Origin of the sequence: Microcoleus sp. T3_D1 (genome assembly GCF_036700405.1) — a bacterium.
GTDB lineage: Bacteria > Cyanobacteriota > Cyanobacteriia > Cyanobacteriales > Microcoleaceae > Microcoleus.
In genome coordinates this window covers 1-40,473 of the sequence record NZ_JAUBOV010000073.1, presented here as the reverse complement: position 1 = coordinate 40,473, position 40,473 = coordinate 1, and the positions used below count along the sequence as shown (strand labels likewise).

At 45.1% G+C, this 40,473-nt stretch carries 35 protein-coding genes and 1 pseudogene; 16 read left to right on the top strand and 20 right to left on the bottom strand.

Going from position 1 to position 40,473, the window contains the following annotated elements:
• Positions 1 to 313 (top strand): transposase (locus QT992_RS25885; RefSeq protein ID WP_333378061.1); only part of this gene is annotated, 313 nt, incomplete at its 5' end.
• Positions 314 to 319: 6 nt separating this feature from the next.
• Here the strand turns inward: QT992_RS25885 and QT992_RS25880 are convergent.
• A pseudogene (locus tag QT992_RS25880) lies at positions 320 to 760 on the bottom strand (ABC transporter substrate-binding protein); the annotation flags it as partial.
• Positions 761 to 804: 44 nt separating this feature from the next.
• On the opposite strand from QT992_RS25880, the gene QT992_RS25875 reads away from it, so the two are divergent.
• Positions 805 to 1,086 (top strand): hypothetical protein, encoded by a 282-nt coding sequence (locus tag QT992_RS25875; RefSeq protein WP_333056912.1) that lies wholly within the window; start codon positions 805 to 807, stop codon positions 1,084 to 1,086.
• A 136-nt stretch (positions 1,087 to 1,222) separates the two neighbouring features.
• Here the strand turns inward: QT992_RS25875 and QT992_RS25870 are convergent, their stop codons facing one another.
• From QT992_RS25870 to QT992_RS25845, 6 genes are all read right to left on the bottom strand, one after another.
• The gene (locus QT992_RS25870) at positions 1,223 to 1,732 is read right to left on the bottom strand and encodes an N-acetyltransferase (protein WP_333056914.1); all 510 of its coding nucleotides are present in this window, start codon (positions 1,730 to 1,732) and stop codon (positions 1,223 to 1,225) included.
• A 423-nt stretch (positions 1,733 to 2,155) separates the two neighbouring features.
• Positions 2,156 to 2,398, bottom strand: coding sequence for a YgiT-type zinc finger protein (locus QT992_RS25865; RefSeq protein ID WP_333056915.1), 243 nt, complete (start codon positions 2,396 to 2,398; stop codon positions 2,156 to 2,158).
• Positions 2,399 to 2,402: 4 nt separating this feature from the next.
• Complete coding sequence (locus QT992_RS25860) at positions 2,403 to 2,699, bottom strand: DUF4258 domain-containing protein (protein ID WP_333056916.1); 297 nt, start codon at positions 2,697 to 2,699, stop codon at positions 2,403 to 2,405.
• A gap of 115 nt (positions 2,700 to 2,814) precedes the next feature.
• Positions 2,815 to 3,834 carry a tetratricopeptide repeat protein gene (locus QT992_RS25855; protein ID WP_333378058.1) on the bottom strand — a complete coding sequence of 340 codons (1,020 nt, stop codon included), beginning with the start codon at positions 3,832 to 3,834 and terminating at the stop codon, positions 2,815 to 2,817.
• Between the two features lie 236 nt (positions 3,835 to 4,070).
• The gene (locus tag QT992_RS25850; RefSeq protein ID WP_333102082.1) at positions 4,071 to 4,337 is read right to left on the bottom strand and encodes a hypothetical protein; all 267 of its coding nucleotides are present in this window, start codon (positions 4,335 to 4,337) and stop codon (positions 4,071 to 4,073) included.
• Positions 4,338 to 4,428: 91 nt separating this feature from the next.
• Positions 4,429 to 4,686, bottom strand: a complete 258-nt coding sequence (locus QT992_RS25845) for a hypothetical protein (RefSeq protein WP_333337027.1) — start codon at positions 4,684 to 4,686, stop codon at positions 4,429 to 4,431.
• A 51-nt stretch (positions 4,687 to 4,737) separates the two neighbouring features.
• Between QT992_RS25845 and QT992_RS25840 the strand changes: the two genes are divergently transcribed.
• Positions 4,738 to 4,917 carry a hypothetical protein gene (locus QT992_RS25840; protein ID WP_333378055.1) on the top strand — a complete coding sequence of 60 codons (180 nt, stop codon included), beginning with the start codon at positions 4,738 to 4,740 and terminating at the stop codon, positions 4,915 to 4,917.
• Between the two features lie 66 nt (positions 4,918 to 4,983).
• Complete coding sequence (locus tag QT992_RS25835) at positions 4,984 to 5,916, top strand: LysR family transcriptional regulator (RefSeq protein WP_333337026.1); 933 nt, start codon at positions 4,984 to 4,986, stop codon at positions 5,914 to 5,916.
• Positions 5,917 to 6,078: 162 nt separating this feature from the next.
• Here QT992_RS25835 and QT992_RS25830 read toward each other — a convergent pair whose 3' ends face one another.
• The 4 genes from QT992_RS25830 to ispD all read right to left on the bottom strand — a co-directional run bounded on the left by QT992_RS25830 (position 6,079) and on the right by ispD (position 8,098).
• The gene (locus QT992_RS25830) at positions 6,079 to 6,411 is read right to left on the bottom strand and encodes a hypothetical protein (RefSeq protein ID WP_333337024.1); all 333 of its coding nucleotides are present in this window, start codon (positions 6,409 to 6,411) and stop codon (positions 6,079 to 6,081) included.
• Positions 6,408 to 7,073: a Uma2 family endonuclease gene (locus QT992_RS25825; RefSeq protein WP_333337022.1), complete on the bottom strand. Its 666-nt coding sequence runs from the start codon at positions 7,071 to 7,073 to the stop codon at positions 6,408 to 6,410. The genes QT992_RS25830 and QT992_RS25825 overlap by 4 nt, the downstream gene beginning before the upstream one ends.
• A gap of 116 nt (positions 7,074 to 7,189) precedes the next feature.
• Positions 7,190 to 7,399, bottom strand: coding sequence for a hypothetical protein (locus QT992_RS25820; protein WP_333378052.1), 210 nt, complete (start codon positions 7,397 to 7,399; stop codon positions 7,190 to 7,192).
• A gap of 6 nt (positions 7,400 to 7,405) precedes the next feature.
• On the bottom strand, positions 7,406 to 8,098 hold the full coding sequence (ispD, locus tag QT992_RS25815) for a 2-C-methyl-D-erythritol 4-phosphate cytidylyltransferase (RefSeq protein WP_333337018.1): 693 nt from the start codon (positions 8,096 to 8,098) through the stop codon (positions 7,406 to 7,408).
• 172 nt (positions 8,099 to 8,270) lie between these two features.
• Here ispD and QT992_RS25810 point away from each other — a divergent pair, with 172 nt between their 5' ends.
• Entirely contained in the window at positions 8,271 to 9,233 is a 963-nt protein-coding gene (locus tag QT992_RS25810; protein WP_333337053.1) for a glycosyltransferase family 9 protein, read from the top strand.
• Positions 9,234 to 9,389: 156 nt separating this feature from the next.
• On the opposite strand, the gene QT992_RS25805 is transcribed toward QT992_RS25810, so the two are convergent.
• Positions 9,390 to 9,683, bottom strand: coding sequence for a TRADD-N-associated membrane domain-containing protein (locus QT992_RS25805; RefSeq protein ID WP_333318685.1), 294 nt, complete (start codon positions 9,681 to 9,683; stop codon positions 9,390 to 9,392).
• Between the two features lie 641 nt (positions 9,684 to 10,324).
• Here QT992_RS25805 and QT992_RS25795 point away from each other — a divergent pair.
• The 4 genes from QT992_RS25795 to QT992_RS25780 all read left to right on the top strand — a co-directional run bounded on the left by QT992_RS25795 (position 10,325) and on the right by QT992_RS25780 (position 14,561).
• Positions 10,325 to 11,635 carry an NACHT domain-containing protein gene (locus QT992_RS25795; protein WP_445305312.1) on the top strand — a complete coding sequence of 437 codons (1,311 nt, stop codon included), beginning with the start codon at positions 10,325 to 10,327 and terminating at the stop codon, positions 11,633 to 11,635.
• 1 nt (position 11,636) lies between these two features.
• On the top strand, positions 11,637 to 12,479 hold the full coding sequence (locus QT992_RS25790) for a hypothetical protein (RefSeq protein WP_333337016.1): 843 nt from the start codon (positions 11,637 to 11,639) through the stop codon (positions 12,477 to 12,479).
• Entirely contained in the window at positions 12,476 to 13,624 is a 1,149-nt protein-coding gene (locus QT992_RS25785) for an ATP-binding protein (protein WP_333337014.1), read from the top strand. Before QT992_RS25790 ends, QT992_RS25785 begins: the two co-directional genes overlap by 4 nt.
• 355 nt (positions 13,625 to 13,979) lie before the next feature.
• The gene (locus QT992_RS25780; RefSeq protein WP_333337012.1) at positions 13,980 to 14,561 is read left to right on the top strand and encodes an HAD family hydrolase; all 582 of its coding nucleotides are present in this window, start codon (positions 13,980 to 13,982) and stop codon (positions 14,559 to 14,561) included.
• Between the two features lie 24 nt (positions 14,562 to 14,585).
• On the opposite strand, the gene QT992_RS25775 is transcribed toward QT992_RS25780, so the two are convergent.
• Both QT992_RS25775 and QT992_RS25770 read right to left on the bottom strand, forming a co-directional pair.
• Positions 14,586 to 15,806: an ATP-binding protein gene (locus QT992_RS25775; protein WP_333337010.1), complete on the bottom strand. Its 1,221-nt coding sequence runs from the start codon at positions 15,804 to 15,806 to the stop codon at positions 14,586 to 14,588.
• Positions 15,807 to 15,812: 6 nt separating this feature from the next.
• The gene (locus QT992_RS25770; RefSeq protein ID WP_333318695.1) at positions 15,813 to 18,740 is read right to left on the bottom strand and encodes a PAS domain S-box protein; all 2,928 of its coding nucleotides are present in this window, start codon (positions 18,738 to 18,740) and stop codon (positions 15,813 to 15,815) included.
• A gap of 288 nt (positions 18,741 to 19,028) precedes the next feature.
• Between QT992_RS25770 and QT992_RS25765 the strand changes: the two genes are divergently transcribed.
• On the top strand, positions 19,029 to 20,312 hold the full coding sequence (locus QT992_RS25765; protein WP_333318697.1) for a transposase: 1,284 nt from the start codon (positions 19,029 to 19,031) through the stop codon (positions 20,310 to 20,312).
• Positions 20,313 to 20,336: 24 nt separating this feature from the next.
• Here the strand turns inward: QT992_RS25765 and QT992_RS25760 are convergent, their stop codons facing one another.
• From QT992_RS25760 to ftsH2, 3 genes are all read right to left on the bottom strand, one after another.
• A complete protein-coding gene (locus tag QT992_RS25760) occupies positions 20,337 to 21,626 on the bottom strand; it encodes an aminopeptidase P N-terminal domain-containing protein (RefSeq protein ID WP_333337008.1) in 1,290 nt (429 codons plus the stop codon).
• A gap of 139 nt (positions 21,627 to 21,765) precedes the next feature.
• A complete protein-coding gene (locus QT992_RS25755; RefSeq protein WP_333337006.1) occupies positions 21,766 to 22,131 on the bottom strand; it encodes a hypothetical protein in 366 nt (121 codons plus the stop codon).
• A 172-nt stretch (positions 22,132 to 22,303) separates the two neighbouring features.
• Entirely contained in the window at positions 22,304 to 24,190 is a 1,887-nt protein-coding gene (ftsH2, locus tag QT992_RS25750; RefSeq protein ID WP_006633417.1) for an ATP-dependent zinc metalloprotease FtsH2, read from the bottom strand.
• On the opposite strand from ftsH2, the gene QT992_RS25745 reads away from it, so the two are divergent.
• The 3 genes from QT992_RS25745 to QT992_RS25735 all read left to right on the top strand — a co-directional run bounded on the left by QT992_RS25745 (position 24,138) and on the right by QT992_RS25735 (position 26,134).
• Positions 24,138 to 24,350 carry a hypothetical protein gene (locus QT992_RS25745; protein WP_333378064.1) on the top strand — a complete coding sequence of 71 codons (213 nt, stop codon included), beginning with the start codon at positions 24,138 to 24,140 and terminating at the stop codon, positions 24,348 to 24,350. The genes ftsH2 and QT992_RS25745 overlap by 53 nt on opposite strands.
• 162 nt (positions 24,351 to 24,512) lie before the next feature.
• Positions 24,513 to 25,595, top strand: a complete 1,083-nt coding sequence (locus QT992_RS25740) for a ParM/StbA family protein (protein ID WP_333318703.1) — start codon at positions 24,513 to 24,515, stop codon at positions 25,593 to 25,595.
• Positions 25,596 to 25,615: 20 nt separating this feature from the next.
• The gene (locus QT992_RS25735; protein ID WP_333318705.1) at positions 25,616 to 26,134 is read left to right on the top strand and encodes a hypothetical protein; all 519 of its coding nucleotides are present in this window, start codon (positions 25,616 to 25,618) and stop codon (positions 26,132 to 26,134) included.
• Between the two features lie 709 nt (positions 26,135 to 26,843).
• On the opposite strand, the gene QT992_RS25730 is transcribed toward QT992_RS25735, so the two are convergent.
• The 3 genes from QT992_RS25730 to QT992_RS25720 all read right to left on the bottom strand — a co-directional run bounded on the left by QT992_RS25730 (position 26,844) and on the right by QT992_RS25720 (position 29,860).
• Positions 26,844 to 27,767 carry a hypothetical protein gene (locus QT992_RS25730; RefSeq protein ID WP_333378047.1) on the bottom strand — a complete coding sequence of 308 codons (924 nt, stop codon included), beginning with the start codon at positions 27,765 to 27,767 and terminating at the stop codon, positions 26,844 to 26,846.
• 127 nt (positions 27,768 to 27,894) lie between these two features.
• Complete coding sequence (gene mgtE, locus QT992_RS25725) at positions 27,895 to 29,292, bottom strand: magnesium transporter (protein WP_333318710.1); 1,398 nt, start codon at positions 29,290 to 29,292, stop codon at positions 27,895 to 27,897.
• Positions 29,293 to 29,536: 244 nt separating this feature from the next.
• Entirely contained in the window at positions 29,537 to 29,860 is a 324-nt protein-coding gene (locus QT992_RS25720; protein ID WP_333378043.1) for a hypothetical protein, read from the bottom strand.
• Between the two features lie 672 nt (positions 29,861 to 30,532).
• Between QT992_RS25720 and QT992_RS25715 the strand changes: the two genes are divergently transcribed.
• The 3 genes from QT992_RS25715 to QT992_RS25705 all read left to right on the top strand — a co-directional run bounded on the left by QT992_RS25715 (position 30,533) and on the right by QT992_RS25705 (position 40,211).
• Positions 30,533 to 36,001, top strand: a complete 5,469-nt coding sequence (locus QT992_RS25715) for a PAS domain S-box protein (protein WP_333318714.1) — start codon at positions 30,533 to 30,535, stop codon at positions 35,999 to 36,001.
• Positions 36,002 to 36,127: 126 nt separating this feature from the next.
• Positions 36,128 to 39,226, top strand: coding sequence for a response regulator (locus QT992_RS25710; RefSeq protein WP_333336996.1), 3,099 nt, complete (start codon positions 36,128 to 36,130; stop codon positions 39,224 to 39,226).
• A 10-nt stretch (positions 39,227 to 39,236) separates the two neighbouring features.
• Positions 39,237 to 40,211: a diguanylate cyclase gene (locus tag QT992_RS25705; RefSeq protein ID WP_333318718.1), complete on the top strand. Its 975-nt coding sequence runs from the start codon at positions 39,237 to 39,239 to the stop codon at positions 40,209 to 40,211.
• The last annotated feature ends 262 nt before the right edge of the window (positions 40,212 to 40,473 follow it).

The following is a 40,473-nucleotide window of genomic DNA, read 5'->3' as shown; positions in this document are numbered from 1 at the left end:
TTTAGCAGAAGACTTTAAAGATAAGGGCTGTAAGTTTGTGATAATTTTGGACAACGCTAGTTTTCATAAAAAAGCAGAGACTTTGCAGAAAATAGCGTCAGAGATGCCGAATCTAATCATAGAGTTTTTGCCAAAGTATAGCCCTGACTATAACTTAATTGAATTAGTATGGCATTCCGCCAAGGAATATGTTGCTAATAGATTATTTGAATCCATTGAAAAACTAGAAGCACTGTTACATAAACTGTTAAATGAAGGAGGACTAATTATGAAATGGAACCGAAAAATAAAAAATAAAGGTAACGCGAGTTAATGCAGTTTAGATGTCGAACAGCTTATCTTTAACAACACGAACATCTACTTGCGCTTGAGCTGCTGCATAAAACGGGTCCCAAATTACCCAAGCATCTACGTTACCTTGTTGGAAGGCAGATCTGGCATCGGCTGGTGTCAGGTTGGCAGGCTCAATCTCAGTCCATTTTATCCCGGCGGATTTCAGTGCTTTTGCTAATAGGTAATTGGCGCTTGAACCTTTTGTAAAAGCTATTTTCTTACCCCGCAAATCCCCAAGGGTTTGAATGGCCGAATTAGCAGGGACTAAAATACCTGAACTGCGGTCTTTGGGGGCGCTACCACCAATGTAAAGCAGAGGCGCGTTAGCAGCCTGGGCAAAGACTGGAGGAGCGTCCCCGGTGCGCCCGATGTCGATGCTGCCGACGTTTAGGAATGAAAAATAAATAAGGTGACTAATAGAGCAATAGTTTACCTTGTATCAAGGCTTCTGAGGTTTAATTGTGCAATTTTTTGACTCGCATTGAGATGCAGCAATTGTTAGAAAATTTATGGCAAGAAAAAGGATTTACCGCGCTACTGATCACTCATGACGTAGAAGAAGCAGTGGTATTAGCTGATAGAGTTATTTTAATAGAAAATGGTCAGATTGCAATGGACTGTTATATTGAGATGCCGCGACCGAGGCAGAGAGGAAATTCTGTATTTTCTGCGAAAGTAGAGGCGATTTTGCAGCGCGTTATGGGTCAAAAAGAAAGTAGCAAAGATGCAGAGAAAGTTGCAATAGGTAGGTAAAAAAACCCCAACTATGTAAAGATAAGTAAATACGGATAACGGATCTACCAAGGTAACTCAGATATGGGCGCTCGTTTAAGAATTTTTCTGACTCGCGAGCTCTTCGTCAGCCAATCCGATGCACCCGGATTTGATATCACTCGCAGAGACTAAACTCCGATCGATACTTCACCGTTCCGCTGCAATCCTGCAAGGCTCCACGTTCTAACTCCAACACCATAAACGCTTCATCGGGCACATCATATTCACATTTTAAGCTCTTTCTACTAGCAGGAATGAATCCAAAACGCGGATAAAAATCTGGATGACCGAGCACAACCACTGCCTGAAATCCCGATCGCCCGCACTCTTTTAAACCCTCCCGAATCAGCAGCGTTCCGATACCTTGCCGCTGATAGTTGGGTAGAACTGCGACTGGCGCCAACCCCTGAATCGACAAATTGCTAGAACATTTGCCCTCCACGACAACCGGACTGAAGAAAATGTGTCCGACAATGCGATCGGATTGTACCGCAACGAAGGAAAATGTAGATGCAATTCCCCGCAATCGATCGACTAGATTAGCCTCATTTTCTCGCCCGAATGCCGCAATGTTAATGTTGCGAACAGCTTCTACATCTTCTGGCTTTTCGGTACGGATATCCATAGCTTAGATTAATGGTTGTGCGGCCGCTCTGGCAGACGAATTACTACAGAAACTGTTTCTATCTTGCGATCGCGATATTAATCAAATTATAGTGCTCCTGAAGCCTTTTTCCGGTTTTTGAGTTATATATTTTCGGCAACCAATTATACAACGAGTTGCAGATGAATGTCAAATCGTCGCAAAAGTCGGTCGATCGCTTCGGGAGCATCTCATATTTGTAAAAACACTTATAATGGCTCCTTCCTTCTTCCTCCTTCCTTCTTCCTCCTTCTTCTTTCCTCCTGACTCCTGACTCCTGACTCCTGGCTCCAATTTCTAGCGGAGGGCTGCATAAGTGAGATGCTCCCATCGCTTCCAATCTTCACGCCCGGACAGTCTTCTTTATCGTCACAGCGTTTTAATGAAATTAAAGCGCTCCACTGGTTATGCTGATTCTAAATGAGTAACCGGAATTTGTTCGGTTCTTTCAGGCAATCTCGCTCCAGTTGCAACGGCATGAACCGCATGAAGAATATCGGCTGAATAGTATCGATTGCCGCAGTTATCGCAAACACCGATGGTCACATCTTCAAGAATGACAAATCCATTTTTATGTTTGAATGCCTCGCGCTTGACAGTGCGGGGTTGAACGGTTCCTTCGCAATACTCACATCTGTATTTATACATACAATTAGCCATTAAGTTGAGTGACTTCATAAACCGTGATGATTAGATAACGTCCGTTACTAGCGAAACGTCCAACCACTCCAACAGGTGTTTGTCGATCCAGTGCAGTCCCCACTACTACATATTTTGTACCTCTGGGGTCGTCTTTTTCAACCCGGATAATCTGACCGCTCAGAACCGCCTCTTCTACATCCAGGATAGTCAGCAAGTCCTCAGCCATTTCTTCCATTGCGTGGGCTGACATATCGTACTGGCGGAGGCGAATTTTCTCTCTGATACGGTCAATATCGTTGCGAGGCACTGGCTGATTAATGTTACATCCAGGCAATCATAGCAAGTTATTGTTCAAAAATCTATCATTTTCAATTCCTTAAATATCTGGTTTTACTTCCTTCGACCCGACTTACTAACTACTCTTATTGCGGTACAAGCTGACTGGAAGACAATCGCTTAATGCCCTCCCTCGCTGTAGTTTCTCCGGCTTTGTCACCGCCCTCACGAGCAATTTTTAAAGCTTCCTCGTAGGATTCGAGAGCTTGAGCATTTTGACCGAGACTTTCATGAATTGCGCCCATATTGTTGAGCAAGCGTCCGATACTTGTCTTGTCGCCGATTGCTTCTAACATCGGTATTGCTTGCTGAAAATATATCAGCGCTTGAGTATCTTTGCCGAGTTTGCGGGAGGTAAGTGCCATGTTGTTGAGGAGGCGGCCGACGCCAGCCCTGTCTCCGATTTCCCGGCGAATTGCTAAAGCTTGGTGGTAAAATTCCATCGCTCTATTAAAGTCGCCGATGTTGTAGTAGACGCCGCCCATATTATTGAGGGTACGGCCTAAATCGCGTTTATCGCCGGCGGCCGTGCGAATCGTTCGCGCTTGCTGGTAAAATTCGATCGCCTTGGCGTAATTGACCTGTTCTGCGTACACGGCCGCGATGTTGTGGAGGGATTCTCCAATTTCAATTTGGTCGTCGGTAGTTTTGGCAAGTTCCAAAGCTTCTTGGTGCAGTTTCATCGCTTCGGAAAAATTGTCCCCAATCCGGTTGACGAAACCGATGAGATTGAGAGTGCGCGCGATACGACGCCCTCCGCTGATTTCTCGGTGAATGACTAAAGCTTGCTGCAGAACTTCCAAAGCTTTGGGCCTCAAACCCATTTCGCCATAAACTTCCCCCATATTGTTGAGGGTTTCTCCGATTCCCGCTTGGTCGCCTAGTTGCTTGCGAATTGCCAAAACTTGCTCGAAAGTCTCGATTGCTTCTCGAAACAAACCCTCGCGGTGCTGTTTTACTCCTGTTTCAAAGAGTTGGTCTGCTTGCGTTTTGGGGTCAGTTCCCTGAGCCTGATCGATCGCTTGGGCGAGCCTCGCAGTTATAATTGGGGCATAAGCCCGGGCGTCTGAAATTGCCAGCAAGCTGAGTGCGGGCGATAACACCATACTTATAGCTGCGAGATAGCTGAAGTGATAAGAGCGGCAGTGCACCGATCGAGTCCTCCAATAGCTAAGTGATAACTATTAAGATAGAGCTTTTTGGGGTGTTCCTGCCAAACTTTTTCTCAATCGCTAGCTTCTGATACCAGTTTCAAAAAAGAAGGCAACTGTAGACCCGTGCTTCAAACCCATACACAATCAGTCATTCCCAATTCTTCAATCCAAAATCTAAAATCTAAAATCTAAAATCCCATGACTGGGTTTTTGTCTTGCCAGACTGCCATAATCAGCGGCATATTGTTGAGAGCGGATATGACAGCAAAGTTTTTGCTGGGTGGAAGCGATGCTTTTTCAGGGCTTTGCAAGATGATGTCCTGTTGGTCAACCGTGATCCAAGCAATTCCTGACAAAACTTGAATTTCTCGATGAGTTTGAGGCAATCTGTATACCTCGTTTTCCATCAGAATAATACGATCTGGCGCTGCACATTCGGAAGATATTTGAAGCATAGCATCTCCTACTTGGTAATTGGTAATTGCTAATTTGTAATTGGTAATCGAGGACTGTATTTCACTTCATTTCCACGCAACCCACACACTACTATTGGCAATAACGCCGATCGAGCCAAGCCCGCATTTCATCATCCGTCGCCACGCAGGTAGAACGACCAGTCGCCCGATCGCAACCGTGCCACCAAGTGTTACCATAGCGATCGCACGTCTGCCAAATTCTCAGTTCGTCCTCACTAGAAATGAGGTCGAGCAAAAACTGCCCAATTTTTTTTATAGCTGGAAAGAGAGATAGCCCTTTAGGTTTTTCGGATGGTTTAGCTCGATCGGCTATCAAAAAAAACATCATTATTCGGGGGTTTATCCCACTGTTGTAAGTAGACATAGCCAACACCTTAAAGTGATAACTCCTACAAACATTGCACCAATAAAATTACAAAAAATAGCTTTTAGCTGCAATAACGTCATCGCAATTACAGCACAATATGGTTATCGTGCAAGCCCTGTAAAAGTCTATCTGTTACCTGATAAATTAACCTTAACTCTGGGGCAATTGACAATCAAAGCATTGCTTGCATAGGTTGTATGAATAAAATCGATATATCGAAGCCCTTGTGACAATTTGGGTACTACTGGCACAAACGCTATGAACGAAATCAATACGCGGCGGATGAAACTCTCTCAGATTCAAGCTTTGATAGCTGTAGCAGACTGTGAAAACTTTAGCGAGGCGGCTTTGCAATTGGAACTGTCCCAATCCGCCGTCAGCCACGCCATCGCCTCTTTAGAAACAGAATTGGGAGTGCAATTGTTCCACCGGGGGCGACACGGTGCTCAACTGACGCCAGTGGGGGAAAGGGTAGTGAGTCACGGGCGTCAAATAGCCTGCGCCTTAGAAATGATGGTCAAAGAAGCGGATTTGGAAAAAGGTTTGCAGGGAGGCCAGGTACGGATAGTTACTTTTCGGAGTGTCGCAACTCATATCCTACCGGGTATTATTGCTAAATTTCGCAGTTGCTTTCCCAAAATTACGGTCAGCATTACCGAAGTTTATTATACCCAAGCTGTGGAAGAGGCTTTGCGATCGGGCAAAGCAGACATCGGTTTTGTCTCTCTTCCCATCTCGGATGAATTTGAAACTAGAGAAATTTTGCGGGATAAATATGTTGTATTGCTGCCGCCAACTGCCAAATTGTCAAGTGCTAAGATTACCTGGAAAGAATTAGCGGCTTATCCGTTGATTTTGCAGCCGGTAGAAAATGCTTGTTCTGTACCGCTGCGAAAATATTTGACAACTTCGGGGTTTCCCTTAAATATCGCTTACGAACTCAGCGAAGATTCAACTATTGTCAGTATGGTGATGCAAGGTTTGGGTACAGCAATTCTGCCGCGTTTGGCTGCGGAACCGATACCTACTTCGGTGAAAGTTTGCAGTTTACCTGCGGATTTTGAGAGGGTAATCGGGGTGGCTGTTTTGAGGGATGGGCTGTTAATTCCGGCGGTGTTTGCGTTTTTGGATTTAGTTAAAAGTGCTCCAGAGGTTGATAGTGAGGGTGAGTTTCCGATTAATCCTTCATGATAAACTTAAGTCAGTTGTTATTGGTTATTTGTGAGATTGGGATTTTGTTACCGCAGATATCAGCAGATGGACACAGATGAACGCGGATGGGATTTTATCTGCGTTCATCTGCGTTCATCTGCGGTTAAAAAAATGGCATAAAATAGTACGATCGCTGATTGCCTACTTCATGCGCTTTGCAACAAGACTAGAACTGTCGCCTTGGTGGAATTTGATTCGACCATCTACCGAGTTTTTATCGTTTAATTTGAGCCAACCGCTACCAAATGCAGGATCGTTCTCGTCATTACCGTCCCATGTAAACTCAAATCGCTGATCCTTTCCATCTTTTACGACTTCGCCGTCAATTTCACCTGATACTAAACCGAATTGAAATTCTCCCGAACCTGTAGGTTCAATCTCGATATAGGCTTCCACTTCCATGTCCAAGTAATCACTATCCCACATTGCCATCTCTGTGATCCGCCATTGGCCGCTATATTGCATTCCTTTCATCCTCCACTTGTATTATTAATATTTGTCATCTCTCTCACCCAGTTGCGGAAATTTACCTCCGCTTCTACTTCATCTAGCTGCGCTGCTGCCAAGAATTCGTAGAGCTTTTCCTTGGGCACGATCGGAAAAGTGGGGCTGACAGATACTTCCAAATACTCATTGTTCTCTAGCTGATAAATTCGCCATTCTCTACCATTGTACCGCCAAAACTCCGGTACTCCCATACTGGCATAGAGAGCTGGCTTATCAATATCAGTATGGGTGATATCTACTTCTACGACTAAATCGGGTGGCGGATCTGTGGCTATATTTACTGTACGACCGGCTACGAGGGGCTGATTTTGGATGTAATAGGCATTGTCTGGTTCTGCACCGCGCTCTAAGTCCGATCGATCGAGGGTTGTCGAACCCATTGTTTTGATTTTTAAACCTAGCTCTACAGCCAAAATAATAATCAGTCGTTCGATTAAGCGTGCCGAAAATTCGTGTTCTTCTAAAGGCATGGTAATTTCTAAAATCCCTCGATCGAATGTCAATGTAGCCGCTCGGTTATCGCCTAAAATCTGTAGCAGTTGTTGATAACCCTGCCAAGTAATATTTCTCAACACTACTCGCTTTTCGCCTATAAGTAACGGTGGTGCGATCGGCGCAACAGAAATCATATGTTTACTTCCAGCTAGGATATATCTAAGATAACATAAGGAACAGGCAAGATGCCTGTTCCACAACACACAAATTATTATTGAACAGGCAAGATGCCTGTTCCACACACAAATTATTATTGAACATTGAACAGGCAAGATGCCTGTTCCACAACACACAAATTATTAAACAGGCAAGATGCCTGTTTCACAACACACAAATTATTAAACAGGCAAGATGCCTGTTCCACAACACACAAATTATTAAACAGGCAAGATGCCTGTTTCACAACACACAAATTATTGATTGTGGAACGGGCATCTTGCCCGTTCTTAAAAATACTCAACAAATTCTATTTACTCTTATCTGTTCTCAGTCGCAAAATAAATTCCGCTAGTGCTAAATCTACGGGCGTTGTGACTTTCAAATTCGTCTCTTCTCCCTCCACAATTTGCACTGGTAAACCGCATTTTTCAAACAAAGCCGCATCGTCGGTAACTTCCCAACCTTTTTGTCGCCCTTCTTCGTGACACTGCTTTAACAATTTCACTTCAAATCCTTGGGGAGTCTGGGCTGCCCACAAATTGCTTCTGTCTGGGGTGTCTCGCACGATCCTACGCTCATCTACGACCTTAATCGTATCCTTGACCGGGACGGCGACAATCAAGCCCGGACAGGTCAAGAGGGCCTCGGCAGATCGATCGAACAATTCAGCAGTTGCCAAACACCTCGCGCCGTCGTGAATCAACACTCGATCGGCATTGGGCGGCAAAGCTTGCAAACCGTTGTAAACTGACTCTTGCCTGGTGGCGCCTCCTTGAATCAGTTCCACGGGCTTAACCAAAGATAAATCGCTCAGAATGGCTTTAAAATCAGGAAAATCGTCTGGCTGGCCCATGATGCCAATCCAGCTAATGTGCTGCGAAGCTTCAGCAGCAGCCAAAGTCCAACTCAGCAAAGGTTTAGAGAGCAAAGTCAGCAGCAGTTTGTTCCGCTGACTCCCCATCCGTCGCCCCGAACCCGCTGCAGGAATTAATAAGTGCATTTACTAACCGTTTTTAACCCAACTAGATATATATAATAAGAGCGTCCTGTACTTTTGAGTCAGTTGTTTAGCTGTCAGCCAGTAGCTTTTAAGGTCTAGAAATACTATAAGCTGATAGTTGAGAGCCGATCTCTGAGAGCTACCTCGATCAATAATAGCCCGATCGTTTATGATGCGAATACTAGCACTTGTCCCTGGCGGGATTGGCGACCAAATTTTATTTTTCCCCACTCTTGATGACCTCAAGCAGTCTTATCCCGACGCGCAAATTGATGTCATCGTGGAACCGAGGGCAAAGGGTGCTTACCGAGTCTGCAAATCCGTCAAAGAAGTCTTGACGTACAATTTCAAAGACCGCAACGCTATGGCAGATTTGGGCAATTTACTGGGCGTAATTCGCGATCGCGAATACGAAGCAGTGATTTCCCTTGGCCAGCGGTGGACTGTAGGGTTGCTGCTGTGGCTGACAGGCATTCCGCAGAGAGTTGGCTATTCGGGAACCAACGGTGGTCGATTTCTCACTGCTGCTGTACCGCTGAAAACTGAACAGTACGCCGCTTCAATGTACCATGATTTGCTGCAAGGATTTAACATTACAAATCCTTGTCCGGCGATCGCAATTAATGTACCAAAACAGGACATTCAGTGGGCGGAAGCCGAACAGCAGCGGTTGGGCGTAAAAGAAAGCGGATACATTTTGATTCACGGCGGTTCCAGTCAATTAGCTCTGTCTAAAGGTATTGACAAAATTTACCCTACAGACAAGTGGAAGCAAATCATCGAAGACTGTCAGCAGCGGCAGCCGAATTTGCCCGTTGTTGTTGTGAAAGGCCCAGAAGATGCAGAGTTCGTGAAAAAGTTAGTCGAGTTATGTCCGAATGTAAAAGTTATCTCGCCGGATGATGTCGGCAAGTTGGCGGCCACTATTGCTGCTGCTAATTTGATGATATGTACTGACAGTGCGCCGATGCACTTAGCTGTGGCGGTTCAAACTTATACAATAGCTTTGTTTGGCCCGACTGAACCGGCGAAATTGTTGCCAAAGAGCGATCGATTTTTGGGCATTAAATCTCCTACTGGCAAAATGGCAGACATCTCTCCTCAAGAGGTTTTAAAGAAGGTTTGGGGCGGCTAAGAACAAAAGTTCGTAGTAAGGACTTTTAGCTGGTTAGCTGGTTCCCAGGCTCTGTCTGGGAACCCATATCTAGAGGCTCTGCCTCGCTGCTTGTGTGCGCTTCACAGGAGCCAAGCCGGGGGACGAGGAAAGAAGTGGGGGATCTAAAACTCGATGTTAGTCTTCCAAATCATCCATCATCTGCTGCATTTCCTTCTTCTTTTGCTTGGCAAACTCAACGCTGCCCAAACTTGTCAACAATCCGCCCGAAGCAGTGAGAGTAGCCTCTGAGATTTTCTCACAAAATAGAAGTGCGATCGATCCGAAAGTAACCATTGCCGATGCGGCGGTGACAAAAAAGGCAAGATTGTAGCTTTGGCGAACTTGCCGCAACGATTCTCGCAGCATTTCTTTCTTAATTTCGCTATAATATTCATCAGGTTGCGAGTTGCCGAATAAGTTAAAATTCATAACTGTTTCCTTTCCTAAATACTGATAAGTTTTTGTTTCTACAATTACTCTACCGAAGCAAACAGCGAGAGTCTAGGGCAGATAGGGCGAGTTTTAATTTGCGATATGCCCTAATTTTTGGGGCAGATAGGGCAGGAGATTAAAACCTATCTGCCCTAGACACACAGAAGTATTTAAATATAGAATGTGAGTGCGATCGGAGTTACGGATGAATAATCATGAAATCTCGCTCCCGCTAGCCCCCATGCTGTTTCCTTCCCCCGAAATCGGCCAGGGAATTCATTCCCTGGCTAATAGCAAAAGTCGGTTAAAACCGACTAAAATACTAATTTTTAGTCCTCTTAAGAGGACTTTCGCTATGAGACAGGGAATTCATTCCCTGTCGGACTGTCGGACTCTCCCAAAACCCGCCAGGGAATGAATTCCCTGGCTAATAGCAAAAGTCGGTTAAAACCGACTAAAATACTAATTTTCAGTCCTCTTAAGAGGACTTTCGCTATGAGACAGGGAATTCATTCCCTGTCGGACTGTCGGATGATGGAATTAACTGAAAAACCAATAACAATAGCTAACAAATTACTATGCGCGACTCCGATAAAGTTCAATCGAGTGCAAAGGGATAAGAGTATCTCCGAGAACAAATTAAAGAAAAAGGTTTTACTCAAGAAAAACTTGCCCAACTCGCCAAAGTTTCCACCGACACGATTAAGCGCTTACTCGGTACAAAAGACTGCCCCAATGGCGTAGAAAGATGGCAAGTTACCAAGATAGCTGAAAAATTAGGAATAGAACCCACAGATATTGTTGACACCAAAAATTGGAATGCCGAAAATTCGCTGCCGCCAGAGTTTGAATCACTCATAGCAGAAAAAATTAAAACCTTTTGTGGCCGCCAATTTGTTTTCAAGGCTTTTCAGCAATTTATCACCGAAAATCCTTGCGGTTATTTTACAATCATCGGGGATGCGGGAATGGGCAAAAGTTCGATCGTTGCCAAATACGCCTCCGAACATAAATCTCCCTGCTATTTCAATATTATCGTCGAACGCCGCAACAGACCAGAATTGTTTTTGAAGAGCATTCGCCGGCAATTAATTGACCGCTATCAATTGCCAAATTCAGAAGATGCCGATTTACCAACTTTACTGACAAAGGTGGCGGGAAAAATCCCTGCTGGCGAGCGTTTGGTAATAGCAGTTGATGCACTGGATGAAGTCGAACAAGAATCGGGAGATAATCTTTTACATTTACCGAAAAATCTGCCTAATAACGTATATTTTCTCCTGACTAGGCGACCCTATAGCCTCGATAAAAAGCGGCTGTTAGTAGATGTTCCCGAAAAAGAGTTAGATTTAAGAGATCAAAAGTATCTTAATTTCCATCATGATGATATTAAAGAATATATTCGCTTTGTTATAAATACCGATTCTGACTATCAAAATGGACTGAAAAACTGGATTCAAACCCGCAACATTGCCGATTCAATTTTTGTTGAACAAGTGACCAATAAAAGCGAAAATAATTTTATGTATTTGCGGTATGTTTTACCAGCAATTGCTAAGGGCGATTACAATGACTTGGATTTAAAGCAATTGCCAGACGGGCTGCAAGAATATTATCAAAACCATTGGGTGCGGATGGGGATGGACGCTAAGCCAGGGCAATTGATGGAGATTGTCTTGTATATTTTACTAGAGATTGGCACGCCGATTCCCTGCGAGATGATTGCTGGAATTGCCGAGGTAGATGAATGCGATGTGAAACAGGTTTTAGAAGATGAGTGGGTTGAGTATTTGAAAAAGCAGAATGTAGAAGGAGAAATCTGCTACACCATCTATCATGCTAGTTTCCTTGACTTTCTGAAAGCAAAACGGGAGATGGATTCAAAGCGGAAAATTTTTAAGGAAGTAAATCAACGGATTGCTGAGTATTTAGAAAAGGAGATGGCGTGAGATGGCAGAATTTACTGACAAGTTAGCGGCCAAAACACTTTTCTGTCAACGTGCTTATCTGGGCAGCTTACTGCCAAATTATGTCAAGTCTGGACATTTAGGAAAATATTATGAAAAGCTGACGGATTTTAACTTCCTAATGGCAAAAATTCAGCATCCTGACTTTGGGTTGCAGGCACTTATTGATGATTTCAATCTGGTTGACGGTTCAGAAGCATTAACTCACCCAGAGTACAACTCAGAAAAAGTTAAAGCCCTGAACTTGATTCAATCGGTACTGTGGATTTCAGTGGATATTTTGACTCTAGATAAGACGCAACTCGCAGAGCAATTGTTAGGGCGCTTGCTGCACTTTAACATTCCGGCAATTCAGGGAATGGCAGAGGTAGCTAAGCAGTGGAAAGCAGCACCTTGGTTGCGTCCTTTGACATCTTGTTTAACTCCCCCTGGCCGGGGACTGCTGCGTACTCTCAATGGTCACACCAGTTTGGTAAATGCAGTAGCCGTCACTGCTGATGGCAATCGGGTGATTTCTGGTTCAGATGACAAAACAATCAAAGTCTGGGATTTAACAACTGGAAAGGAACAGTTCACTCTCAATGGTCACACCAGTTCGGTAAATGCAGTAGCCGTCACTGCTGATGGCAAGCGGGCGATTTCTGGTTCACATGATAATACCCTGAAAGTCTGGGATTTAACAACTGGAAATGTCATTGCTAGTTTCACAGGTGAAAGCCCGATCGCCTCTTGCACCATCGCACCCGATGGACTCACAATTGTGGCAGGCGATGAATCCGGTCGCGTATATTTCCTGCGGCTAGAAGGGATGGAGGCACTAACATGAATTCCTCTCCTCTGGCAACTCCCATCTCTACCGATTCTTACCCAAAAGAATTTCAGCAACTCCTGCGAGAAAAAACCGAGAATTTTGCAGGCCGCAAGTTTGTTTTTTCTGCGATATCCGACTTTCTGCACTCCCACAGCCGCGGTTATTTCACAATTGTCGGCACTCCCGGCTGCGGCAAAAGTTCCATCCTCGCCCAATATGTCACCGCCCATCCTCGCAGTATCTATTACAACGCTGCGGTTGAGGGCAAAAATCGAGCTGAAGATTTTCTCGCTTCTGTCTGCACTCAACTGATTGACAAATACCTTGCCGCCAATGGGGAAACATCGGAAATCCTCAATCTCAAATCTCAACTTCAAAATCTCGAATCCCATGATGGGAGTTGGTTTCTGTCTTTGTTGCTTCAGCAAATTAGCGATAAATTAAACGTAGCTTGCGAGACGGCACGTCATCGCCAAAAGTTGATAATAGTCATTGATTCTGTAGACGCGATCGCCCGCACCAGTCAGCCTCCCAGCTCAAATCTGTTTTATCTGCCGAGATATTTGGGCGATCGTACTTATTTTATCCTCGCCCGCCGCCCGTTTTTGAGAGAGAAATCCGGTTTGTTAATTGAAACCCCCTCTCAAACTCTCGATTTAAGAGATTATCCCGCCCAAAATCGCGAAGATGCCCTTAACTACATTCAGCAATACCTATCAACCGCACCGGATTTAACTCAACCCGAATTCTGCCAACAACTCGCCACAGTCAGCGAAAACAATTTCATGTATCTGAGTCAGATGTTAAGGGCGATCGGCGAGAATTCACACCCCGATGCTAATCTGGGAGAGTCCTCACTTCTCTCTGAACTTCCTCCCGGTTTAGCAGCGTATTATCAAAACCACTGGCTGCGGATGACAGGTGATGGCTTATCGGCGATCGACTTGTCTGTGCTGAATGTTTTGGTAAAATCCCCAACAGGTTTGTCTGTAAGTGCGATATCCAATATAATTGATCGGGATGAATACGATGTTGAAAAAGTGTTAGACAATTGGATCGAGTTCTTAAATAAACAAGAAATGGGAGGAGAGATTTGCTATAGTTTGTATCATAATAGTTTCCGGGAATGGCTAGGCAAACAATCTATTTTAGAATCATGATGAGGACAAGGCAGTGTCCATAGGAGTCAACTTAACGTTACACCGATAGTCCGACAGGGGTTGAAACCCCTGCCTCAAAGCTAAAGTCCTCTAAAAGAGGACTAATAAGTAACCACACAAAATTAATTACATAAAGACTCCTTGCTAGGCAAGGGTTTCAGTAGAAATATTGTGTAATTAATGCGGAAAAAACACTTAAATTATTCAGTCCTCTTTTAGAGGACTTTCGCTATGAGACAGGGAATTCATTCCCTGGCGGACTAGCGGGTAGGCGGGAGGACTAGGGGACGAAAAGCTTAAGTAACATCAATTCCGATACCACCGAGTTTTATATTATATCAAAAACAATACAACAATGAAACGAGCAGTATTTCTTGACAGAGATGGCGTTCTCAATATCGAAGTGGGCTACATCCACAAAGTAGAAGATTTGCATTTAATCCCCGGAATAGCCCAAGCTGTACGCCGTTTAAATGACCAACAAATATTTTGCTGTTTGGTTTCCAATCAATCCGGCCCAGCGAGGGGTTATAATCCCGTCAGCCATGTAGAAGCTTTGCACAAACGCCTGTGTCAGTTATTAGAAAATGAAGCAGGAGCCAAGTTAGATGCTCTTTATTACTGTCCTTATTTAAGCGCAGCCGAAGGCGGAACCAACCCCGAATTTACGAAGTATTCGACTTGGCGAAAACCAAATACGGGGATGTTAGTAGCGGCGGCTTGGGAACAGGATTTAGATTTGCGAAATAGTTTTATGGTGGGGGATAAAGCGACTGATGTTGATATGGCTCACAATGCCGGCTGTACTGGCATTTTGGTGCAGACTGGTTACGGAGAAAGTGTGTTGAGCGGGGAGTATCAGCACCATACTAAACCGGATTTTATTGCAGCAAATTTAGCGGTGGCTGTGGAGTGGATTTTGCAACACTTTGATTAGTGTTTGTAGTGGGATTTAAGTTGTTTATCGTTGAGTCTTACAGGAAAGGGCAACGTAAGGAAGGGCGACTGTGAAGGTTGTACCCACGCCCATTTTGCTTTCGCAGGCGATCGCCCCTCCTTGCAATTCCACAGCTTTTTTAACAATTGTTAATCCCAAACCGTTACCTTTAATCTTTCCCGTATTCTTGCATCGGTAGAACATTTCAAATATTTTCCCTACTTCGGTTTCTGGGATGCCGATACCTTCGTCTCGGATACGCAGAATTAGTAAGGGGGAGTTAATATTGGTAAATAGGGAATTGCCAAACAAACACTGAGGAGATAAGCAAAAAATAGCTTCTTTGTCTCCTTCGCCGGCTTGACGGTATTCCAATTCCAAGGTGACTTGCCCGCCGTTTGGGGAATATTTCATGGCGTTGACGATTAAGTTAGAAATAATGCCGTGCAGCAATTGTTGATCTAATATTGCACTGGTAACATCTGATGGGATTAATGTTAGTTTGTGCTTGCCTTCATTTCCTAACTGCAATTGAGCGAGCAAGTCTTGACAATATTCGACTAGATTTATCGGTAATGGATTGCATTTGAGTTGACCTGCTTCTGCTCGACCCATAAACAGCATATCATCGATTAGCTGGTTCATCTTTTGGGTAGCTGAGTGCACCAGCCGCAGGGTTCTCACTTGGGATTCGTCACTGCTGCGAGTTCGATCGAGCTCTAGAAGTTCCGCAGAGATTAAAATCGCGTTGAGCGGGTTCCGCAATTCGTGAGCGGCCATTGAAATATAATGGTTTTGGCGGTGCGATTTTTCTTCCACCGACTCTCTGACTGCTTCTGCAGCTTTGAGAGATTCTCGCATCTTGGTTTCGATTTCGTGTCTGTGCAGGGCAATCTCGATCGCCACCCGCAAATCATTTTGTTGAAATGGTTTGATAATATAACCGAATGGATCTGTAAGTTTCGCTCTTTGCAGCGTTTGAGCGTCGGCATAAGCTGTTAAAAATACTGTCGGCACATTCATATTAGTTCGGATTTTCTCTGCCGCTGTTACCCCGTCTATCTCACCTTTAAGCACGATATCCATCAACACTAAATCGGGCGGGTTTTCTATCGCTTTTTGAATTGCTTCTTCTCCTGAAGAAACTGTAGCTGTTACTGCATATCCCAGTTTTTTTAATCGACCTGCTATGTCTTGCGCTACAATAACTTCGTCTTCGACAACCAAAATTTTTATCTGGTTCATTTTTCCTTAAATGCGTCGCCGATAATTTAACTCTTTAAAAATTAGAGTGTAGCAGGTTCCACACTGACTGTCAATGGCAATACTCGCCTCTAATTGGCTAGACAACATTCTCACTAATCGCAATCCTAATGTTTCCGCATTTTCTACGTCGAAACCCGGCGGAAATCCGCTACCAGTATCTTGAATAATTAATTGGAGTTCCTGAGAACTTAACTCATTAAATTCTATGTTAATTTCACCTTTCGCACTTTTGCTAAAAGCATATTTTAGGGAATTAGAAACTACTTCGTTTATAATTAAACCGCAAGGAATGGCTGTTTCTATATTTAAATAAATTGGGTCAAGGTTGAGATTGAATTGGATGGCAGTGTTGCCGCAACCAAAAGATTGATACAAATTAGCAACTAAGTTTTCGACGTAGGGGGGAAGGGCGATGCGATCGAGATGTTCGGATTGATACAGTTGCTCGTGAATCAGAGCCATTGAATGGATGCGGGTCTGGCTTTCTTCAAATAAAGCTAGCGTCGGTTCGTCTTCAATATATTGAGCTTGAAGTTGCAGCAAGCTGGAAATTACCTGCATATTATTTTTGACTCGGTGGTGAATCTCTTTGATCAATACTTCTTTTTCGCGGAGTGCTGCTTGGATGCGGGCCTCGGTACATTTGCGATCGCTGATATCTTCGGCAATACCCGCGATGCGGTAAATTTTGCCCGATTCGTCGTAAATGGGAAAAGCTCGATCGCACACCCAGCGAATTGTGCCGTCTGGCAGAAAAATCCGATATTCGGTATTGGTGGACTCGCCCTGCAACACTCGCCCCATTGCCTCTTCCAACAGGAGTTTATCTTCTGGATGCACCCACTCCATCATTTTTAATGGATCGGCATACAATTCTTCGCGACTGCGCCCCCAGATTTGTTCGTAAGTTGGACTCAGATACAATAAATCGGTGAAGTCCGCAGACATTAGCCAGAAGGAATCTTGGATATTTTCTGCTAACTGGCGGAAGCGTTCTTCACTTTCGCGGATGGTTTTTTCTGCCTGTTTGCCTGCGGTAATATCTACTGCAATGCCCACGATGCGGTAAACTTTACCAGATTGATTTCTAATCGGAAAAGCCCGATCGCGAATCCAGCGGATTTTGCCGTCAGGCCTGACAATTCGATATTCTATCTCATCTTCCGACTCAATTTGTCTAGTTAAATTAGCAATAACCCGCTCGCGATCTTCTGGATGGAGGGAATCTGCAAAAAAGCGCCTGTTAGCATACAAATTAGCGCAGCTTCTGCCCCAAATCTTTTCGTAAGCCGGACTGATATAAATAATTTCCTGGGGTTGAACGTTTACCATCCAAAACACGCTTTCAATGTTTTCTGCTAGCTGTCGGAACCTTTCTTCGCTTTCTTTCAGTGCTGCTTCGGTTTTTTTGCGATCGCTAATATCTTCTGTCACTACTACATTGTAAATTGCCCCGCTCAGCGGTTCTTTGATTAGCGATACTGTAATATTTACCCAAACTACACTGCCGTCTTTGTGCAGCAAGCGTTTTTCCATTGTAAAACTGTCAATTTCCCCGGCAAATAATTTCTTATTTTGTCCTAAATCTGCATCTATATCTTCTGGGTAAGTAACGTCCATCCAAGTTCGCGACAGCAGTTCGCTCGCAGTATATCCGACTATTTCGCAGAATTTTTGATTGACTCGCAAATAGCGGCCTGTTTCGTCAGGGTGGGTAATACCGACTGCCGCTTGTTCGACGGTTGCCCGAAAGCGTTCTTCGCTATCTCTGAGGGTTGCTTCTGCTTTTTTGCGATCGCTAATATCGCGCTGCACGCCAAAATAGCCCACAATTCTGCCGTGGGAATCGTAAATGCAAATATAGTCGCCTTCTATCCAAACTGGAACTCCGTCAAACGTGCGATTCTCATTTTCGATGTGAATTCTGCCAGCATCAAAAAGTTGCTTGATTATCTCTCTGCTACCAGTCAAGTTGTGCGAAAATAAAGAGTAAAGCGTCCGGCCAATAAACTCTTCCCTAGTACCTCCGTATTGAGCTATCAAAGCATCGTTTGCCTTCGTTACCCGCCCGTTAGCAAAGACGTACTCCAAAACTTTTTCTTTGTCAACGGTATTGTCCCAGTTTACTGGTTCGTCCAGCATCATAAAGAAAAAGCCATCTAAAGATTGAGAGAAAAACAATTCTAGCTGTTCCTGGCTTTCTCGCAGAGCTTCTTCGGCCTGCCAACGATAGATAATTTCTTCCCGCAATTGAGTGTTGGCTGTTTTCAAGTCTTCAGTGCGCTTTTGATATTTAATTTTTAACTGATTTTTGATTTCTTGCAGCGCTATTTCTGCCTGTTTTTTTTCGGTGATATCTTGAGTAACGACCATGCCTGCAAAAATTTCTTCCCGGTCGTTTTTGACGGGAGCAATGGTTGTTGAATAAATGCGATCGCGGTATTTATATTCAAAACTATTCTCTTTTCCTGCCAAAGCCGCGCGATATTTAGTCTCAAAAAATTGCCAATCTTCAGGTGGCGATACTTCCCACAATGTTTTGCCTTCCAACTGTTCTTTGGACAAACCAACTGCTGCCAAACCTTGACCGTCAACCAGAGTATAGCGCAAATCGCGATCGAACAAAAACACCGAGCCATTGGGATAATGTTTGATGAGAGTTCGGTACATTTCCTGGCTTTTTTCCAGAGATGCGATTAGCTGAATGCGATCGTCCTCAGTGATATCAAATTCAGTTACGGACCCCGAAAAGCCAGCATTCTCGACTGCTTTGAGTTGTGCTTCTAATTTCTGGCACAATTCTCTTTGCTGCTGCAAATCCTCTTCAAGTTGCCGAATTTTTGCTTTTTGCTCTGCGACTAATGCTTCGCTGGTTTCCAGAGGTCGATCGATCTTGGTAGGATCAATACACATAATGGCTCTATGTTTTGCAGTTGCGGACTTGAGCTTTTTCAAGCCAATACTAACAAAGCTCAAGCCTTCACTGCCAACTTAATTAGCCAGAATCTTTTTTGACTTCTGCCGAAAGCCTTCTACCTTTATCTTACGTGGGGGTTTGGGGGAGTTATAAGACCCGCGCCATAATCTTTGATTCCGCGCGAGGATACATGGACTCCCCCAAGTTAATTACAGGGACTCGATGTCCCTGTAATTAATATTTAGCGGTTGATCGTCGTCCAGTAAATACCCTATAATACAGGAATGCTTACACTTACTCACCGTTACCGAATCTATCCAGACGCCATTCAAGAGCCAACACTCATTGAGTGGCTGGAAATCTGTCGTGGGGCATTTAACTATGCACTTCGAGAGATAAAGGATTGGTGCGATAGCCGTAAGTGTGCGATAGATAAATGCTCTCTCGAAAAAGAGTATATTCTCTCTCCTGAAGTTAAGTTTCCTGGCGAAATCTACCAGCTCAATAACTTGCCCAAGGCTAAGAAAGAATTTCCTAAACTATGCGAAGTTCCTTCCCAAGTCCTTCAGCAAGCTATTAAACAACTGCATAAAGGTTGGGAATATTTCCAGGAAAGAGGGTTTGGCTTTCCTCGATTCAAAAAATACGGTCAGTTCAAATCCTTGCTGTTTCCTCAATTTAAGGAAAATCCAGTAACGAATCTGCACGTTAAATTGCCCAAGATAGGAGCAATTCCAATTAACTTGCATCGACCTATCCCGAACGGGTTTACGGTCAAGCAGGTGAGGATATTGAGGAAAGCTGACAAATGGTATGCGTCTATTTCTCTCCAGTGCGATGTTAGTATTCCCGACCCAAAACCTCATGGTCATCCCATCGGGGTTGATATTGGTCTGGAAAAGTTTTTGACAACAAGCGACGGTGTTCTTGTAAAACCGCCAAAGTTCTTTAAAAGCTTGCAAGGTAAGCTGAAATTGCTGCAACGCAGGCTTTCGAGGAAGAAGAGGCGGTCGAAGAATTACGAGAAACAACGCATTAAAGTTGCACGACTTCATCACCAAATCGACAACACAAGATCGGACTTTCACTACAAACAAGCTCATGCCCTTTGTGATGCTGGCGATATGGTCTTTATGGAAGACTTGGATTACCGCATCAGTGCCAAAGGGATGCTTGGAAAACATATGCTTGACGCTGCATTTGGTCAGTTTAGAACCATCGTCAAGTATGTGTGTTGGAAGAGAGGAAAGTTCTTTAGTGAAGTTGACGCTAGAGGGACTTCTCAAGAATGTCCTGAATGTGGTGGTGAAGTTAAAAAAGACCTGAGTGTTAGAGTTCATAACTGTCCTCACTGTGGATACACAACGGATAGAGATATAGCAGCAGGTCAGAACATAAGGAACAGAGGAATTAAACTCATTAGTACCGTTGGGCAGACGGGAACCGAAAGCGCCTGTGCAGCCGATCTACCGGGGATTGATGAAAGTCAGTCTAGGCAAGTGGCGAAATCTCGCATTCTTAGCAACCAGGAAATCAAAGAAGTGATTCTTTGGAAGCCTGCGCTATAATCTTCGATTTAGCGCAGGAGGATGTCACTTAGGAACTCCCGCCGTCAAGACTTCATGACTTTCCAATGTCACCAAAACATCATCTTCAATTCTCACACCAATACCGCGCCATTTTTCAGGAACCTCCGGCTGTCCTTCAACCGGTTTAATATAAGGAGAAATATAAATCCCCGGTTCCACCGTCAGCACTTGTCCTGCCTGCAAAACTTGCGGATTTTCGCCGTACTGATAAACGCCGACATCGTGCACGTCCAATCCCAGCCAATGACCGGTGCGGTGCATATAAAATGGCTTGTATTTCTCTTCTTTAATTATCTCTTCAATGTCCCCCACCAAAAGTTTTAAATCCATTAAACCTTCCACCAAAACGCGCACTGCTGTTTCATGAATTTTGCTGTAAGGATTTCCGGGATATACTTGACTAATTGCCTGCAATTGTGCTTGCAAAACTAAGTCATAAATTATCTGTTGTTCAGTTGTAAATTTGCCACTAACAGGAAAGGTGCGAGTAATATCGGCGTTGTAGTAGCCGCAAGCACAACCGGCATCTATTAGCAACAAATCGTTTTCCTGCATTTGGCGATTGTTTTCGATGTAGTGGAGGACGCAGGAATTGTAACCTGATGCAACAATTGAAGGGTAAGCGGGAGTGCAGCCATTTAAGCCAAAAGTATGTTCTATTTCAGCTTGAATTTCATATTCGTATCTGCCCGGTTTTGCGAATTCTCGGGCGCGGTTGTGGGCTGCAACTGAGATATTAGCGGCTTTTCGCATTAATGCTAATTCTGTTTCGCTTTTCACCAGCCGCATCGGGTGTAAAATGATGTTGGAATCTTCGATTGCTGTCGGGCCTGTGCCACGTTTGGGATAGGTTGCCATCAAGCGCTGCCAGTGATTGAGGACTGTTTGGTTGAAAGTACGATCGCGCCCGAAGTGATAATATATGCGATCGGCTTTTTCTAAATATTTCGGCAATTTTTCCGCAAGTTCGGCGATGGGGAAAGCTTCATCCGCGCCGTACAATTCCTTAGCGCCTTCTACTCCGGCGCGATAACCATGCCAAGTTTCTTTTTCCAAGTCTTTTGGCTGCACAAACAACACAAATTTGTGTTCTTCATGGTGCGGCGCGATCACAGCTACCGCCGCAGCTTCGTTGAAACCGGTTAAGTAGAAAAAATCGCTATCTTGTCGGTAAGCGTATTCTACATCGTTGTGCATGACGGCTGCGGGCGCGCTGCGAAATATCGCCGTCCCGCTGCCAATTTTTGCCATTAATTGTTCGCGTCTTTGTCGGTATTCGGTGGGGTTTGTCATCCGATTTTAGATTTTAGATTTTAGATTTTAGATTGAGTGTCATATTAACACTCGGCGGTTTCAAGCGCTGCTTGTCAGACTTGCACCCGCAAGGGGCAAGGGTTGAAGATATAGGTGCTCGCTTTTTTTCTGGGTCTACTTATTTATTCTCTTGTTCTGCGATCGCCAATTTACAAGTATAGTCAAGCAGCCGAGACAAAGATGAGTGGCCATCGACTAAAGTCCATTTCGGAGAGAAATTCGACCAATTTTCGCCATCTTGGCTAACTCTGACAGTTCTCAACTGTCGTTGCTGGCAGTCAACTTCCATTTGCGCCAACAATTTCTCGTTACTAAACTCTTGAGTTACTAAAATAGTTCTGACTGGATAAGAGGGAGCACCGGGAATATCGGATTTGCTTAATTCAACGCTGCTGGAGTCGATGCAAATATCTACAAAACATCTTGATTTTTCGGCGCGGGCGCTCAAATTTATGCCAAAAATTAATGTTGAAATTACTATCAAACAAATCGATGAACTCTTAATCATATAGCAGGAGGAAGAAGTTTCTTTTGACTCGGCGGTTGAAACCGCTGCTACACAGACAAAACCCGCCTGCGCGGGTTGAATTTCTTCAGTCCGCGCAGGCGGACTTTGTTTGTGTAGCAGCGAATTCTATTCGCCCTGAGTCTTCTTTTTAAAGCTGAGGAACGTATTGTTCTTTTTCAGGAACAAAAGTGTATTCAGAGACGATTAGGCGCAACTCTTCGCCGTCGATGGTTTCTTTTTCAATCAACAAATCGACTAAGCGATCGATCACAGTGCGATTTTCGCGAATAATTCGGCGCGCGTCGTCGTAGCAGTGATCGACAATCGATCGAACTTGTCCGTCAATCCGAGAGGCTATTTCTTCGGAATATTCCGATCGCGCTGTGTAGTCGCGGCCGAGGAAAATTTCGCTTTGCTGAGCTTCCAGGGCGATGGGGCCCAAGGTAGACATCCCGTAGCGAGTCACCATTTGCCGCGCCATGCCGCTTACTTGCTGCAAGTCGTTGCCGGCACCGGTGGTTACTTCGGCATCGCCGAAAACTACTTCTTCGGCTGCGCGGCCACCCAAGGCACCGCTAATCCGGGCCAAAATTTGCGATCGAGAAATCAAACCTTGGTCTTCGCTGGGCATGAACCAAGTCAAGCCGCGGGCCTGTCCGCGAGGAACTAAGGTAACTTTTTGAACTGGATCGTGGGCTTGAATGATTGTACCGACGATCGCGTGGCCGATTTCGTGGTAAGCAATCAAGCGCTTGCTCTTGCTGTCCACCAAGGGAGTGCCTTCCATACCTGCTACCACGCGATCGACTGCATCGTCAACTTCGAGCATCGTAATCGCTTCTTTGCGGCGGCGGGCGGTTAAAATAGCAGCTTCGTTGAGCAAGTTAGCCAAATCAGCACCGGTAAAACCAGGAGTCCGGCGGGCGATGGCGTCCAAAGAAATCTCTGCAGACAGCTTCTTGTTGCGCGCGTGAACTTCCAAAATTTCCAAGCGGCCTTTAATATCCGGCGTATCTACGCTAACTTGGCGGTCAAAACGTCCCGGACGCAGCAGCGCTGAGTCGAGCACGTCGGGGCGGTTCGTGGCAGCAATGATGATAATGCCAGTATTGCCCTCAAAACCGTCCATTTCGGTCAGCAACTGGTTCAGGGTTTGTTCCCGTTCGTCGTTACCGCCGCCGATACCGGCGCCGCGCTGGCGACCGACTGCATCGATTTCATCGATAAAGATGATGCAAGGAGCATTTTCTTTGGCTTTCTTGAACAAGTCCCGAACGCGGGAAGCGCCGACACCGACGAACATTTCGACAAATTCCGAACCGGAGATGCTGAAGAAAGGCACGCCGGCTTCGCCTGCGATCGCTTTTGCCAGCAGGGTTTTACCTGTTCCGGGAGGGCCCACTAGCAGCACGCCTTTGGGAATCTTCGCCCCGACTGCGGTGAAGCGTTCGGGTTTTTTGAGGAATGTCACTACTTCTTGTAGTTCTTCTTTGGCTTCCTCAACGCCTGCTACGTCGTCGAACAGTACGCCTGTTTTAGCTTCCATTTGAAAGCGAGCTTTGGACTTGCCAAAATTCATGGCTTGGCCCGGGCCCCCTGGCACGTTGCCACCGCGGCGGAAGAGGAAAAACAGGCCTCCTACTAACAAGAGGGGAAATACTAGATTGCCTAAAAGTCCCCAGACAGCGCCGTCGTTGCGTAGTGGGTGAGTGTCGAAGCTGATTTTGGAGTCTCTGAGCCTAGAAACCAGTTCCGGGGCATTTGAGGGCAAGTCTACCCGCCACCGCTGCTCGTGATTGTCCAGTTCGGGATCGACTGCTAGGACAATAGCCGTCCGGCCTCCGTCGTAAAGGTCAACGCTGGTCACTCGACCGGCGTTTAAGTAATCTAAGAATCGACCGTAGCTCAGGCGGGTGCTGGCGGTGTTCTTGCTCATTTCTGCCGGGGATGGGGCAAAGGCCCCCTGCCACAAGAAAAAGCCGATGACTAAGGCGGGTAAAGTCCAAAGTAGTATAGTTCGCCAAGAAATTTTCATAAATGCGGATGCCTTGAATTGGGGACAGATCGGGTCAGATCGCGGTGTCGGAGAAGTGCGACAAAAGTTTACACTCAGAATCTTAACTAAATTTAACTTAACAATGCACTCTCAGGCAACAGAGGTTCGAGGACGATCGCTCCAGAAAAAGTTAGGTTAGTTACGGTAAGGGCGATCGTCCCGAATATAATGTTTGGTGCTGATTTCGATACCGATCTAGGTAGAGTTAGAAGAATCGCCGCAAAACCCACTGTCTTTAAGCGTGGCAGTGTCAAGGGATAAGGCATGATAATGGTGAGGCTCAGTGAGGTAACACATTTCAATGACAACTAGACAGCTTGTTCCTAATTCGGCTATGCTGACCCAGCAGACTAAAGTCGCTTCTAACAAATCGATTATTAGTGCTGATTTGGGTCGGACGGCAACTAAAGCTTGCGTGAGTCGCAACCCTAGTAGCGTTGTTTTCATCCCTGCCAACGTGGCTGCTATGCCCGTGGAAAAGGTGCGGGGCGGCAGCTTTGAGTCCAAAGCAACAGACCCTCTGTTGGATATGTGGCTGGAGTACCAGGGCAAGGGCTACGCGATCGGTCAATTGGCGGCAGATTTTGGCGCTAATCTCGGTGGCGCTGACCAGTCGAAAGTAGTAGATGCTTTGGTTAAGGTCTTTTCCTGTGCTGGATATTTCCAGATGAAAGGCGAAATAGCAGTTGTGCTGGGTTTGCCATTTTATTCGCAGGATCAGTTTGAGAAGGAAAAGGAAGAGATTATCAGCCAACTGCGCTCTCCCCACGTTGTGGTGTACCGGGGCGAGCGGGTGGATATTAACATCAGTCACGTTTGGGTGATGCCGGAAGGGTTCGGCAGCCTGATTTGGTGCGAGGCTCAAGATAACAAGGAGTTTACGCCGGAGTTGCCCGAACTGTCGGTGGCGGTTGTGGATATCGGACACCAAACTACCGATTTGTTAATGGTCGATCGTTTCCGGTTCGCGCGGGCTGCTTCTAAGAGCGATTCCTTCGCAATGAACAAGTTCTACGAACAAGTTGCCTCAAAGATTCCGGGAGCTGACCCTCAATCTCTGTCTTTACTGGAAGCGGTGAATAAACCCGAGGGCCAGCGTTTTTACCGTCCCAGAGGAGCGACTAAGCCGACTAATTTGGATCCGATTATTAAGGACTTGCGGGAGGCTTTCGCTAACGAACTGTCCGAACGTTTGGTGCAGTGGCTGCCCGAACGTGTGACGGATGTGGTTCTGACTGGCGGTGGCGGCGAGTTTTTCTGGGAGGTTTTGCAACCTTTGCTTAAAGACGCCAATCTTAAGGCTCACTTGGCTCAGCCTTCCCGGAAAGCTAATGCTTTGGGACAGTTTATTTATGCTGAGGCTCAGCTAGCCACGATAAAGTAACGCATTAAGGCTTGAACCCTATGGCACTGTGGGCAAAAAATAAGGCGAATTTCTCGGTGGCGTTTACGGAAGATGCTGCGGATCAAACTTTGCTGGCCGCTATTGAAAAAGAGTTGGCTTTCACGAAGTATCAGACTTTCAGCAATCTCTGCAAGCAAGCTTTGTGGCAGTTTTTGTCTGTATCTGAGTCTGCTAGCTCTACACAGAACTTTCAGCGGTTGGAACAGCGTATTGCTGAACTTGTGGTAAAATTTGCTGAGTTTGAGCACAATGTTTCGGCAGAGGAATTAAGCCGTTTGGAGGGACTGGAACATCACCTGAATCAACTCAGCGCGCAGTTGGATCAATTGCAGGGGAGTGTTAACAGTAAGTTTGCTCAAGTTTCTTTTGCCCCAGTTTCAAAAGTAGTAGAGCCTGGCCCGATTGAATCTGAATCTGTGGCGGATGATAATGTAGTGTCTGATGCTGAAGTTGCTCGTCCTCGGGATTCCGATCCTTTGTTGGAGCGTTTAAGTTCTTTGTTACCCCAAGATTTCTAAAATGAGGTAGATTAACAGTAAGACTTTTTCTGACATTTGCTAACAATCACTTACATTTGCCAGAGATCTTTATATCATATAAGCTGTTGCGGCATTTAAATTGTCTGTCAAAAAAAATTAAAGTCTTGTGGGGAGTAGGGGTTGGGCGTCCCGCCCGCCCTGAATATACAATTTAAATGCGCGACAGCTTAGAATGAATTTAGCCACTCTGATTTAGGTGAAAAACCTTGGTAGTACGCAACCGCTATATAAATAAGTTGCCTCTACACTATCAAAGCAAATAATCAGATTGGCTAATAGCTGTAAGCGATAACCAAGCTGAAGGCAAGAATATAAGTGCTTGTAGAAATTTCTACGGGCATCGGTTGATACGCCTTGGTTGAGATTAGCTCTCAACTTATGTATTTGTTAGCAAATGTTAGCAAAAAAGTATCGGTAGACCAAGGCTAAAAAGCCTTGAGATGTAATGTTAGTGGCGCGCTGTTGGCAGCCGGTACTGAATACAGACACAAAGCGATCGCTCTTTTGAAAAAAAAGGGCGATCGCTTTGTTATTGCCGATTTTAGATTTTAGATTTTAGATTTACTCATTTTTGTCTAAGCTGTTGTGCACCTAATTTGACACTCAATTTTTCTACAATTATTGTGGAACGGGCATCCTGCCCGTCTCTGAATTCAATTTAAATGCGTAGCAGCTTATACCATTCCCATTATTCGATTAATCCTAACTTTTGCAATCGCGAACGAATGGCACTAGGCTGTCGCTGAAATCTCTGAGCTAATTCGTCAATTTGTTGACCGCTAGCATATTCTTGCTTCAAATTTTCGTCTTCATCCTGACTCCACTTGACATAAGCTCTGGGATATTTCTGGCGAATTTTCTCATTCTGGGTTTTAGGTCGATAACCATTCTTTTGATCGGCATTCAAACCCGAACCAAACTCTGGGTTAATTTCCCCACCGCGACTAGCTAGCGCCTCTTGCACGCGGTTGGGAAGCGCAGCAATTTCTTCTGAGAGCTCAGCCAAAGCATTGTCTACTTTTTGCTGAAGTTCTGTTAGCTGCCGCTGCTGCAAATGGCCCCACTGTGGCAGTTCGTTGATAAACTGCTGCAAGTCCAGAATTATTGTTGTCAAAGTTTCGACTTGTTGCAACTCCGGTCGCTGTTTGAATTGGCGGCTGGTGAGTTCGATCTCGCTTTGAATCATTTTAATAGTTTTTTCTAAAATTATTAGTCGCTGGCGCAGGTTCTCAATTGCTGAAATTAGAGAGTGTACGTTTTCTCCCGGCCCAACATTGAGATTTTCGCGAGATGTTTGAGCAAGAGCTTCGTCTAAAGCATTTACAGCAAGTTGCAATTGCTCGATCGCCCGATCGGTAGTAGCTGCTTGTTGATTTACGCGATCGAACGTGGCCGCTGTACTTGCTTTAACTTGCCTGTGCAGCTTCTGCCGGTTCACAAAATTCAACACCAACGAAATCACTACAGGCACTTGAGCATAAACGCTCTGCCCCCAAACCAAACTAGCAGCCAATCCCACAGCAGAGGCAGCAATAAAAACCACTTCAGCAGTTTCTAACCAATTGCTCGACTTGGGATTTTGGATTTTGGTGGGTGAGTTGGATGATGACATAGCTTAATTGGGAATTGGGCATTGGGCATTGGGCATTGGTCATTGGTCATCAGTCATTGGGAGGCTGTACATCACCGAATTTAAAATTACTATGGTTTTTTTATTGATGCCAATCTACTTAAATATATTAAATCTGCAAAATTACTCGAGCTAAAGTGAAATAAATCAAGACCCCGAGGACATCAACGGCGGTGGTAATAAAAGGAGCAGACATTAAAGCGGGGTCTAAACCCAAAGAACGAAATAGAAACGGCAGAGCTGAACCGGCAATAGAAGCTAAAATTGCGATCGCAAACAAACTAATCCCCACCGCCATCGCCACTTCTAAACTCCCTTGCAGAGTGTAAGCCCAGCCCGTCGCTACAGTCCCCAATATAGCTCCTAGCAGCGCTCCCGCCATCCCCTCGCGCACAATTACTTGAAACGGGCCCATAGCTGTAATTTCGTCAGTGTTCAAACCGCGAATTACCACAGTTGAGGACTGAGCTCCGACATTGCCTCCAGTGCCAGTCAGCAGGGGAATAAAGGCTGCTAGGGCGACTACTTGGTTCAAAACATCTTCTTGAGCTCTAATAATTGCGCCGGTGACAGTATTCGTTAAAAGCAGAACAAACAGCCACACGACCCTTTTCCGGGCAACAGTGATTAAATCGGTCTGAAAATAATTGTCGCCGCCGGACTGGACGCCGCCCAAGGTATAAATATCTTTGGCTGCTTCTTGTTCTAAAATGTCGATCGCGTCGTCAACTGTAATGATGCCGACGAGACGCTGTTCGCGGTCTACAACGGGCACAGCTAAAAAATCGTAACGCTGGATCAGCCTAGCTACTTCTTCTTGATCCGTTCCTGTTTGAACAGAAACTACGTCGCGGGTCATAATTTCGCCGACAGTTTTGTCGAGGGGGGAAGTTACTAAATCCCGCAGAGATAAAATACCTGTCAAGCTGCGTCCGGCGTCGGTGACGTAAAGAGAATAAATTGTTTCGGTAGTTTTAGCCAAAGAGCGAATTCGGTCTAAAGCTTGGGCGACGGTAAAGCTTTCTTTGAGAGAAATATATTCCGGGGTCATGATCCGACCGGCGGTACTGGCTTCGTAACCCAAAAGTTGAGCCGTAGCTTCGCGTTCCGTCGGGCTCAATTCACCCAACAGGCGACGGACTAATATTGCCGGGAGTTCGTCAAAGAGTTTAGCTCGATCGTCCGGGGACATTTTGTCTACAATGTCAATGACTTCTTGGCGTTTGAATTTTTCGCAGAGGGACTGCTGAACGCTGGAGTCGAGATATTCGTAGACTGCGATTGCTTCGTCTTTGGAAAGCAAGCGGAAAGCTATTACTTGCATGGTTTCTGGCAGGCCTTCGATAGCTTCAGCTATGTCTGCTTCCTGCACCGGGTGCAAAATCGCTTTTGCTCCTTTAAAGTCTCCTTCTTCCAACAGGGCCCTTAACTGCGAGCGAACTAATTCCCGCAGTTCTTTCCGCGCGTAGGTGGGTAGAGAAGACGATTGATAACTTTTTTCTGTCACTGATGACCCTCCTAAACCTGTGCTGCGCGCCTTCCTGAATCCAGTTTAGAGCCTATTGACGCCACTGGTTGCAGCGATCGGACTTGCCCTGACAAGATCCGCACGATTTGGGTTCAAACTCAGATGTTGCACCATTGTCAAGAACGGGCTCTCCGGCCCGTTCCACAAAGAATGAGTTTTCTCGCTTCACAGGCCGAAAAGCCTGTTCCTAAACAAGTAATTGAGAATGGTGCAAGATGTGAGTTCAAATACATTTATCTCGATCGGCGACACTCATCGGTAGGAAAGGAGAATTGCGCCCGAGCACTTTTTCCAACAAATTCGTCGAACTTTGATTGCGAATAAAATTATTGACTGTTTCTTTCCATTCAGTGTCGCTGGCTGGCAGGATCGTGCCGTAAGAAATGCAGGTTAAAGGCTGCTGCGGTATAACAGAATATTGGCTTTGAGTTAAACCCTGTATCAGCGCTTCTCCTACTAACAGCATTCCGTCGCTAGCGAAGGCATCAATTGTGCCGGATGCCGCATCTTTTACACCAGACTGTCGGCCCGCGATACCTTCATACAAAGGTGTAGGGCTAGGATTTAGACTCTCCGATCAAATCAATGAACAGGGAACAGGAAAATTATTTTATGTAGGAATGGGTCTCAAAAGCTGCATCTGAATAGTATAGAATTATAACAAACCAGATGGGACATTAGAAGGTGCGTATTGTGGGATAAAAATTCTCTGCGCTCTTAATTTTATTACAAAATGTTTAAACTTGTATCTTTTCCTTAACCATTTTGTATTCTTTACCAAATCTTTATTTTTGTTCTCTAGGGTCTTGTTATTGCTGATTCAAGCGAGCTTACAGCACTTTGCCACAAGAGTGAAATACTTTTTAGTTAAAAAAGAGGTCTTTATGACACACTGCCCCTGCTGCTCGAATCAAATGCTCCGTCACGTTCGCGAGCATCAAATCTACTGGTTTTGCCGCCACTGTTGGCAAACAATACCTATTTACAATCGGAACATATCTAGCTTATCGCCCTCTCTAAATTTAGTTAGCCAGCTAGGGCTTAAGGAACAAGATTCTTTATATGTAGAATTTAACAGTGTTATTTAGGGCTGATAAACTTTAGAGATTGTCCTAGCGTTAACGGGTTTTCACGCTCAAAACTTTGCTGTGTTGTATAATTAAATTGAAATTATCGCCCAACAAATTGAATGCATATCTATTCAGAGATCGCTTAATTTATGGCTATTACTAGACTAAACCTGATGATAACCTTATGGCAAAGACCACTTAAACGATTGCTACCTCTTCTGCTTGGTGTGGTGGGTTCTCTTGCTGTTTTACTTACGTGGCAACAGCTAACCCTCAACGGACAAATTCACATCGAGCAGTTAATTCAGCAGGAAGCCAATGCGATTCATTCACAACTGACCCAAGAATTATCAATTCGGATGCTGACACTTCGGCAGATGGCGAATCGCTGGGAAGCCAATGGCGGTACACCAAAGGCTATTTGGGAAGCCGATGCTGAGGCTTATGTAAAGGATTTCTACGGTTATCAGGCGATCGCATTAGTCGATCCATCATTTAAAGTGCGATCGATTGTGCCACTGGCTGGGAATGAGGCAGCGCAAAACCTAGATCTTAATCTGGAACTGCGTCGCAAAATCACTTTGCAAGTGGCTCGTGATTTGCGTCAACCTATGTTAACTCGCAATGTTTCCCTCGCTCAAGGGGGTCAAGGATTTCTAGCAAGTTTTCCTTTATTTGTAGGGGAGCGGTTTGATGGGTTTATTGTCGGAGTTTTTAAGTTTAAAACTCTATTTGACAGTATTTTAAAAGTGCCTCCTGGGTACAAAGTGGCTATATATGATGGCACAAATTTGATCTACGGTCAAGAGCCTTTATCTCATCATTCACTGCATAAAACAGTTGTAATAAGAGCCTATAGTGCAGAGTGGCGACTAGATATTTATCCCAACTTATATTTAGTAGGAAAAGAAGATTTTTATTTGCCAACAGTTGTGTTAATTGGTGGCTTAATTTTAGTGTGGCTGCTGATGTTGGTCGTGTATCTCGCACAAGTTAGTTATGGCGAAGTCGATAAATTTAAAAAAGTAAATCGCCAGTTGCAATGGGAAATTCACCAACGACAACAGGCAGAAATTGCGATCGCTCGACTAGCTGCGATCGTTGAATCTTCGGAAGATGCCATTATCAGCAAAGATTTAGATGGTGTAGTTACAAGTTGGAATGTAGGAGCAGAAACAATTTTTGGATATACAGCGGTCGAAATAGTAGGGCAATCAGGGATAAAAGTGATTCCCGCAGACTATCGAGATGAGGAAAACGAAATTATCACCAAAATTCGGCGAGGAGAACGCATCAAACACTACGATACAAAGAGGCTGAGGAAAGATGGAACATTAATCGATGTCTCGATGAGTGTCTCCCCCATTAAAGACCAAGCAGGGAATATAATTGGAGCCTCAAAGATTGGCAGGAATATTGCTGACCGCAAACAAGCAGAAGCAGCACTACGTGAAAGTGAAGAACGCTGGGAACTTTCTGTACGCGGGAATAATGACGGCATTTGGGATTGGAATGTTCAAACCAACGAGGTCTTCTTTTCTAGTCGTTGGAAGGAAATGCTGGGCTATGAAGACCATGAAATCCAAAACATTCTAGACGAATGGGCTAATCTAGTACATCCCGATGATTTGGGATGGGTGATGCAAGTCATTCAAGATCATTTTGCCAAGAAAACTCCTTTTTATATCACAGAACATCGCCTTCGCTGCAAAGATGGTTCCTACAAATGGATTTTGGATCGCGGTCAGGCGCTTTGGGATGATGCAGGTAACGTAATTCGGATGACTGGCTCTCACACCGACATTACGGAGCGCAAGCAAGCTGAAGTTGCTTTACAGGTCAGCGAAGCCAGATATCGGCAATTGATCGATAACTTAAATGCGGGTTTTGTGATTCATGCGACAGATACCAGCCTCCAATTCTGTAATGAAACGGCCGCTGAATTATTAGGGTTTTCAATGGATCAAATGCTGGGAAAACCCGTGAGCGATCCGGCATTGCATTTGGTGCGGGAAGATGGCAGCGAGATGCCCCTAGAGGAATATCCCGTGAATCAGGTTTTATCTACTGGAAGTTCCATTAAAAATCAGGTTTTAGGAATTAAAAAAGAAATTGATAGTTGTGTTTGGGTATTAGTTAATGCCTACCCGGAGTTAGATCGAAAAGGTCAAATTAAACAAGTTATAGTTACGTTTATTGATATTAGCCCGCGCAAAAAAGTAGAGCTGGAAATCCAAAAAACTCGCAATTTCTTACAAGCACTGCTGGATAATTTACCGGTTGCGGTTTTTGTTAAGGACGCACAGCCTAAACAATTTGGTGTATTTCAGTTTTGGAATAAAACCAGCGAACGGTTATTTGGCATTTCAGCCGAACAAGCGATCGGCCAAACTGGCTATGATTTGTTCCCAACAGAACAGGCTATCTTTTTTGACCAAAAGGATAGAGAAGTTTTTGAAAAAGGTATGACTGAGGATATTCTCGAAGAAGTCATTGACCGTCATTGTCTGGGAAAACGTTGGCTGCATACGGTGGAGATTCCCATTTACGACGAACAGCATCAGTCCCAGTACCTACTTTGTTTTTCAGAAGATATCACCGATCGCAAACACGCAGAAGCAGAGCTTAGAGAACTGAGTGAGGTGATGAAAAATGCGCTGTCCGGCATTTCCAAAGTGGATGTACAAGGACGTTACCTCTATGCCAATAAAGCATATTCTGACGTGACAGGCTATCAGCCAGAAGAAATGGTGGGGATGTCTTGGGAAAAAACCGTACATCCCGATGAGTTGAAAAAACTGGTTGCGGCCTATTGGCTGATGGTGCAAGAGGGCAGAGTAGAAGTTGAAACGAAAGGAGTCCGTAAAGACGGTTCTGTTTTTTATAAGCAATTGGTGATGATTTCAACTTACGACGAACAGCATCAATTTTTGGGGCATTACTGCTTCATGAAAGATATTAGCGATCGCAAAAAAGCCGAACTTGCACTAGAACAGGAACTCCTGCGGAGTAAAACCTTCTTCAACACTTCACTGGACGGCGTTGTTGTCATGGATAGGGTCGGAAAAGTTGTCGAAGCGAGTCCCAGTTTTGCTCAAATGCTAGGCTACACCCTAGAAGAAACCCTGAATCTGAGTGTGTTTGATTGGGATGCTGAATGGACGCAGGAAGAACTACAACTTATACTCGATAGAGAGGAGGTTATTCCGCTGTTTGAAACGCGACATCGCCGCAAAGATGGTTCTGTATATGACGTGGAAATTAGCTGGAACCGGGTGAAATTAGAAGATGAGATGATGAACTTCTGTATCTGCCGGGATATTAGCGAACGTAAACGCAACGAAGCCGATCGCCAACAATCCGAAATCGAGTTAAAAATCTCTCAAGCGCGATTTGCCGGAATTTTAGAAATTGCCAGCGATGCGATCATTTCGATCAATACCAATCAGCAAATCACTTTGTTTAACAAGGGAGCCGAACAAATTTTTGGTTACGCGGCCGAGGAAATTTTAGGGAAACCCCTGGCGATGTTGATGCCCTCGCGCCTTGCCGATGCTCACCATCAGCACGTCAGCCACTATGCCCAGAATGGAGGCTGTGCAAGGCAAATGGCAGAGCGAGGAGCTATTTTTGGACGACGCAAAGATGGCTCAGAGTTTCCGGCAGAGGCTTCGATTTCCAAGATCGAGATCAACGGTGAAATTATTTTTACTACCTTTCTGCGAGATATTACGGCTCGACAACAGGCAGAGGAAGCTCTGCGCTATCAGAAAGAGATGTTTCAAACAATCGTCGATCATATTCCAGTAATGATTGGTTTGTTTAACAAGCAGGGTAAAATAGAATTGCTCAACCCGGAATTTGAAAAAATTTTAGGTTGGTCGCTAGAAGATTGGCAGCAAAAAGATATCTTAGCTGAGTGTTATCCTGACCCGGTTTATTGCCAAAGTGTCTTAGAACATATGCTATCGGCAACCGGAAAGTGGAAGGATTTCACAACACTCACCGCCAGGGGACAGCAGTTAGAGACATCTTGGGCAAACGTGGCACTTTCTAGCGGGTATTTTTTGGGCATTGGGCAAGATATTAGCGATCGCAAACAAAAAGAACTGGCACTGCAGCACGCAATGGAAGCAGCAGAAGAAGCGAACTTGGCAAAAAGTACCTTCCTAGCCAATATGAGCCACGAATTACGCACTCCCCTCAACGTGATTCTAGGATTTGCTCAGGTAATGACCCATGACCCCTCTCTAACTCCCAACCAAAAAGAAGACCTGCAAACAATTCGGCGGAGTGGCGATCACCTCTTGAGTTTGATTAACGATGTGTTGGATCTTTCCAAAATTGAATCGGGACACTTCACCGTTGAAGAAAGCGGATTGGACTTAATTGCGCTACTGCATTCCCTCCGAAATATGTTGGCGCAACGAGCAAGTTCTAAAGGACTTGACCTTTGTTTCGAGATTGCGCCAGAAGTTCCCCAATTTATGCTTGTCGATGCTCAAAAACTCCGTCAGGTTTTGCTCAATCTGCTGAGTAATGCTATCAAATTTACCGATCGGGGAAGCATTACTTTGCAAGTCAGCATTGAGCCGAACGGTACAGGGGCATTAGCCACAACTCGGCCGATTCTCCAGTTTGTAGTGGCTGACACAGGTGTAGGGATTGCACCGATCGAACTCAATACCATCTTCGATGCGTTTGTGCAAGCCCAAGCTGGGAAGCTATTGACCGGCGGTACTGGGCTAGGTCTAACCATTAGCCGCAAATTGTTGGAACTCATGGGCGGAAAAATTTCTGTCAGCAGCACTCTGGGACAGGGGAGTACCTTCAGCTTTACCCTTCCCGTCAGCCCCATCAGTGGAGTTAATGTTACACCCGAAGAGAATAATCGCCTCGTGATTGGGCTGGCTCCCGGTCAACCCGATCGTCGCATTTTGGTGGTTGACGATCGAGCAGAAAATCGCTTGCTAATAGTCAGATTACTGACACAATTAGGATTAGAGGTAAAAGAAGCTACCAACGGACAGGAAGCGGTGCAGATTTGGCAAGAATGGCAACCCGACCTAACCTGGATGGACATTCGGATGCCCGTGTTAGATGGATACGAAGCTACCAAGCAAATTCGGGCAATGGAAGACGGACACAACAGTATCATTATTGCACTTACGGCCCAGGCTTCCCAGAGCGATCGCGCCCTCGCCTTAGCTGCTGGCTGCAACGACTACATAAGCAAGCCCTTCCGGGAACAGACCCTATTTCTTAAGATGGCCCAATACCTAGGTTTAGAGTATGTATATGAGGAAGAGGAAACAGAAAAGGGGAAACGGGGAACAGATTGTTTTCCTTCTTACCTGTGTTCTGTGGCCCCTGGGGTTCCAGATTCCCTCGATCCAACGCTTCTGGCGACATTACCAAAAGAATGGGTGGTTGAGTTGGAAGATGCTGCTTTATGTGGGGATGATGTTGCGATCGTTGAACTGGTAGCTCAACTTTCCTCAAACCTCGCTCAATTGGGTATTCATCTGACGGAACTCGCCCACCAGTATCAATTTGAGAAAATCCTTAATCTAATTCAAGGTAATTTCCCAAGTGGAATTCCTCCATTGGATTTATAAGCTGTTGTGCAGTTAAACGTTTGATTAGGACTGGGGAATTAGGAACAGCCAACAAGAATTCAAGTGAATTCTTGGTAAGTTTTGAAAAAAAATTCGTTAATTTTTATTGAAAATTGTTGCTCTAAAATGCCTCATAACACACCCAAAATTTCCCCAATTACTCCTTTAAATTTAAAAAGTTTAGAGGAATGCAGTGAAGAATCCGTGTATGCTCCCGGTCATATTCAGCCCCACGGAATCGTTTTAGTGCTGCAAGAAAAAAGCCTCAAGATTTTACAAGCTAGCGAAAATGTAGAACAGTTTTTTGGCATTTCTGCCACAGAATTGCTAGGTCAGCCATTGCCAGGGTTATTTGGTCACGATCGAGTACAAGAAATTGTCAGGTATCTAGCAGATCAACAACAATTAAACATTCATAATAGCTTCGATCTAAAAATACCTCTCAAAACCGGCAAACTTCAAACATTTAGAAGCACACTGCATCAGCTACCAAATGAGTTGATTCTGGAGCTAGAAGCCCAAGGGTCTATTGAAAAGAATCATTCAATGGATTTCTATCATCGCCTGCAAACAGTTATTCTCAACTTTCGCACTGCGATCGGTCTTTCTGATTTAGCTCAAACCATTGCTAGAGAAGTTAAAGCCATGACCGGGTTCGATCGCGTGATGATTTATCGCTTTGAAGCCGATGAGCATGGGGTGGTGATTGCTGAAGAGAAAGAAAGCTATCTAGAAAGCTATCTGGGATTGCATTACCCGGCGATCGATATTCCCGTACCCGCCCGCAAATTGTTTTACAGCAATTGGGTTCGCCAAATTCCCAATATCAATTACACCCCGGCCCGCCTAATTCCCACCCACCATCCCCTAACCAATACACCCCAGGATCTAAGTGCTTGTGTGTTAAGGGGAGTATCTCCCTACCACATTGAATATTTGCAGAATATGGGAGTGGCTGGGACACTGACGATTTCGTTAATTGACGATCGGCGGCTGTGGGGATTAATTGCCTGTCACCATTACAGCCCGCGATTGGTAGATTACGAAACTCGCAAAACCTGTGAGTTTTTAGGACAATTTGCCTCGATCGAACTGGTGCATCAACAAGAGCGAGAATTGAACGTTTACCGATCGCAGGCGAAAACTATTCAGGATAAACTTCAGCAGGCATTCCGGCGAGAGTCTAATTTTATCGAACAGGTATTGACCGAAAATGCTTCTCAATTGCTAGATTTAGTTCACGCTCAGGGAGCTGCAATCCTGCTCGATGGTCGTCTGACATTGGTGGGTCAAACACCATCTGAAGCTGAGGTTGGCGAGCTCGTGCAGTGGTTGGTGCAACAGAACAAAGAACGAGTGTTTGCAACAGCTTCTTTGTCTGAGTTTTATCCCCAAGCGAAGCAATTCAAAGATCGAGCTAGCGGTGTTTTAGCAATCTCAATCTTGCTATGCTACGCCACACAAAAGTCATACCACATCCTGTGGTTCCGACCCGAACAAATTCAAACCATAAACTGGGCAGGTAATCCACAGGATGCTGTGTCGATCGACGAACTTGGAAAAATGCACCTGTGTCCCCGCCAATCCTTTGAACGGTGGCAAGAGACAGTGCGCCAGATGTCTTATCCGTGGCAGATTGCAGAGTTAGAAGCTGCAGCCGAAATGAGACATATCCTCATGCTGGCGGTGTTAGAATTTTCGCAAGCTGCCCTAGAACACGCTGCTGAAAGGGCAGCAATAGCCAACCGTGCCAAAAGCCAGTTCCTTGCCAACATGAGCCACGAGCTCAGAACGCCGCTCAACGCCATTCTGGGATTTACCCAGCTTATGAACCGCAGCCCCTATATCCCAGAAGAATTTCAAGAGCATTTAGGCATCATTACCCGTAGTGGAGAACATCTGCTGACATTGATCGACGATGTTTTGCAAATGTCTAGGATTGAAGCAGGGCAATTGGTACTGAGTAAAAGCTGTTTTAATCTGCATCGACTGCTGGGTTCTATTAACGAGATGTTCTCCCTCAAAGCGCCTGAGAAAGGGTTACATCTGAGCAGCGAGTGGGATGCTACTGTGCCCCGTTATGTGTGTGGCGATCAAGCAAAACTTCGCCAAATCTTGATTAATCTGCTTGGGAACGCGCTCAAATTTACCACAACAGGAAGCATAGCCCTGCGCGGACGAGCTTTTTCATCAGATGATATGCCATCCGGTACAAATTGCGATCGGGCCACTAATCAACCCGATGTTAAACCAACTATTACCCTGTGTGTCGAAGTTGAGGATACCGGATCTGGCATTTCCCCCTCAGATTTAGAATCGATTTTTGACGCATTCATCCAAACCAATCGCGGTCGTCACGATCGAGGAACAGGTTTAGGACTGTCTATCAGTCGTGAGTTTGCGCGTCTGATGGGAGGCGATATCACCGTGCGAAGCACCCTGGATCGAGGCTCGACTTTTACCTGCAAAGTCGTTTTGGAACTACCAGAGTCCCTTGATTTAGAGGAACCTGAAACGAGCGATCGGATTATCGGGCTCGCACCTGGGCAACCTATCTACCGAATTCTAGTAGTAGAAGATGTTCTAGAAAATCGGCAACTGCTGGTGACGCTGCTGGAGTCAGTTGGGTTTGATGTGTGTGCCGTGGAAAATGGGGTAGAGGCGATCGAGCGCTGGCAAACATGGCACCCTGACCTGATTTTGATGGACATTCAAATGCCTGTCATGGATGGTTATGAAGCCACCAGACAGATTCGATCGCAACAGTCATTAGTCCTTAGTCATGGGTCATCAGCAGACACGAGAGGGCAAATGTCACAGGACAAAAGACAAATTACACGCATCATTGCCCTCACTGCCTATGCTTTTGAAGACGATCGCATCGCCAGTCTGCAAGTCGGTTGCGATGACTACATTGCCAAGCCGTTTACTGAAGACACACTTTTCGCCAAAATAGCTCATCACTTGGGCGTCCGCTACTGCTACGCCGAAAAAGTTCGACCAGACTCATCAGCTTCGCCACCAAAGATATTTACTCCCGACTTGAAAACCATGCCAACCAAGTGGATTGCAGAAGTTCATGAAGCAGCACTCGATCTTAGTGATAATAAGCTTTATCAACTTATCGCTCAAATTCCCAAGGACAAACAAGATTTCATCGCGGCGATGACATCTCTGGTCGATAACTTTCAGCTTGAAGCGATCGCAACTCTCACCCAGATTTAGAAAGAAGACCATGACAGCTATATTCAAACTTGCCGCCGAAACGAATATTCTCATCGTGGATGATACCCCAGACAATCTGCGCTTGTTAGCCAAAATTCTAGAATCACAGGGCTATATTGTGCGTAAAGCGCTCAACGGCAGAATGGCACTCCAAGGTGTTCATCGCGACCCACCGAGTCTAATTTTACTTGACATAAATATGCCGGAGATGAATGGGTACGAAGTCTGCCAAAAGTTAAAAGCATCGGAAGCGACTGCTCAGATCCCGGTTATTTTTATCAGTGCGCTCGAAAGAGTAGAAAACAAGGTACAAGCCTTTGAACTGGGTGGTGTAGACTATATTACCAAACCCTTTCAAGAGCAGGAAGTGCTGATGCGAGTAAAAAATCAATTACTCATCCAACAGCAACGCCAACAACTGCTCGAACAAAATCAACGTTTAGAACACGAAATCCAAGAACGTCTGAGGGCAGAAGCCGAAGTAAGGCAGCTATCCGTGACGGATGAATTAACTGGATTATATAACCGACGTGGCTTCTTTTTACTAGCCGATCAACAACTCAAAATTGCTCGACGCACGCAAACATCCTATTTTATTTTGTTCGCTGACTTAGATGGTTTGAAAAAGATTAACGACACTTTCGGACACGAAATGGGAGACAGAGTAATCGTTGACGCAGCTCAAATATTGAAGCAAACCTTTCGTGAGGCGGATATTGTGGCTCGACTGGGAGGAGATGAATTTGCTTTATTTATTCCTAATTTTTCGGGTGATTCATCTACTAATTTTCATGCTCGGCTGCAAGAAAATATAGATCGCTTTAATCAACAGTCCGAGCGAGCTTCTATATCAATAAGTCTTGGTGTGGAGTTTGGGGATTTAAACAATGAAGTTTTATTAGAAGAATTGCTGGCCAAGGCTGACAAACTAATGTACGAGCATAAACGCACTAAACGCTGTTTAAATCCTCAACCGTTCTTTTGAGAACAGCGATATTGGATCGCCATAAGCATTATTTATTAAACGTGAGTTCAACCCAGAAAGAGTAAACTGAAAACAAGATAGGGAAACAGCTTGAAGACTTTAGACCCTCAGCCGCCAAACACGATTCTCTCCCTGTATTAGGTTAAGGGTGTGGGGAGCATCTCAGTTTTGCATTTACAGTGCGAGCGTCCCCGCTCGCGTATTGTTCAATACGCGAGCGGGGACGCGCGCACAACAAAAAAAAAAAATCTTTTTACAAAAC

Bases quoted from the DNA above. Each gene is read 5' to 3' on its own strand.
- QT992_RS25745 (WP_333378064.1), top strand. From the start codon at position 24,138: ATGACTAAGGCGGGTAAAGTCCAAAGTAGTATAGTTCGCCAAGAAATT.
- QT992_RS25780 (WP_333337012.1), top strand. From the start codon at position 13,980: ATGAAACGAGCAGTATTTCTTGACAGAGATGGCGTTCTCAATATCGAA.
- QT992_RS25710 (WP_333336996.1), top strand. From the start codon at position 36,128: ATGCCTCATAACACACCCAAAATTTCCCCAATTACTCCTTTAAATTTA.
- QT992_RS25785 (WP_333337014.1), top strand. From the start codon at position 12,476: ATGAATTCCTCTCCTCTGGCAACTCCCATCTCTACCGATTCTTACCCA.
- QT992_RS25715 (WP_333318714.1), top strand. From the start codon at position 30,533: ATGGCTATTACTAGACTAAACCTGATGATAACCTTATGGCAAAGACCA.
- ispD (WP_333337018.1), bottom strand. From the start codon at position 8,098: ATGCACTTATTAATTCCTGCAGCGGGTTCGGGGCGACGGATGGGGAGT.
- QT992_RS25805 (WP_333318685.1), bottom strand. From the start codon at position 9,683: ATGAATTTTAACTTATTCGGCAACTCGCAACCTGATGAATATTATAGC.
- QT992_RS25790 (WP_333337016.1), top strand. From the start codon at position 11,637: ATGGCAGAATTTACTGACAAGTTAGCGGCCAAAACACTTTTCTGTCAA.
- QT992_RS25845 (WP_333337027.1), bottom strand. From the start codon at position 4,686: ATGATGTTTTTTTTGATAGCCGATCGAGCTAAACCATCCGAAAAACCT.
- ftsH2 (WP_006633417.1), bottom strand. From the start codon at position 24,190: ATGAAAATTTCTTGGCGAACTATACTACTTTGGACTTTACCCGCCTTA.
- QT992_RS25870 (WP_333056914.1), bottom strand. From the start codon at position 1,732: ATGGATATCCGTACCGAAAAGCCAGAAGATGTAGAAGCTGTTCGCAAC.
- QT992_RS25705 (WP_333318718.1), top strand. From the start codon at position 39,237: ATGACAGCTATATTCAAACTTGCCGCCGAAACGAATATTCTCATCGTG.
- QT992_RS25865 (WP_333056915.1), bottom strand. From the start codon at position 2,398: ATGTATAAATACAGATGTGAGTATTGCGAAGGAACCGTTCAACCCCGC.
- QT992_RS25775 (WP_333337010.1), bottom strand. From the start codon at position 15,806: ATGAACCAGATAAAAATTTTGGTTGTCGAAGACGAAGTTATTGTAGCG.
- QT992_RS25735 (WP_333318705.1), top strand. From the start codon at position 25,616: ATGGCACTGTGGGCAAAAAATAAGGCGAATTTCTCGGTGGCGTTTACG.
- QT992_RS25765 (WP_333318697.1), top strand. From the start codon at position 19,029: ATGCTTACACTTACTCACCGTTACCGAATCTATCCAGACGCCATTCAA.
- QT992_RS25825 (WP_333337022.1), bottom strand. From the start codon at position 7,073: ATGATTTCTGTTGCGCCGATCGCACCACCGTTACTTATAGGCGAAAAG.
- QT992_RS25810 (WP_333337053.1), top strand. From the start codon at position 8,271: ATGCGAATACTAGCACTTGTCCCTGGCGGGATTGGCGACCAAATTTTA.
- QT992_RS25770 (WP_333318695.1), bottom strand. From the start codon at position 18,740: ATGTGTATTGATCCTACCAAGATCGATCGACCTCTGGAAACCAGCGAA.
- QT992_RS25740 (WP_333318703.1), top strand. From the start codon at position 24,513: ATGACAACTAGACAGCTTGTTCCTAATTCGGCTATGCTGACCCAGCAG.
- QT992_RS25855 (WP_333378058.1), bottom strand. From the start codon at position 3,834: ATGGTGTTATCGCCCGCACTCAGCTTGCTGGCAATTTCAGACGCCCGG.
- QT992_RS25835 (WP_333337026.1), top strand. From the start codon at position 4,984: ATGAACGAAATCAATACGCGGCGGATGAAACTCTCTCAGATTCAAGCT.
- QT992_RS25850 (WP_333102082.1), bottom strand. From the start codon at position 4,337: ATGCTTCAAATATCTTCCGAATGTGCAGCGCCAGATCGTATTATTCTG.
- QT992_RS25730 (WP_333378047.1), bottom strand. From the start codon at position 27,767: ATGTCATCATCCAACTCACCCACCAAAATCCAAAATCCCAAGTCGAGC.
- QT992_RS25760 (WP_333337008.1), bottom strand. From the start codon at position 21,626: ATGACAAACCCCACCGAATACCGACAAAGACGCGAACAATTAATGGCA.
- QT992_RS25830 (WP_333337024.1), bottom strand. From the start codon at position 6,411: ATGAAAGGAATGCAATATAGCGGCCAATGGCGGATCACAGAGATGGCA.